The sequence below is a fragment of the Streptomyces sp. TLI_146 genome (assembly GCF_002846415.1).
Classification (GTDB): domain Bacteria; phylum Actinomycetota; class Actinomycetes; order Streptomycetales; family Streptomycetaceae; genus Streptomyces.
The window spans coordinates 1,255,374-1,311,282 of sequence record NZ_PJMX01000001.1; the positions used below are offsets into that span (position 1 = coordinate 1,255,374).

The window sequence follows — 55,909 nt, forward strand, 5'->3', positions numbered from 1 at the left end:
GATGCTCGCCTCCGGGACGCTGCGCGCGTGCTGGTCGGTCGGTCTCGGGTTCGTCCGGCCGGGGGTTCCCGGCCTGCTGCTCGTCATCGCCGTCGAGTTCGCGCTGATCACCTGCTCGGGCGTGTTCAACCCGGTGTACGCCACCTACCGGCTCGCCAGGACCGAGGACGACCGGGTCGCCCGTACGCTCTCCGCGTGGTCGGTCACCAGCAGCGCCACGATCGCGGCCATGACGGCCGTGTGGGGTCTGCTGGCCGCTGCCGCCGGCCCGCGCACGGCCATAGCGATCGCCGGTCTGCTGCTCCTGGCGACCCCGCTGCTGCTCCCGTGGCGCGACGACGACCGCATGGCGCCGTACGAGCGGGATCTGGCGACGGAGTCCGGGTGAGAGCCCGTCGTGCGGGCCGGGCGCCGGGGCGCGGGCGGGGGTTCGAAGACAGGCTCTGAACCCCTTGCGGAGGTGTCCGGGCGCCCACCGCGGCTACAGCGGTACGAAGACCTGGATGCGTTTGCCGCCCGACGGCAGCAGGCTGACGGTGACGCTGGTCGCCAGACGGCAGATCATCGGCCAGCCGTAGCCGCCGGGGGTGAAGTCGCCGCTCGGCTCCTTCGTCGACGGCAGCCCGGTGCTCGCGTCCTCGACCACCAGCCGCAGCCCCACACGGTCCGCCATCGCCTCGAACGCGGTGACGCCGCCCGCGTGCCGCAGCGCGTTCGTCACCAGCTCCGACGTCACCAGCAGCGCGTCCGCGACCACCGTGTCCTGATTCGACAGCTGCGATCTGCCCAGCACCGAACCCAGCAGCGCCTTCACGCGCCTGCGCGCCTCCGCGGCGTCGACCGGCACGAGTCCGGTCCTGCCGGTAGGAGCCGTCTCCTCACTCACCTCACTGCCCCCGTCCTGCATGCGAAACCGCCCGCACTCACCCCCTGCGCACTTGCCCAGGGTTCCCATGGGTCAATCCCCCTCGCTTTCGCGACGGAGCTGCCTCGCCCCCGCCGGGCCGGACCGCACAGGGTACGGGGACAGGGGCGACCCCGTCGCGACGGGGGACGCGACGGGGCCTGGGGTTTCGGGTGCCCCGGGGCGGCGGGACCATGCTCGTGATGCCGGTCACACCCCACGTGGCAGCATGTGCACCACCGACTGCGCGGCCCGGTCACTTCTTGGTCGGGACCACCGCCCAGCAGCCGTTGGTCCGCCACACGTCCTTGCCGCCGTTGTTCCGGGCCACCATGAACTCGATCGTGCCACCGGTGTTCGGGCCCACCGTCCCGTCGACCGGGAGGTGCCAGAAGCGCTGGAAGTTCACCACGGCGTCCTTGGTGTTCTTTCCGTAGACGCCGTCCACGGCCAGCCTCGTCCCCGCGTACGCGTTGAACGCGCGCTGGACGCACTTGATCCCGGCCTTGTTCCCCGAGCCCGTACCGATGTTGGCGACGCCCGGCTTGGCCTGCGCGGCGGTGGCGCCCAGCAGGCTCCCCGCCATCAGCGCGGCCGCGCTCAGAGCGACCGACACCCGGCGTACGTCCACAGCACTCATCTCGTCTCCCGTTTTCGCGTCCGATATCCCGTCCGAATTCCGGCAACCGCACCCTAGGCGGCTGATCCTGACGAGACATCAGGCAGCGGTTTCATCCCGGGTGAACTTTCGCGGTAGGTGACTTCGGTACACCTACCGCGCCGGTCGTAGGACGTGTTCCGCGACCTGTGATCCCCCGCATGATCGGAGATTCACCGTTTCCCTCATCAACTCTTTAGTGTGCAGCCGATTCAGACGGGCTGCGTTTGTTTGGGTCAGGTGTGTATCTTTTTGAGAACTCGCCTGTGCTGTGCCCGCAGCAAGGGCCGGCACCCGGCGGCATCATCCAGCACGAGGAAAGCGAACTCCCATGGCGGACGAGCCGGACATCAGCACTCTCAAGGACCAGTACGCGGCGCGTGTCACCGCCGATCTGGAAGCCAACCAGCAGGACCAGTCACGTATCCGCGCCGAACTCGACACACTCAAGGACCAACTCGAAGCCCTGGAGCGGGACCACGGTCTGCTGCAAACCATGCAGCACACCCTCGGCGGCGCCCCGGCGAAGGCCGCCCCCAAGAAGGCCGTTGCCACGAAGTCCGCTCCCGCGAAGGCCACTCCCGCGAAGGCCGTCGCACCGGCCAAGGTGCCCACCCCCCGGACGAAGAAGACCGAGGTCAAGGCCGCCGCGGCCAAGCCCGCCCGGGCCCCGCGCAAGAACACCGCTCCGGCGAAGACCGCTTCCCCGCGCAAGGCGGAAACCTCCGGACCCACCCTGCGCGAAGTCGTGCTCGGCCTCTTCGCCGGACACCAGGAGCCGCGTACGGTCTCCGACGTCCTCGCCGAACTCACCACCGCCCACCCCGACCGCAAGACCAGCCCCCAGGTCGTCCGCAACACCCTCGAAGCGCTCGTCGCCAAGGGCGAGCTGGAGCGGGAGCGCAAGCAGGGCTCGGTCTTCTACACCGCCCCGGACAAGAAGTCCGCCGCGGCGGCCGGGACGCCCACCGCCGACGCCGTGCCCGCGACGGCCTGACCCTTCTCCTCCGCCGGGGTTGGATCGGGTCGATGCCTTTCTCGCCGTACGGCATCAGCCGCACGGAGCCCGGCGGACAGCACCTGTCCGCCGAGCCCCGTGCCCCTGGTCAGGCGCGGCGGCCGGCGAGCCGGATCCCTCCCCGGGGTGGGCGCGGGCAGGGACCACTTGCGGCCCTGCCCGCTAGGTACGCGCACCCCGCACCGTGGCGGCGAACACCGGCACCACGGCGAGCAGTTCCCCCAGCGCTCCCACCCACAGCGCCGTGCGGGCGCCGAAGTGCTCGCCCAGGGCGCCGCCCAGGAGTGCGCCGACCGGCATGGAACCCCACACCACGAATCGGAACGTCGCCGTCATACGGCCCAGGAGCGGTGGCGGGCAGAGCTGCTGGCGCAGGGCCACCGAGGTGATTTTGAAGGTCATGAAGGCCGTCCAGCCGAGGCCCTGGAGCGCGACGGCGAGCGCGAAGCGCCCGTCGGACTGGTAGAAGGGCAGCGCGAGCAGCCAGAGCACCCCACTGGTCAGTACGGACAGACACATCGCCGGTCCCTGGCCGAGGCGGGCGGCGATCCGCGTGGTGAGCAGACTGCCGAGGAAGCCGCCGACCGCCTCCGCGGTGAAGACCAGGCCGCACAGGAACGGGGAGAGGCCGAGGTCTCCGGCGAGCAGGACCAGCAGCATGGCCGCGCCGACCGTGCCGCACAGGTTGGAGATCGCCGAGGTGAGGGTGAGCGCCCGCAGCGTCGGGTGGGCGAAGAGGAAGCGCAGCCCTTCGGTGATCTCGCCTCGCAGGCCCACCGTCGTCGTCGACGCGGGCGGGGCCGTGTCGGGGCGGCGCACGCGGGTGAGCAGGAGCGCGGAGGCCAGGTAGCTGACGGCATCCACCACGACGGCGAGGGGCGCGGTGAGCGCGCCGACAAGCGCGCCTCCGGCGCCGGGTCCGGCGGCCTGGGTGAGGGTGCGGCCGGCCTCCAGTTTGACGTTGGCCTCCATCAGCCGGGTGCCGTCGACGAGTTGGGGGAGGTGGCTCTGGGCGGCCACGTCGAAGAACACCGTGCACACCGACATGCCGAAGGCCACCGCGTACAGCTGGGGCAGACTCAGCGCGTCCAGCGCGCTCGCGACGGGGACCGAGGCCAGGAGTAGGGCGCGGCCCAGGTCTCCGGCGACCATGACCCGGCGGCGGCGTGTCCGGTCCACCCAGGCCCCGGCGGGCAGCCCCAGGAGCAGGAAGCCGAGGTACTCGAACGTCACCAGCAGACCGGCCTGGAAGGGGGTCGCGTCGAGGGTGCCGATGGCGATGAGGGGAAGGGCGAGGACGGTGATAGCCGTACCGGCCTGGCTGACGGTGTCGGCGGCCCAGAGCCTGCGGAAGTCACCGTCGCGCAGCAGCGCGCCGGGCCGTGCCGGGGTGGTGTCCGTGGAGCAGGAGAGCGTCATGATCGCGCACTCCACCATGGGCGGGGCGGCCCGACCATTGTTTTAGGCTGACCGAAAACGTCATGGGGTGATCGGGGGCGCGGGGCATGGGAGCGGTGCGGTTCGGGGTGGACGATCTGGCCAACCTGCGGTTCGCGATCTCGCCGTTGTGGGAGACGGTGGCGAGCCTGCGGGCCTCGGAGGATCCCGGGCGGCACGCCGTCCACCTGCCGTGGATCAAGAAGGCGCTGGCCCTGCGCGAGGACCGCGAGCTCGCTCGGCTCCTTGAGCCGCTCCGCGGCCCGCTCGACGCTTTCGAGCCCCCTCCCCCGCGGTGTCCGCTCGCCGAGATCGAGGAGGAACTCACGCTCTCCGGGGTGCCTTCCGAGGTGGGTGACGCGGTACTCGCCTGGTGGCGGGCCGCCGTGCGGCCGTACTGGCCGCGCATCCGCGCCCTCCTGGAGGCCGACGTCGTCCACCGCACGCGCCAACTGGCCGAGGACGGCATCCAGGAGGTGTTCGCCCACCTCCACCCCACCCTGCGGTGGACCGAGGACCGGCTGGTGTCGGTGGATCTGCCGCGCGGCGAGCGGAAGCTCGACGGGGGCGGGATCACCCTGGTCCCCACCGCGTTCGCCACCCGCTGCCGTCTGCTGCCCGGCCGGGGCCCGACACCGCCCTGCGTCCTCTACCCCGCGCGTGCCGTGGGCACCCTGTGGGAGCGGCGCGGGAGCGCCGACGAGGGCCTGGCGCGTCTGCTCGGCCGCAGCCGCGCCCGGGTGCTCGCCGATACGAGCTCCCCGGCCACCACCACACAGCTGGCCGCGCGTACGGGCCTCAGCCTCGGCGCGGTGTCCCAGCACCTCGCCGTGCTGCGCGACGCCGGTCTGGTCACCAGCCACCGCTACCGGCGCGAAGTCCACTACACGGCCAGCGGCATGGGTCTCGCCCTGCTCGGGCGGCGGACGGTGTGACACCGCACGGCCGGGAAACGGCCGGGAACGGCCAGGAACAGCCACGAACAGCCCGGAAAAGATTTCCTCCACGTTTTCGTTATCCGCCGGTCCCCCGCCGATCTCCCACGGTGGAGAAGCAGTCGGTTGGAGCCCGGAGACCACCGGGGCCCGGGGAGAGTGGACGAGGCGTGAACATGGAGTACGGGACGGCGACGGTCGAGGCGGCGCGAGCCGGTGACCAGCACGCCCAGGACGAACTTGTCGCGGCCTGCCTGCCGCTGGTCTACAACATCGTCGGCCGGGCGCTGAACGGTCACGCCGACGTCGACGACGTGGTCCAGGAGAGCGTGCTGCGGATGCTCGACGGCCTGGCGGGGCTGCGGGATCCCGGCAGCTTCCGGTCGTGGGTGGTGGCCATCACCATGAACCAGCTGCGCCAGTACTGGCAGCGCGCCCGCACCCGGCCGGACGGCACCGGCATCCAGGAGACGAGCGACCTGCCCGATCCCGGTGCCGACTTCGTCGACCTGACGATCCTGCGGCTCGGGCTCTCCGGGCAGCGCAGGGAGGCCGCCGAGGCCACCCGCTGGCTGGAGCCCGAGGACCGGGGGCTGCTCTCGCTGTGGTGGCTGGAGACGGCGGGGTGCCTGACCCGCGCCGAGGTGGCCGCGTCGCTCGAACTGTCGCCGCAGCACACCGCCGTACGCGTGCAGCGCATGAAGGAGCGGCTCGACGCGTCGCGCCAGGTGGTACGGACCCTGGCGGTCGCCCCGCGCTGCCACGAACTCACCGGCCTGCTCTCGCTCTGGGACGGTGTGCCCTCCTCGCTGTGGCGCAAGCGCATCACCCGGCACACCCGCGTGTGCCCGGTCTGCTCGGGCCTCGCCAGTGGACTCGTACCGCCCGAGGGGCTGCTGGCGGGGCTCGCCCTGGTGCCGGTGGCTTCGGCGGCGGGTCTGTTCGCGGCCCTGGCCGCGCACCGGGGTATGGCGCCCATGGCGTACGGGACGGCCGGCTCGGCGCAGCCGCCGCGACCGCCGTCGGCTCCCGGCCGCCACCGCCAGGCGCCCCGTGGCAAGGGCGCACACGCCGAGGCGGCGAGCCGGAGCGAGCTGCGCCGCGACCGCGACCGTGCCAGGCGGCGGCGCCGGGCCGCCGCGGTGCTGGCGGGCGCCACCGCGATAGGCGGCCTCGCCGTGGTCATCCATGTCTCGTCGGATCCGTCCGGGCCTCCCACCGCGGTCGCCGACGCCCCGGCCGACGTGGCCGTCACCGCGGCGAGCCCCGAAGGCACCGCCGCCACGGGGCCGACTCGTACACCCAACTCGCCTTCTCCGAAGCCGAGTTCATCGCCGTCACCGAGTCGTTCAGCCGCCTCGCCGAAGCCGACCGCGCCGAGCACCACGCCGCACACCACCGCCGCGCGGACTCCCTCGTCGCACTCGCCCAAGGTCCCGAACTCCCTCGCCAAGCAGGGGTCCACCGCCCAGCAGGTGATCGCGCTGGTCAACACCGAACGGGCCAAGAACGGCTGCGGCCCCGTGAGCGACAACTCCCGGCTCGCCACGGCCGCGCAGCGCCACTCCGACAACATGGCGGCACAGGGTTTCTTCGACCACACCGACCCCAGCGGCGCGGGCCCGGGCGAGCGCATCCACGCCGCGGGCTACCAGTGGTCCACCTACGGCGAGAACATCGCCCGCGGCCAGCAGACCCCGGCCGACGTCATGAACTCCTGGATGAACAGCCCCGGGCACCGCGCGAACATCCTCAACTGCGCCTTCAAGGAGCTGGGGGTCGGCATCCACAACGGCGCCGGCGGCCCTTGGTGGACCCAGGACTTCGGTACGCAGATGTAGGTGTGTTCCCGGTCAGGTGGCCGGGAGGGCGCGGGCCCGGGCGATGAGCAGGGCCACGTCGTCGTGGGTGTCCGGGCGGCGCAGGGCGGCGAGCAGGAAGTCGCAGGTGTCCTCCAGCGGGCGGCTGGGGCCGGTCAGCAGATCGGTGAGGGTCGCAAGCCGGGTGTCGATGTCCTGGTCCCGGGTCTCGATCAGACCGTCGGTGTACAGGACGAGGTCGTCGCCGGGGTCGAGGGTGACGGCGGTGGTCGAGAACGGGACGCCGCCGACGCCCAGCGGCGCTCCGGTGGGCAGGTCCAGGAGCCGGGGCGGGCGGCCGGGCCGCAGGTGCACCGGGGGCGGGTGCCCGGCGACGGCGATGTGGCACAGGTGCGTGTGGGGGTCGTAGAGCGCGTACACACACGTCGCCGTCGCGTCGCCCAGGTCGGCGGTGGCGGCGTCCAGATGGGTCAGTACGGTCGCGGGGTCCAGGTCGAGCCGGGCCAGGGCGCGGGCCGTGGCGCGCAGTTGGCCCATGGTGGCGGCGGCGTTGATGCCGCTGCCCATCACGTCGCCGACGACCAGGGCCGTACGGTCGCCGCTGAGCGCGATGACGTCGAACCAGTCGCCGCCGGTCTCGTCGTCGGCGGCGGCCGGCTGGTAGCGGTAGGCGATGTCCAGGCCGGGCGGGGCGGCGGGGCGCTGGGGCAGCAGATGGCGCTGGAGCATCAGCGCCGTCTCGCGCTGGCGCTGGTACCAGCGGGCGTTGTCGATGGACACCGCCGCGCGGGCGGCGAGTTCGGTGGCGAGCAGGACGTCGTCCTTGCTGAAAGGGGCGGGGTTGCGGGCGCGTTTGAGGTCGAGCGCGCCGAGGACCTGGCCGCGGGCGATGAGGGGGACGGCGAGGTAGGAGTGGACTCCGGCGGCGGCCAGCAGGTGCACGGCGTCCTCGTTGCGGGCGATGCGCGGCAGGTCCTGGGGGCGCACCCGGGGGACGAGGACGGGGCGGCCGGTGCGGGCGCACTGGGTCACCAGCCGGGTGGGGCCGTACAGGGCGACGTCGCCGACCGGGTCGGCGGCCTCGGTGGCGGGTGTGGGGTAGGCCGCGTTGAGCGCCAGCGCGCGGAACCGCACGGCGCCGCCGTCGCTCTCCCCCGGCCGGGGACCGGCCAGGACGGTGTCGAGCACGTCGACGGCGGCGATGTCGGCCACCTCCGGGACGGCGACCTCGGCCAGCTCGCGGGCCGTCACCTCCAGGTCGAGGGTGGTGCCGATACGGACGGACGCGTCCGCGATCAGTGAGAGCCGGCGCCGGGCCTGGGCGGCGGAGACGGCCGCCTCGTGCTGCTCGGTGACGTCGACGACGGACACCGCGACGCCGAGGACGTGCCCGGCCTGGTCGTCGAGCCGGTACACCGACACCAGCCAGGCGTGGTCCCGCTCGGGGTCGGCGGCGGTGCGGCCGGTGGTGAACTCGTCGAGCACCGGGCGTCCGCTCGCCATCACCTCGCGCATCCGCGCCTCGACGGTGGCCCCGTCCAGGAACGGCAGTACGTCGACGATCCGGCGCCCCAGGTGCTCGTCGGCCGGAATGCCGTTGATGCGCTCCAGGGCGGGGTTCACCAGGACGTACCGCAGCTCGGTGTTGAGGACCGCGAGGCCGATGGGCGACTGGTCCACGAGCCGCAGCGACAGGGCCAGATCGCGCTCCACCCGCCGCACCGTGGCCTGCTCGGAGGCCAGGCCCAGCGCGAACATCCGGCCGTTGTCGGCTTCGAGGCGTACGTTGCGGAACTCCACGAGGTGGGTGCTGCCGTCCTTGTGCCGGACGGGGAAGACCCCAGCCCAGGTGCCCTCGCCGGACATCACCTGGGCGAACAGCCGCAGCACGACGTCGCGGTGCTCCTCGTCCACCAGCAGCTTCGCGGCGTACTGCCCCAGTGCCTCCTGGGCGGTGTACCCGTACACCCGCTTGGCCTGCGGGCTCCACAGCCGGATGCGGCCCTCGGCGTCGAGGACGACCGCGGCCACCCCGAGCACGTCCAGCAGGCCACCCGCCACCAGCGACGGATCCCTCGCCCCCGCTCGGGCCGGGAAGGACTGCGCACCAGCCATCACCGGCCTCCTCACCCGTACGCCCCTGCGCGGGACACGCCCGCTGGCCAGGCCCAGGCCGATCGGCACGACTTTCCGCCTTCCATGCTGCGCCCGGACGCCCGGGCGTGCGACCGGGCGCGGGCCGCGGTCGTCCGAACGGCGGCCGTCACTTCCGCTGGCGTCGCCCCCGCAGGACGAACAGGGCGCCTGCCACGGCCGCCGCGGCGAGCAGGATCTGCCGGGGGTGGGCGCGCCCGGCCATCGCCGCCACGGCCGTCGCCCGGCGCACGGGCGCGGGGGTGTGGTCGCGGACCGTGCGGGCGGCCCGGCCGACCGCGGTGCGGGCCCCGGCCGCCGTCTCGGTCGTCCTGTGCGTGGCATGCGTCGCGCGTTCCTTCAGGTCCGCCTCGGCCGCGAGCCTGGCCGCGCTGTCGGTGATGCCCATCGGTGCCCCTCTCTCGTGCTCCGGATTCTCACGTTGACTGCCGGGTCACCCCGTATCAGCAGCTCAAACCGGGGTGCGGCCGATACGGGGCACGCCCGCCGGGGCTCGGCCGCACCGATCGCGGAAGCGTGCCCGGCCGGGCAGGATGGGTGGGCCGGGCCCGGGCCCCGTCCGAGCACTGGAGCGCCGATCATTGGGCACCCTTCCTACAGGCGCCCGGTGCGGATCACCACCGAGCAGTGGCGAAGGAGGCGGGTGGACCGATGTCACCGGACACGAGCGACGACTCGTTCGACGGGGGCACCGCCGGAGGCAGACGGTTCGCCGTCGCGGCACGGCAGGTCGGCGGGGCCGCGGTGCTCTCGCTCACCGGCGAGCTGGACCACGACACGGTGGAGCCCTTGCGTACCGCCCTCGCGGAGCAGATCGCCGCCGCCCCGGAGCGGATCGTGGTCGACTGCGCCGGGCTGCGGTTCTGCGACTCGACCGGGCTGAACGCGCTGCTGCGGGCGCGGGCGGCGGCCACGCGGGCCGAGTGCTGCGGCATCGAGCTCGCCGCACTCCAGCCGCCCGTCGCCCGGATGTTCGAGATCACCGGTGCGTACGCGGTGTTCCGCATCCACGCCGACCTGGAGCAGGCGCTCGCGGGCCGCCCGCCGGAGTAGCGGAGAAGGCGATGGGTGACACGAGCCGGGCCGGGCGGAGCCAGATCCGCCGCCTGGAGCTCTTCGGCACGAAGGGCGTGGTCACCCGCTGCCGTGACTTCACCGCGCTCGCGCTGGCCGACTGGGGGTGGACCACGACCGCCCAGGAGGACGACCGCGCGCGCGTGGACGATGTGCTGCTGCTCGTCTCCGAGGTCGTCACCAACGCCTGTCTGCACGCGGGCGGGCCGCGCGAGCTGGTGCTGCGCCACGAGGACGGCCATCTGCGGGTGGAGGTCGCCGACGGCAGTCCCGTCACCCCCGCACGCCGCCCCGGGGCCCCCTCGCTGCCGGGCGGCCACGGCCTGATGGTGCTCGACCGGCTCGCCGGGGAGTGGGGTTCGACCCCGCTGGGGACGGGCAAGGTGGTGTGGCTGGAGGTCGCGCTGCCGTCGCGGGCCGAGGGCGTTCGCCCACCGAGCCACCGCCGCTCACCGGGGAGCCGCTGACCGGGCTCCGCGCGCTGACCGGTCTCCGTGCGATGCGCCGCCGGCCGGTGCGGGGGCGTCTTCGAGTTCGGGGGCGTCTTCGAGCAGCCCCACGCGCAGCCGTTCCAGGACCTGGGCCAGCAGGCGCGAGACGTGCATCTGGGAGAGCCCCACCCTGGCGCCGATCTCGGCCTGCGTCAGCTCCTCGCCGAAGCGCAGGGAGAGCAGGGTGCGCTCGCGGTCCGTGAGACCGGCAATGAGCGGTTTGAGGGATTCCAGCGAGTCGACGATCTCGAACGCGCCCTCCTCCTCGCCGAGCCTGCGCAGGAGTCCGGCGGCGGCCCCGGTGTCGTCGTCCGGGATGTCCAGCGACCGGGTCATGTACCCGTTGGCCGCCCGCTCGCCCTCGACGACCTCGGCCTCGGTCACCCCGAGGCGGGCGGCCAGCTCCGCCGTCGTCGGCGGGCGGCCCAGCTCCTGGCCGAGTGCCTCAAGGGCCCTGGCCAGCCGCAGGCGCAGCTCCTGGAGCCTGCGGGGGACCTGGACCGCCCAGCTGGTATCCCGGAAGAACCGCTTCATCTCACCGGTGATCGTGGGCAGCGCGAAGGAGGAGAACTCCACCTCCCGCTCCACGTCGAAGCGGTCGATCGCCTTGATCAGTCCGATGGTGCCGACCTGGACGATGTCCTCCATCGGCTCGGCGCGGTTGCGGAACCGCCGGGCCGCGAACTTGACCAGGCTGAGGTTCAGCTCCACCAGCGTGTTCCGTACGTACGCGTGCTCGGGCGTGCCCTCCTCCAGCTCGGCCAGGCGGCGGAACAGGGTCTGCGAGAGGGACTGCGCATCGTCGGTGCTCAGGTCCTGGGGCCGGGCCACCTCGGGTATACCGGCCAGCGCGCGGGCACGGACCGCGGGCGCCGGTGCCATGGGCGGCGCCTGCGTGCGGGCGGTGTCTTCGCGAGCGGTGGGCATGGGGCTCCTTCGACGGGGCGGGGGCCTGCGCCGCCGGGTGGCGGCGGGTCCGTCGTCCGAGCGTCCTGAGAAGCTCATGCCCGCAAATGGGTGCTTTGATGCCGATTACGGTTGATTCGTCGTGACCCGGGCACCCGCCCGGTATGCATCGCGGGCATGCCACGGAACACGTGACCGACAGTCGCCGGTTCAGCCTCCAGAGGGGACCGGGTGTGGTGGCCGAGTGCCGCGACCACACCCGGCAGGTCCTCGACGAGTGGCTCGGGCCGCGCGGCGAGCGGGGCCAGGTGGCCGTGGAGGACGTGCTGCTGCTGGTCTCCGAGGTGGCCACCAACGCCTGCCGGCACGGTGACGCCCCGTACGAGCTCCGCCTCGACCGGATCGACGGCAGGCTGTGGGTGCAGGTGAGCGACCACAGTCCGCTGCGTCCGCGGCCGCACGGCAGGCACCGCCCGGCCGCCTCGTCGGGGCACGGCCTGTATCTGCTGCAGCGGCTCTCCTCGGCCTGGGGCTGGGTGCCGCGCGGGGCGGGGAAGACCGTGTGGTTCGAGATGCCCGTGGGCCGTCCGACCGGTCCCGACCGCTGACGGACCCGTCTCCGCACACCTCGCGCGAGGGGGCCCCGCCCCGGGATGTCGGCGCGGGCCGGCCGTGCCAGAGTGGAGGGGCCCGTCGGGCCCGCCGTACGGGCGGGCCGCGCACGGGCCGTGCGCCACGACGGCTCGATGCGAGGTTGCGATGGACGTGTCTGGTCGCACCCCCGGCCACCGCTCCTCGGACACCCCCGCGGAGCCGGCCGAGGAGGCGCTGCGCAGGCTGCTCGCGGGGCTCACCGCCGTACGGGACGGGGACCTGTCGGCCCGGCTGCCCGATGACGAGGGCGGTCTGCTGGGCGAGATCGCGACCATCTACAACGGGATGGTGGAGCAGCTGTCCCTGGTCACCTCCGAGGTCACCCGGGTGGCCCGGGAGGTCGGCGGCCAGGGTCTGCTCGGCGGCCACGCCAGGGAACCGCGGGTGCGCGGGGTGTGGCTGGAGCTGACCTCCGGTGTGAACACCATGGCCGACAACCTCACCTCGCAGGTGCGCTCGATCGCCCAGGTCGCCACGGCGGTGGCGCGCGGCGACCTCACCCAGAAGATCCGGGTGGACGCGCGCGGCGAGATCCTGGAGCTGAAGGAGACCATCAACACGATGGTCGACCGGCTCTCCTCCTTCGCCGAAGAGGTCACCCGCGTGGCCAAGGAAGTGGGCACCGAGGGCAAACTCGGCGGCCAGGCCACCGTACGAGGGGTGTCGGGCACCTGGAAGGACCTCACCGACAACGTCAACTTCATGGCGAACAACCTCACCAACCAGGTGCGCAACATCGCCCAGGTCACCACGGCCGTGGCGGGCGGCGACCTGACCCGCAGGATCGACGTGGACGCGCGCGGCGAGATCCTGGAGCTCAAGACGACCATCAACACGATGGTCGACCAGCTGTCGTCGTTCGCCGCCGAGGTCACCCGGGTCGCCCGCGAAGTGGGCAGCGAGGGGCGGCTCGGCGGCCAGGCGGAGGTCGAGGGCGTCTCCGGCACCTGGAAGCGGCTCACCGAGAACGTCAACGAGCTGGCCGGCAACCTCACCCGGCAGGTCCGCGCCATCGCCGAGGTCACCAGCGCGGTCGCCGAGGGCGACCTCACCCGCTCGATCACGGTCGACGCACCCGGCGAGGTGGGCGACCTCAAGGACAACATCAACGCGATGGTCGAGTCCCTGCGGGCCACCACCCGCGCCAACGAGGCCCAGGACTGGCTCAAGACGAACCTCGCCCGGGTCTCCGGGCTGATGCAGGGCACCGCCAACCTGCCCGACCTCGCCGAGCTGATCATGAGCGAGGTGCCCCCGCTGGTGTCCGCGCAGTACGGCGCCTTCTTCCTGACCCACGAGGACGAGCACGGCACGGAGCTCGTGATGACCGCCGCCTACGGCTCCCCGGACGACCCGGCCGCCGGGCCCCGCCGCTTCCGGCTCGGCCAGTCCCTGGTCGGGGAGGCAGCCCGCGGCCGGCGCACGATCGTCGTGGACCGGGTCCCGCACGGTTACGCGACGATCGCCTCCGGCGCCGGTTCCGGCGACCCCGGCCAGCTGATCATCCTGCCGGTGGTCGTCGAGGAGCAGGTCCTCGGCGCCGTGGAACTGGCCGCGCTGCACCCCTTCAGTGAGCTGCACCGGGACTTCCTGGACCAGTTCATCGAGACGGTCGGCGTCAACGTCAGCTCGCTCATCGCCAGCGTCCGCACCGACCAGCTGCTCGGGGAGTCGCAGCGGCTGACCTCCGAACTGCGCACCCGTTCCCAGGAGTTGCAGGAGCAGCAGCAGGAGCTGCGGCGCTCCAACGCCGAACTCCAGGAGAAGGCCGCGCTGCTCGCCGACCGCAACCGGGACATCGAGGGCAAGAACCTGGAGATCGAACAGGCCCGCCAGGAACTGGAGGTGCGGGCCCAGCAGCTCTCCAGGACGTCCATGTACAAGTCGCAGTTCCTGGCCAACATGAGCCACGAACTGCGCACTCCGCTCAACAGCCTGCTCATCCTGGCCCGGCTGCTCGCCCAGAACCCGGACGGGAACCTGACGGAGAAACAGGTCGACTACGCCGAGGTCATCCACTCCGCGGGCTCCGACCTGCTCCAGCTCATCAACGACATCCTGGACCTGTCCAAGGTCGAGGCGGGGAAGATGGACATCCGCCCCGAGCCGTTCTCGCTGCGGCAGCTGCTGGACTACCTGGAGGCGACGTTCCGCCCCGTGGCCGCCGAACGCGCCCTGGACTTCCAAGTGGTGGCGGCCCCCGGCCTCCCGGAGGAGCTCACCACCGACGAGGCCCGGCTGCGCCAGATCCTGCGCAACCTGCTCTCCAACGCCCTGAAGTTCACCGACACCGGCCGCGTCCGGCTCGACGTCCGCACCGCCACCGCCGACCAGCTCCCGCAGGCCCTGCGCTCCACGGGCCCTGCCCTCGCCTTCCAGGTCACCGATACCGGCGTCGGCATCCCCGAGGACCGCATCGAGAGCGTCTTCGGCGCCTTCCAGCAGGGCGACGGCACCGCCGCCCGGCGCTACGGGGGCACCGGGCTCGGCCTGTCCATCAGCCGCGAGGTGGCCCGGCTGCTCGGCGGGGTGATCGTCGCGGAGAGCGCGGTGGGCCGGGGCAGCACGTTCACGCTCTATCTGCCGCTCGACGGCCACCCCGGCAGACGCGCGGACCAGGCCGCCGAGGAGCAGCCGGTACCGCAGCGCGCGGCGTCCGCGCCCACGCCCTCCGGACACACCGTCCTGGTGGTGGACGACGACGCACGCAACGTCTTCGCGCTCACCCAGATCCTCGAACACGCCGGAATGCGGGTGCTGACGGCGGCCGGGGGCCAGGCGGGGATCGATCTGCTGACCGCCCGCGAGGACATCGACCTGGTGGTGATGGACGTGATGATGGCCGGTATGGACGGCTACGCGGCCACCGCGGAGATCCGGCGCCGGCCCCGCTTCGCCCACCTTCCGATCATCGCGGTGACGGCGAAGGCGATGCCCGGCGAGCGCGCCAAGGCACTCGCGGCGGGGGTGGACGAGTACGTCACCAAACCGGTCGACGCGGACCGGCTGCTGGCCGTCGTCCACGACCATCTCAGGGGGCGCTGACCTCTCCGTCGAGAGGCCGGTCGGGAGGCGGTTCAGCCGCGTACCCGGATCGCGACGACGCTGGTGTCGTCGTCCGTGTCGCCGGTGGCCGCTTCGAGCAGCCGGTCCACCTGTTCCTCGACCTCGCACGCGCTCGACTGCTCGGCGAGGCCCACCAACGTGTCCAGCCCCTGGTCCAGCGCGTCGTGGCGCCGCTCGATCAGACCGTCCGTGTAGAGCAGCAGGGTGTCGTCACGGCGCAGGGGTGTGCGCGTCTCCCGGTACGTCACGGACGGGCTCGCGCCGAGCAGCAGGTCGTGCGGCCCCTCCAGCAGCCGCGCCCGGCCGTCGCGCAGCAACAGCAGCGGCAGGTGCCCCGCGCTCGACCAGCGCAGCGACCGGTCGGACGGATCGTAGAGGGCGCACACGGCGGTGGCGGTCGGGCCGCCGCTGGTGCGGAGCGCCACCTCGTTCAGCCACTCCATCAGCCGCCCCGGGGTGTGACCGCTGAACGCGAGCCCCCGCAGCGCGTTGCGCAGGGCGACCATGCCGGTGGCGGCGCCGATGCCGTGCCCGGCGATGTCGCCGACCGCCAGCAGGACCCGGCCGCTGGGCAGCGGCAGCGCGTCGTACCAGTCGCCGCCCACCCGGTACTCCCGCGCGGCCGGCCGGTAGCGGGCCGCGACCGACAGGCCCGGCAGCTCCTGGATCCCCGGCGTCTCGGGGACGATGGCCTGCTGGAGGCGCAGGGCCATCTCGTCGCGGATGGCCGCCTGCTTCTGTACGGCCGTGAGCTGGTCGAACGTCGCGGTCAGCGCGGCCTCGGTGCGTCGGCTCGCGGAGACGTCCTGGTAGACGCCGGTGACGGCGGTGACCACCCCGTCGTCGACGAGCGGCTCGGCGGCGACGCGGACATGCCGCAGCGTGCCGTCGCCCCTGATGATCCGCAGCACGGCGACTGCGCCGCGCTGGTGCTCGGTGAGGGTGGTGAGCAGGTGGGTCAGCGCGTCGCCGTCGTCCGGGTGCAGCATCGACCGCATGGCGAGCAGCGGGACGGGCGGCGCGTCCCGGTCGATGCCGAAGATGCGGTAGGCGGGCGCGGACCACACCGAGCCTTCGCCCGCCACGCTGTCCCGGAACAGCGCCACGCCTTCGAGATGGCCCACGGCGCGGCTCGCGGACATCTCGGGGTCGCTGCTGGAGTGCCAGAGCACCACGGTCCGGTCGGAGCCCGCGGGCAGGACGCGTACGTCGAGGAGCGGCGCGCCCGTCCCCTGCCCGGCCAGCCTCGGCAGCCGGGGCACGCTCTGGCGCCTGGCCGAGCCGTGGGCGCCCCGGGCCAGCCGGCCGAGCTCGGCGTGGACGTACGGGAAGGCGAGGGCGAGCGGCTGGCCGACGGGCGGCGCGGACCCGCCCAGGCTCCGCACGGCGGGCCCGTTGGTGTACTCGACGGTCGGCGCGAGGGACTCGGGCGCTCCCCGCAGCACCATCGCGGGATGGCCGAGCGCGTCCAGTACGTCCATCAGCGCGGGCACCTCGGACGGCTCGCTCTCGACCCCGCCGAGGACGGTTCCGGCGACCTCGACCAGTCCGGTCAGGGCCCGCCGCAGCGGCGCGTCGAAGTCCACCCGGTCGGGCCACACGGCCAGCGCCAGGCCCACGACCGCTCCCTGGGCGCTCAGCGGCAGCAGCGCCCGGCCCGCGCGGCGCCCCGGGCCCGGCAGCTCCTCGCCGTGCGGCGGGCCGGAGCCGAGCCAGCAGGGGCTGCCGTTCACCACGACCGAGTGGAACACGGCCGGAGCGCCCGGCGGGATCCACTGCCACACCACCGCCTCGGCGGCGCTCACCCCGGCGTGCCCGGCGAGCCGCAGACAGCCCGTCTCCGTGCGGCGCCACAGCCACAGGCTCTGGGCGCCCAGGGGTGCGAGACCGCCCTCCAGCAGGGCCGCCGCGGATTCGTCGACGCTCTCGTACGTCTCGGCGGCCGCCAGCGCACGGCGGGCCCGGCGGGCCTCGGCGAGGGGCGGGGGGCCGTCGACGGCCGGGGCCGCCTCCGGGTCGCCGGCGACGCCGTTCACCACGTCCGCGGCGAGGTCCTCCCGGCTCACACCGGTGTCCCGCGACAGCTTCTCCAGGTGCTCGCGCGCCTGGGCGGGTCCGACCCGCAGCTGGGCGGCGAGGACTCCGGTGGCCAGGTCGAGGAGGTGGCGGTGGGTGCGCTCGGCGCGGAGCCGGGCGGCCTCGGCGGACAGCGCGGCGATGGTCGAGGCCGTCTGCGCGCCGACCGTCCCCGAGGTGTCCGGCACCGGCTTGATCACGGCATCTCCCGTCCCGAACGGTCGGAGAGCGGGCCAAAGCGTCCTCTGCGGATTTTACCCGCGCGGCCCCTTTCCCTCGCGGGCGAGTTCCTGGCCGGGGAGGCGGTCACCGCTCAGTCCGCCTTGCCCTCCGTGTGCCAGTGCCGCACCCACAGCGGCAGCACGAACCAGCACACCAGGTACCAGGCCACCACCGTGCCGACCAGCCACGGCCAGTACCCGCCGTGCGAGGCCACCCGCAGCACCAGGATGAGCGAGCAGGTCATGGTGGCGAGCAGCAGCACGAGCCCGACGACGGTGAGCCGCGAGGCCCAGGCGACGGCCGTCGGTTTGATGTGGCGGCCGGAGAGGAGGCGGTGGAAGGAGACCGGAGCCACCAGGGCGCCCGTGGTCGCCGATCCGAGCACGACCGTGGCGACGTAGATGGCCTTGTCGGTGTCGCCGAGCTGGTGGAAGAGCGGGGTGAAGGCGACGGTCAGCAGGAACCCGAAGAGGATCTGCACGCCCGTCTGGGCCACCCGGACCTCCTGGATGAGGTCGCCCCACTTGCGGTCCGCCCGGTCCTCGGCGCTCTCGTCGCGGCCGTCGTCGGTACGCCGCGTCCTGTCGTCGCTGTCCATCGCAGCCTCCTGCCACTCTCCGGCCCCCGGCACGGCCGCCCGCTCCCCCGGTGCGCGAGCGGTCACGCATCGGTACCCGCTCTCACGGATCGCAATCCGGTGGGCGCACCCGGCAGGTACGGCGGTGCGGCCGTTGCCGACGGGGTTCCGGGTGCGCCCGTTGCGGACCGCGTTCCGTGGGTACCCGCAGGCCATGACCATCGATCAGCGGGGCCCCGCCCTGCCGGACGGCCGCGGTGAGATCTCCGCGGCCGTGCTCGCCCACCTGCGCGGCGAGGGCAGCCCGCTCCCGGACCCCCGGTTGGCCGCCGGCGCCGACCCCTACGGCGACGACCTCCAGCTCGCGCTGTACGTCTGCTACGAGCCGCACTACCGGGGCTTCGCCGGGGTGGACGACGCCTGCGAATGGGATCCCGTGCTGCTGGCCGCGCGCGCTCCGCTGGAGGCGCGCTTCCTCGACGCCCTGCGCCGCGACGCGGCCCGCGACCACGACGTGGACGACGCCGTCGGCGAACTGCTCGTCGAGCCCGTGCACGGCACCGGGGTCTCCCACTACCTCCAGGAGGAGGGCCGGCTGTGGCAGCTGCGCGAGTACGCCGCCCAGCGCTCGCTCTACCACCTCAAGGAGGCCGACCCGCACGCCTGGGTGCTGCCCCGGCTGTGGGGCCGGGCCAAGGCGGGAATGGCGGCGGTGGAGTTCGACGAGTTCGGCGGCGGCCGCGCCGAGCGGGTGCACGCCCGGCTCTTCGCCGACCTCATGACCGACCTGGGCCTCGACACCGCGTACGGGCGCTATCTGAACGCCGCGTCGGCGCCGATGCTCGCCACGGTGAACCTCATGTCGCTGCTCGGGCTGCACCGGAGCCTGCGCGGGGCGCTCGTCGGGCACTTCGCCACCCTTGAGATCACCTCGTCGCCCGCCTCGCGGCGCCTGGCGCTCGCGATGAAGCGCGCGGGCGCGGGGCCCGCCGCCGAGCTCTTCTACACCGAGCACGTGGAAGCCGACGCGGTGCACGAGCAGGTGGTGCGGCACGAGGTGATCGGCGGCCTCCTGGTGCAGGAGCCGCACCTGGCGCCGGATGTCGCGTTCGGCATCGACGCCACCGTGTTCCTGGAGGACCGGTTCGGCGACGATCTGCTGGGGCACTGGCGGGCGGGGCGCAGTTCGTTGCGGACGCCCCTCGATCGCGCGGCCTCCGTATCCGTGGGGCCGGAGCCGGACTCCGACGGATAAACACGCATTTGGCAGGATCTTTCCCGTGTGGCCGGGCACTCGGCGTACATGACTCTTCTGGCCCCACCCGGCGTCTACACCCCACAGGCCGACACCGCGCTGCTGGCCGAAGCGCTGCGCGACGAGGCGGTACCGCCCGGTGCCGAGGTGCTCGACGTGGGCACCGGCACCGGCGCGCTGGCCCTCGCCGCCGCCCGGCGCGGAGCCCGGGTGACCGCCGTCGACATCTCCTGGCTCGCCGTTCTCACCGCCCGCCTCAACGCACGGCTGGCCGGTCTGCCGGTGCGGGTGGTGCGCGGAAACCTGCTGGCGCCGGTGGCGGGCCAGGCGTACGACCTCATCCTGAGCAACCCGCCCTACGTTCCCGCGCGCGCCGCCGCCCCTCCCCGGCGCGGCGCCGCACGGGCCTGGGACGCCGGGCACGACGGGCGGCTGCTCGTGCGCCGCATCTGCCGCGAGACACCCCGCCTGCTGCGCCCCGGCGGTGTGCTGCTGCTGGTCCACTCCGCGCTCAGCGACCCGGAGGCGAGTCTGCGGGAGCTGCGGAGCGCGGGGCTCAAGGCGGCGGTGGCGGCGCGCCGGTTCATCCCCTTCGGGCCCGTCCTGCGGGCCCGAAGGGCGTGGCTGGACGCGCAGGGTCTGATCGACAACGACGAGACGACGGAAGAGCTGGTGGTCATCCGTGCCGAACGACCCGTCTGACAAGCCGCGCCGCATCCGCGTCCGGCGCGAGGGGCCCGTCCTCGTCGAGGGGCCCGTGGAAGTCGTCCTGGAGGACGGCACCAGCGCGGTCTCCGACCGCTGTGTGGTCGCGCTGTGCACCTGCCGCCGCAGCCGGACCTACCCGTGGTGCGACACCAGCCACCGCCGCCGCGTATGAGCGTCAGAGGTGTACGCGGTCCGGGGTGAGCGGCAGTTCACGGAAGCGGACGCCGGTGGCGTGGTGCACCGCGTTGCCGATCGCGGCGGCCGTGCCCACGATGCCGATCTCCCCGATGCCCTTGCTGCCCATCGGATTGAGGTGGGAGTCCTCCTCGTCGATCCAGTGCGCCTCGATCGCGGGCACGTCGGCGTGGGCGGGCACGTGGTAGCCCGCGAGGTCGCTGCCGATGAAGGCGCCGGAGGCGGGGTCCACGCTGCCGCCCTCGGTGAGCGCCATGCCGAGGCCCATCACCATGCCGCCGATGAACTGGGAGCGGGCGGTGCGCGCGTTGAGGATCCGCCCCGCCGCGTACACCCCGAGCAGCCGTCGCACCCGTACCTCACCGGTGACGGTGTCGACGGCGGCTTCGGCGAAGTGGGCGCCGAACGCGTGCCGCGCGTAGGGGGACTCCGCGTCCGCGGTGCCCTCGGTGTCGGTGGACGCCGTCAGTCCCCCGGGCGGCAACGGGCCGGTCCGCTCGGCGAGTTGGCGCACCAGGGACCGGCACGCCTCGTCCACGGCCCAGCCCCAGGACGCCGTCCCGGCGGACCCGCCCGCGAGCGGCGCCCTGGGCAGCCCGGTGACGCCGATCTCGGTACGGACCGAGTCCACCCGGACGCCGAGCGCCGTGGCCGCGATCTGGGTGAGTACTGTACGGGCGCCGGTGCCGATGTCGGTGGCGTTGATCCGTACGACGTACAGCCCGTCGGGGTGGGCGGTGACCGTGGCGCGGCTGGGCGAGACCAGGACGGGATAGGTGGCGGCGGCGACCCCGGTGCCGATGAGCCACGATCCTGAACGCCGCACACCCGGCCGGGGGTCGCGCCCGGCCCAGCCGAAGCGCGCCGCGCCCTCGCGCAGGCACTCGACGAGGTGCCGGCTACTGAAGGGCCGCCCGCTGTCCGGCTCGGCCGGGGGTTCGTTGGCCACCCGCAGCTCGATGGGGTCCATCCCGAGGGCGCAGGCGAGCTCGTCGACGGCGGACTCCAGGGCGTACATGCCGGGTGTCTCGCCCGGTGCGCGCATCCAGGACGGGGTGGGGACGTCCAGGGCCACCGCCCGGTGGCTGGTGCGGCTGCTCCCGCTGGCGTACATCACCCGGGCGGGCACCGCCGCCTGCTCGACGAACTCCTTGACCCGTGAGGTGTGTGTGGTGACCTCGTGGATCAGCGAGGTGAGGATGCCGTCGGGCCGGGCGCCGAGCCGGACGCGGTGCAGGGTCGGGGCGCGGTGGCCGACCAGTTCCGTCAACTCACGTCTGGGCAGGGCGAGTTGGACCGGCCGTCCGGTGTGCCGGGCGGCCAGTGCCGCGAGGACGACATGGGGGCGGGGCGTGCCTTTGGAGCCGAAGCCGCCGCCGACGTGCTCGCAGACGACGCTCACCCGTTCCTCGGGCAGCGCGAAGAGCTTGGCCAGGGTGGCGCGCACGGTGTCGCCGCCCTGGCTGGAGTCGAACACGGTGAGCGCGCCGTCCCGCCAGAGCGCGGTCGCGCCGTGCGGCTCCATGGGGTGGTTGTGCAGCGGCGGCACCGCGTACGACACGTCCACCCGGACCGCCGCGTCGGCGAACGCCCCTTCCGGATCGCCCTGCCGGCGCTCCCCCGGGTGGCCCCCGTTGACCTCCTCGGGGTGGTAGGCCCCCGGGTGGTCCACCGTCAGGGTCACGTCGTGCGGCTCGCTCGCGTAACGCACCCGTACGGCCCCGGCGGCCGCCCGGGCCGTCTCCAGGGTCTCGGCGACGGCCAGGGCGACCGGCCAGCCGTGGTGCGGCACCCGGGAGTCCTGGAGCACGGCCAGCGTCGGATCGTCCGCGTCGGCGAGACGCGGGGCGGAGTCCGGGGTGAGGACGGCCAGCACGCCGGGCAGCGCGAGCGCCGCCGAGGTGTCGAGGGAGACGACCGTGCCGCGCGCGACGGTGGCGGGCACCGGCCAGGCGTACACCCGGCCCGGCGGCGCGTACTCCGTCGCGTATTTCGCGGCGCCGGTCACCTTCGCGCGCCCCTCCCGGCGCTCGACCGGCGCACCCGGGGCGCTCGGGGTCGCTCCCACGGCGGCTCTCCTCTCAGGGGTCGGGGGCGGTGGGCCCCGGCCGATCAGGTCGGGGCGGTCAGCGAGCCGAGCACTTCGCAGGCGAGGTCGCGGGCGAGGGACACCTTGTAGGCGTTGTCCCGCAGCGGGACGGCGGCGGCGAGCTCGGCGTCCACGGCCCGGGCGACGGCCTCGGGGGTGGGCGCACTGCCCAGCAGCGCGGCCTCCGTCCGCCGGGCGCGCCACGGGCGGTGGGCCAGACCACCGAACGCGACCCCGATGTGCCGGACCACGCCGCCCCGCATCTGGACGGCGGCGGCGACGGAGGCGAGCGCGAAGGCGAACGACGCCCGGTCCCGTGCCTTGCGGTAGCGCGAGACGGTGCCGCCGGGCAGGGGCGGCAGCAGCACCCCGGTGATGAGTTCACCCGGGTTGATCACGGTGTCCTGGTCGGGGCTGTCCTGCGGCAGCCGGTGGAATTCGGTCAGCTCGACCGTCCGGCCGCCGCCCGGTCCCGCCATCTCGACCACCGCGTCGAGCGCCGCCAGCGCCACGGCCAGGTCGGAGGGGTGGGTGGCGACGCAGTGCTCCGAGTGGCCGAGCACCGCGTGGTCGCGGTTGACGCCGTCCAGGGCGCCGCAGCCGCTGCCCGGCACCCGCTTGTTGCACGGCTTCCCGACGTCCTGGAAGTAGGCGCAGCGGGTGCGCTGGAGGAGGTTTCCCGCGGTGGTGGCCACGTTGCGGAGCTGGCCCGAGGCTCCGCTGAGCAGCGCCTGCGACAGCACCGGATACCGCTCGCGGACCAGCGGATGCCCGGCGAGGTCGCTGTTGCGCACGGTCGCGCCGATCCGCAGCGCGCCGTCGGGCAGCTCCTCCACCTGATCCAGGGGCAGCCGCGTGATGTCGATGAGCACCTCGGGCCGTTCCACACCGAGCTTCATCAGGTCGACGAGGTTGGTCCCGCCGCCCAGGTACCGCGCTTCCGGGCGCCCCGCATGGGCGGCGGCCGCCTCGGCGACGCTCCCGGCTCTCACGTACAGCAGCGGCTTCACGCGATCACCTCCCGCGCGGCGACATCGCGTACGACCACTTCCTGCACGGCCTCCACGATGTGCGGATACGCCCCGCAGCGGCACAGGTTGCCGCTCAGCCGCTCCCGGATCTCCTCCACGGTCAGGCGCACCGGGGCGCCGGTCGGCCGGTCGGTGTCGGTGACGACCGAGGGCTGGCCGGCCTTCGCCTCCTCCAGCATTCCCACGGCCGAGCAGAGCTGGCCGGGTGTGCAGTAGCCGCACTGGAGCGCGTCCCGGTCCAGGAACGCCCGTTGCAGTGGGTGCAGATCACCGTCCGCGCCCGCCGCCTCGGCGAGCCCCTCCACGGTGACGACCTCGCATCCCTCCTGCGCGACCGCGAGCAGCAGACAGCTGTTGACCCGTCTGCCGTCGACGAGCACGGTGCACGCCCCGCACTGGCCCTGGTCGCAGCCCTTCTTCGACCCGGTGAGGGCGAGGTGCTCGCGCAGCAGGTCCAGGAGCGTGGTGCGGTGGTCGAGCTCGATGACGTGGACGGTGTCGTTCACCCACAGGGTCATGCGCGAGTGCGTGGGCGGGAGCACGCCACCGCGGTCGGCCGGTCCGGAGTCGGGCTCGGGGCTGTGCTCACGCGGGCGGTCGCTTGCTTCCATCCTCACGGCTCCTCGGTCTGACGGGTCGGCGGCTTCTCCACACCCTCGTACAGCCGTCGCCCTCCGGCATCTCGGCGGCCCCTCCCACTGCTCCGCGCGCCGGTCGTGCGCCCCTGCGCCGGGGGCGTACCGGCCGACTGGCGCAAACGCACACCGGTTCGACCGGTTCGGGCGCGGGTAACCACCTCTCATGCTCACCTTTGGGGTCGAAGAAGAGTATTTGCTGGTGGACCCCGTGACCGGCCGGCCCCTGCCCCGTTCGGAAGAGGTAAGGGCACTGACCGGGCCGGACACGGTCGGGGAGCCGGAGGTGCAGGCCGAGCTGCTCCAGGCTCAGGTGGAGGTGGCGACCCCGGTCTGCCTGGCCCTGGCGGAGCTGGGGGGCCATCTGGTGCGTCTGCGGCACACGGTGGGGACCGCGGCGGAGCGCGTGGGCTGCAGGGTCGCCGCCGTGGGGGCCGCCCCCGTCAACGGCGCGGGGCCCGTCCCGGTCACTCCGCGGCCGCGCTATCTGGCGATGCAGACGAACGCGGGGCAGCTGGTCGACGAGCAGCTGATCAACGGTATGCATGTGCACGTCGGGGTGCCCGACCGGGAGGTCGGCGTCGCCGTCCTCAACCGGATCCGCGTCTGGCTGCCCACCCTGCTCGCCATGTCGGCCAACTCACCGCTGTGGCACGGCCGCGACACCGGCTTCGCCAGCTGGCGCACCCTGGTCTTCAGCCGCTGGCCGGTCAGCGGCCCCCCGCCGCGCTTCGCCGACCTCGACGACTACGAGAGCCGTGCGGAGGCGCTCATCACCGCCGGGGCGGTCAGCGACAGCGGGCAGCTCTACTGGCACGCGCGCCTCTCCGAGCGCTACCCCACCATCGAGGTGCGCTGTCTCGACGTGCAGGTGCGGGTCGACGAGGCGGTGATGCTCGCCGGGATCATCCGTGCCCTGGTCGCCACCGCGATCCGCGAGCACAAGGACGGCGAGCCGGTACCGGAGTGCCCGCTCGAACTGCTCCAGGCCGCGACCTGGCGCGCCGCCCGGGAAGGCCTCAACGGCGTCCTGCTCGATCCCGCCGGACAGCGGCGCAGCTGCGGCGACGTGCTGTGCCAGCTGGCCCGGCACATCGGCCCCGCCCTGGAGGCGTCGGGCGACGGGCTTGAGGTCAACTCCATGATGCAGCGGCTCCTGCGCCGGGGAACCGGCGCCGACCGGCAGCACCGGGCCTTCACGGAAGGCGGGATTCCGGCGGTGATCGGCCTGATCACGAGCGAGAGCGTCAGGACCTAGCGCCGCTGCGTACGGGGCCGCAGGGGCGGTTCCACGAAGGCCGGGTTCGACGAGGGCTGGGTTCAGACGAGGGCGGGGTTCACGCGCCGACGTACCGCGCCAGGTGTTCGCCCGTGAGAGTGGAGCGGGCGGCGACCAGGTCGGCGGGGGTGCCCTCGAAGACGATCCGGCCGCCGTCGTGGCCCGCGCCGGGGCCGAGGTCGACGATCCAGTCGGCGTGCGCCATCACCGCCGGGTGGTGCTCGACGACGATGACCGACTTGCCGGAGTCGACCAGCCGGTCCAGCAGGCCGAGCAACTGCTCCACGTCGGCGAGGTGGAGGCCGGTGGTCGGCTCGTCGAGTACGTAGACGACCCCCTCGCCCTTCTCGGCCATGTGGGTGGCCAGTTTGAGCCGCTGCCGCTCGCCGCCGGACAGGGTGGTGAGCGGCTGGCCGAGGGTGAGGTAGCCGAGCCCCACGTCACGGAGCCGGGTGAGGATCCGGTGCGCGGCCGGCGTGCGCGCCTCGCCGTCGGCGAAGAACTCCTCCGCCTCGTCCACCGACATCGCCAGCACCTCGCTGATGTCGCGGCCGCCGAGGTGGTGGTCGAGGACCGACGCCTCGAACCGCTTGCCCTCGCACTCCTCGCAGGTGGTGGCGACCGCTGCCATCATCGCCAGATCGGTGTAGATCACCCCGGCGCCGTTGCAACCGGGGCAGGCACCCTCGGAGTTGGCGCTGAACAGCGCCGGTTTCACGCCGTTGGCCTTGGCGAACGCCTTGCGGATCGGGTCGAGCAGCCCGGTGTACGTGGCGGGGTTGCTGCGCCGCGACCCCTTGATGGCGCCCTGGTCGACCGGGACCACGTCCGTACCGGGCGGGAGCGAACCGTGGACCAGGGAGCTCTTGCCGGAACCGGCCACGCCGGTGACGACGCAGAGCACGCCCAGCGGCAGGTCGACGTCGATGTCGCGCAGGTTGTGCGCCCGCGCGCCGCGGATCTCCAGGACGCCGCCGGGCTGGCGCACCTTCTCCTTGAGGGCGGCCCGGTCGTCGAGGTGGCGGCCGGTGACGGTGCCGCCCGCCCGCAGCCCCTCGACGGTGCCCTCGAAGCAGACGGTGCCGCCCGCCGTCCCCGCGCCGGGGCCGAGGTCGACGACGTGGTCGGCGATCGCGATCGTCTGCGGCTTGTGCTCCACCACGAGCACCGTGTTGCCCTTGTCGCGCAGCCGCAGCAGCAGGTCGTTCATCCGCTGGATGTCATGGGGGTGCAGACCCGTGGTGGGCTCGTCGAAGACGTACGTGACGTCGGTGAGCGCGGAGCCGAGGTGGCGGATCATCTTGACGCGCTGGGCCTCGCCGCCCGACAGCGTGCCCGACGGCCGGTCGAGGGCGAGGTAGCCGAGACCGATCTCCACGAACGAGTCGAGGGTGCGCAGCAGGCTCGCGAGGAGCGGCGCCACCGAAGGCTCGTCCAGGCCCCGGACCCAGTCGGCGAGGTCGCTGGTCTGCATCGCGCAGGCGTCGGCGATGCTGATCCCCTCGATCTTCGACGACCTGGCCGCCTCGCTGAGCCGGGTGCCGCCGCACTCGGGGCAGACGGTGAAGGTGACCGCCCGGTCCACGAACTCCCGGATGTGCGGCTGCATCGCCTCCCGGTCCTTGGAGAGCATCGACTTCTGGATCCGCGGGACCAGACCCTCGTAGGTCATGTTGATGCCCGCGATCTTCATCCTGGTCGGCTCGCGGTGGAGGAAGTCGTACAGCTCCTTCTTCGTGAACTTGCGGATCGGCTTCTCCGGGGGGAAGAAGCCCGACTCGGCGTAGAGCCGGGAGTTCCAGCCGCCGCCGGTATACCCCGGGACGGTGATGGCGCCCTCGGCGAGCGACTTGGAGTCGTCGTAGAGCTGGGCGAGGTCGATGTCGGTGACCGCACCCCGGCCTTCGCAGCGCGTGCACATGCCGCCGGTGCGGTTGAAGGTCGCCTTCACGGCCTTGGTCCGCCCGGCGCCGCGGTCCACCGTGATCGCGCCGCTCGCCCGGACCGAGGGGACGTTGAAGGCGAACGCGTTGGGCGGGCCGATGTGCGGCTGCCCGAGCCTGCTGAAGAGGATGCGCAGCATCGCGTTGGCGTCGGTGGCGGTGCCGACGGTCGAGCGGGGGTCGCCGCCCATCCGCTGCTGGTCGACGACGATCGCGGTCGTCAGCCCTTCGAGGACGTCGACCTCGGGCCGCGCCAGCGTGGGCATGAAGCCCTGGACGAAGGCGCTGTACGTCTCGTTGATCAGCCGCTGCGACTCCGCGGCGATGGTGTCGAACACCAGCGAGCTCTTGCCGGAGCCGGAGACACCGGTGAACACCGTCAGCCGGCGCTTGGGGATCTCGACGCTGACGTCCTTGAGGTTGTTCACGCGCGCCCCGTGCACCCGGAGCAGATCGTGGCTCCCGCCGCCCTGCGGCGTCTGCGGCCGCGCGCCCGTCCTCCTGGCCGTGCCCATCGTGTCTCCCTCTGCCGTGCGAACCGCTTTCGCGCTCCACGCCGGGATCGCGCCCGGCTCGATCTAACCAGCTCCGGGCAGCGGCGTCGCCCCGGTGCCGGCGGCGGGCGCGCACAAACACCCCGGCTTTCACACGGCCTCGCACCCAAAGTCATCCCTCGCACACACCACGAAGTTTCCCCGAATTCCACTCCGGCGCATGCATACGGCCCGTTCCAGTGGAAATACGCTGCCACGGAATGGGCGGCGGGGGCCCGTGTGGCGGCTCCGCACACCCCTTCCTTTCGACGGCGAACCCTTTTCCGTCCGAGGAGCGCAAGTCATGTCCACTCACTGCGCCAATCGCCGCTATGACGACACACCGGATACCGATGAAGCGTTCGTACGACTCGCCGCACTGCCCGACGGACCCGAACGGGCGGCACTGCGCGAAGAGTTGGTTAATTCCTGGCTCCCCCTCTCGGAACGGCTCGCCGGACGTTTCCGCGACCGCGGCGAATCCGTGGAGGATCTGCGCCAGGTCGCCGCCGTGGGCCTGCTGAAAGCCGTCGACGGCTTCGATCCCGCCCAGGGCACGCCGTTCGCCGCCTACGCCGTTCCCACCATCACCGGCGAGATCAAACGCCACTTCCGCGACCACATGTGGACCCTCCACGTGCCGCGCCGCGTCCAGGAACTCCGCAACCGCGTCCGTACGGCCCGCCACGAGCTGCAGTGCGCCGGAACCGGCGAACCGACCGTCCGGGACCTGGCGCAACACACCGGTCTGAGCGAGACGGACGTACGGGACGGTCTGGAGGCTCTTGACAGCTTCCGCGCCATGTCCCTGGACGCCGAACAGCCCGGCGACACCCAGGGCTCGTACACGCTGGCCGACACCATCGGCTCCGAGGACCCGGCGCTCGACACACTGATCGACCGCGAGTCCGTCAAGCCCGGTCTGCGCGAACTCCCCGCCCGCGAGCGGGAGATCCTCTATCTGCGCTACTTCCAGGGCATGACGCAGAAGAACATCGGCCGTGAACTCGGCATCTCCCAGATGCACGTGTGCCGGCTGCTGCGCCAGTGCTGCACGCGGCTGCGCGAGGAGGCGATGTGCGCGGCGCCGGGCGAGGCGGCGTGAGCGGCGAACGCAGCGGGGCCGCCCGGAACTGCCGTTCCGGGCGGCGCCACTGAGGGAGATCTTGCTCTTGTGTGCTCGGTTGTGCTCGATGGTCCTGATGCCGACGTCAGACGACCGGCGGGCGACCGCTGTAGTAGCCACCGACCTGGTCGTGGTAGCCGGGGTCACCGAGGTGCTTCTCCCGGTCGAACTCGGGGGCGGACTTGATCTCGGCCTTCGTACGGTCCACGTAGACCTTCTTCTCGGCCGCGTCGAGCCGCGTCACGGTACCGGCGGGCAGCAGCACATGCTTGCCGAAGATCCAGATGCCGGTGTCGACGACGATGTACGCGGAGCCGACCTCGTCCGAGTGCTTGTCGACCTTGCCGATGCTCCCGTCGGTGGCCTCGACGCTCCAGCCGCGCAGATCCGCGCCGGCGAGGTGGCCACTGGTTTCCGGGTAGCCCCAGATGTTCTCAGTCATGAAACGTGATTCCTTTCGTCATGTGTGCGGCCATGTGTGCGATCGTGTGCCCGGCCGTGTGTGCGCCGGAATTCCGCATTGGTCCGCCGGAAGAGCGTCGCCGCGTAAACCATTCGGTGACGCTCTCTCCCGACGGGCCGGGTGCCCGGGTTCTTCCGGCCGACACCTCACTTTTTCGGCCTTATCGGTGCCTCCCGCGCGGAACGCCGCTACCAGCGATACCAGCGGCCGGATCCGCCCTTCGGCCGGGCGACGAATCCGATGAGCCACAGGACCAGTACCGCGATCGCGATCCACCACAGGACTTTGAGTGCGAAGCCGGCGCCGAAAAGGATCAGGACCAGCAGGAGAACGAGGAGCAAGGGGACCATGGCAATCAACCTCCAGCTCTCCGTGTGCCCCCATCGGGCGGCCACACACATTCCGGGAGACGATTTATCGGTGGACCATTCCCGGCGCCAGCGCAGCGCTCATTCACGTAAGTCGTTCAAGGGAATGGGGAGGCTTCCGAGGGGTACCCCACCACGGGATTGCCGATGCCCGGAGGGACGGACGAGATCATGCCGCAGACCGTTGTGATCACCGGCGCCAGCGCCGGGGTGGGCCGTGCCACCGCCCGGCTGTTCGCGCGGCGCGGTGCCGACATCGCGCTCCTCGCACGCGGCCGGGCGGGGCTCGACGCCGCCGCCGCGGAGGTCGAGGAGGCCGGAGGGCGGGCTCTGGTGCTGCCCACCGACGTCGCCCACCACCAGGAGGTGGAGAAGGCGGCGGAGCTGACCGAGGCCGAGTTCGGCCCGATCGACGTATGGATCAACGTCGCCTTCACCTCCGTCTTCGCGCCCTTCACCGAGATCGGGCCGGAGGAGTTCCAGCGCGTCACCGACGTGGCGTATCTGGGCTTCGTCAACGGCACCCGCGCCGCCCTCGCCCGGATGGTCCCGCGCGACCGCGGGACCGTCGTCCAGGTCGGCTCCGCCCTCGGGGAGCGCTCCATCCCGCTCCAGTCCGCCTACTGCGGCGCCAAGCACGCCGTCAACGGCTTCACCTCATCGGTGCGCACCGAACTGCTGCACCGCGGCAGCCAGGTGCGCGTCACCGTGGTGCAGCTGCCGGCCGTGAACACCCCGCAGTTCTCCTGGGTGCGCTCACGGCTGCCGAAGCACCCCCAGCCGGTGCCGCCGATCTACCAGCCCGAGGTCGTCGCCCGGACCATCGCGTACGCGGCGGACCACCCGGGCCGCAAGCAGTACTACGTCGGCGCCTCCACGGTCGCCACCCTGTGGGCCAACCGGCTCGCCCCGGCCGTGCTCGACCGCTTTCTGGCCCGTACGGGCTACTCGTCGCAGCAGACCGACTCCCCCGCGCCCGCCCCGGGGCCGGGCAACCTGTGGCAGCCGCTCGACGACCGCCCCGGCGAGGACCACGGCGCCCACGGCGCCTTCGACGAGCGTTCCACCCCGCGCTCCCCGCAGGCGGCCCTCGCCCGCCACCCCGCGCTCGCCGCGGGAGCCGGTGCCCTGGCCGCGGCGGCCGTGCTGCGCTGGGTGGGCGCGCGCCGCGCGGGCGGCTGAGCCGACGAGACCGTACGGTCGAAGCAGGGCAGAGGGGTGCACAGGAGTCCGGAAGGCGGGACGGTATGACGCGCGCGGCGATCTTCGACGTAGACGGCACTCTCGTCGACACCAACCATCTGCATGTGATCTGTTGGTGGGAGGCGTTCCGGCAGGCCGGACACGAGGTGGCGACGCACGCCATCCACCGGGCGGTCGGGCTGCCCTCGGAGGACCTGATCGCGCATCTGCTGGGCGAGGACCGCGACAAGGACGAGGACGCCGACCTGAGCTCCACCCACAAGGCTCTGTACGGCACCTACTTCGAGCGGCTGGCGCCGATCGCGGGCGCCGCGGACCTGCTGCGGGCGCTGGACGGGCGCGGCTGGCGGGTGGTGCTCGCCACCTCGGCGGGCGGCTCCGAACTGGGCGCGCTGCGCCGGGCCATCGACGCCGACGACGTGATCGCCGGGGTGGCCAGCGCGGACGACGTCGAGTCCGGGAAACCTGCCCCCGACCCCGTCCACCAGGCGCTGGAGCTGGTCGACGGCGACGCCGGGTCGTCGGTGTTCGTCGGCGACACTGTCTGGGACATGAAGGCGGCTGCCAAGGCCGGCGTGCGGCCCGTGGGCGTGCTGGCGGGCGGTATCCCGCGCGGCGATCTGGAAGAAGCGGGCGCGGTCGCGGTCTACGACGACCCGGCGGCGCTGCTGGCCGCCCTCGACGACAGTCCGGTGGCGGAGCTGGAGCGACGCGGCTGAGCGGACACGCGGCTGAGCACGGCTGAGCGGACACGCGGCTGAGCGGGCGCCGCTGTCCGCCGCCCACTCCTACCGTTCCTACCGTCCTCGAAGCCGCAGTTGCAGATCCACTTCCTGGTCGCCCGAGGCCGCGCCGGCGTCCTCCACCTCGAAGGTCCGGTGCAGGACGTCCCGGAGCCGGGCCACGGCGACGGGGCCGCCCTGTACGTCGACGGTCACCGCGTCGCCCAGTGCGGCCCGGCTCACCTCCTGGGGCACCCGGGAGGTGTCGAAGGCGGCCGTCCACACGGTCGGACGCGCCGGACCGCGGCTGGTGGGCCCGTGGCCCGCGTCGTCGGCACCCTCGTCCGCCGAGAAGTACCGGCGCAGCACGCCCAGGACCGACTCGGCGTCGTCGGCCGAACACGCGCTCAGCACCACTTGGACGCGATGTTCCGGCGGCGCCTGGGATGCGGCGGTGGGCTTCATGGGAGCACTCCTCCTGCGTCGGTCGGTACGGTCGGGTCCCGCACGGGCACCCAGCGGGTTGCCCGCGCCGGGGCGGCGAAACCCGCCGATGCCACTCTGCCCGCGTTCGCGGGCCGCCGCCTCTTCGCGAGCCTCGCGTCAGGCGCCGCCTCCGGCGCCCGGCCGGTCCTCCCGGTGCTTGCCGCCCGGCAGCATCTCCTGGACCTTCGCCTTCAGCCCCTGCCGGATCATGCCGACCCGGTCGCTGTCGCCCTTGACGATCGAGGCCGCGGCGGCCTCGATCTGGTCGAGCGAGGCGTGCGGCGGGATCGGCGGGACCGCCGGGTCGGTGCGGAACTCCACGACGAACGGCCGGTCCGCCTCCAGCGCCCGCCGCCAGGCGCCCTCGACGTCGCCGGGCTTCTCGACCCGTACTCCGTCGAGCCCGATGGAGCGCGCGAAGTCCGCGTACGGCACATCGGGCAGCTCCTGGGACGGCAGGAACTGCGGGGCGCCGGACATGGCGCGCATCTCCCAGGTCACCTGGTTGAGGTCCTGGTTGTTGAGCACCGCGACGACCAGGCGGGGGTTGTCCCACTCGCGCCAGTACTTGGACACGGTGATCAGCTCCGCGAGGCCGTTCATCTGCATCGCCCCGTCGCCGACGATCGCGAGGGCCGGGCGGTCCGGGTGGGCGAACTTGGCGCCGATCACATAGGGCACCCCCGGCCCCATCGTGGCCAGCGTGCCGGAGAGCGAACCGCGCATCGTGCCGCGCATCCGCAGGTGGCGGGCGTACCAGTTGGCGGCCGAGCCGGAGTCCGCGGCGAGGATGACGTCGTCGGGCAGCAGCGCGTCGAGCGCGTGCACCACGTACTCGGGGTTGATCGGATCCGCGTCAACGGCCGCGCGCCGCTCCATCACCTGCCACCAGCGGGCGGTGTCCTTCTCGATCTTCTTGCGCCACTTGTCGTGCTTCTTGCGCTTGAGCAGGGGCAGCAGCCGGGTCAGCGTCTCGCGGGCGTCGCCGACGAGGTTGACCTCGAAGGGGTAGCGCAGGCCCACCATGAACGCGTCGATGTCGATCTGCACCGCCCGCGCCTGGTCGAGTTCGGGCAGGAACTGCGTGTACGGGAAGCTGGATCCCACCACGAGCAGCGTGTCGCAGTCCCGCATGAGCTCGTACGAGGGCCGGGTGCCCAGCAGACCGATGGCGCCGGTGACGTACGGCAGGTCGTCGGGGAGCGCGTCCTTGCCGAGCAGGGCCTTGGCGACGCCCGCGCCCAGCACGTCCGCGAGCTGTTCGACCTCGGCCCGGGCGCCCCGCGCGCCCTGTCCGATCAGCACGGCCACCTTCTCCCCCGCGTTCAGCACCTCGGCCGCCCTGGCGAGCTCGTCGTCGGCGGGGACGGGCGCGTAGTGGGCGGCGCCGAGGCTGGAGGGCACCATCTTGAAGGCGTGCCCGGGCGGCTCGTAGTCGAGCTCCTGCACATCGGCCGGGATGATCACGGCGGTGACGGTGCGCCGGGCGGCGGCGGTGCGCATGGCCCGGTCGATGACGTTGGGCAGTTGCTCGGGGACGGTCACCATCTCGCAGTACTCGGAGGCCACGTCCTTGAACAGGCTCAGCAGATCGACCTCCTGCTGGTACGAGCCGCCCATGGCGCTGCGGTTGGTCTGCCCGACGATCGCCACGATCGGCACATGGTCGAGCTTGGCGTCGTAGAGGCCGTTGAGCAGATGGATCGCGCCGGGCCCCGACGTGGCCGCGCACACCCCCACCCGCCCGGAGAACTTGGCGTACCCCACCGCCTCGAACGCGGCCATCTCCTCGTGCCGCGCCTGGATGAACCGGGGCTTGTCGTCGGCGCGGCCCCAGGCGGCGAGCAGGCCGTTGATGCCGTCGCCCGCGTATGCGAAGACATGCTCGACCTCCCACTGGCGCAGCCGTTCCAGAACGTAGTCGGAGACTTTCATCGACACGGGATGGCCTTTCTAGGAGTGCTTTCTACGAATGGGGTCCGGGGGCGCTCACGGGGCGGTCGGCGGCCCTTTCCGGGTGGTCCGCGGGCAGCGGGCCGTCGAGGCCGAGGGCGAGTGCCTCCGCGAGGTGGAGTGCGCGGCGGCCGGTGCCGCCCTGCTCGATCTGGGTGCGGCAGCTGAAGCCGTCGGCCAGCACCAGCGCGCCGGGCGCGGTGTCGCGTACGGCGGGGAGCACACCCTGCTCGCCGATCTTCATGGACAGGTCGTAGTGGCCACGCTCGAAGCCGAAGTTCCCGGCGAGACCGCAGCATCCGGCGTCCAGGACATCGGCGTCGAGGCCGGCGCGGCGCATCAGCTCGCGGTCGGCGTCGTCCTTGAGCACCGCGTGCTGGTGGCAGTGGGTCTGCACGGTGGCGGCCCGGCTCACCGTCGGCGCGCGCCAGCCGTCCGGGGCGTGGTTGACCAACTGCTCGGAGAACGTACGGAACAGGCCCGCGAGACGGCGTACGTCCTCGTCGTCCGGCATCAGGTCGGGCGCGTCGGCGCGGAACACCGCGGTGCACGAGGGCTCCAGGCCGACGACCGGGGTGCCCGCCTCGATCCATGGGCGCAGGACGTCGACACTGCGGCTCAATACCCGTTTCGCCACGCCGAGTTGACCGGTCGAGATCCAGGTGAGGCCGCAGCACACCGGGCGGTCCGGCACGGCGACCCGGAACCCGGCGTCCTCCAGGACCTTGACGGCGGAGCGGGCCACCGCCGGGTGGAAGTACGTGCTGAAGGTGTCCGGCCACAGCACCACGGCCCGGGGATCGCCCGGCAGCGGCTCGACGGTCGCCCGGGAACGCCACCACTGGAGGAAGGACTGCCCGGCGAAGGCGGGCGCCTCGCGCTCGGCCGCGACCCCGGCCAGACGTTTGCCGATCCGGGCGAGCACGGGGGCCCGCAGCAGTGCGTTGACCGCACCCGGACCGATCCGTGAGAGCCGGGCCCACAGCGGCAGCCAGCCCAGCGCGTAGTGCGCGGCCGGGCGCGGGCGGCGGGCGTAGTGGTGGGAGAGGAACTCGGCTTTGTAGGTGGCCATGTCGACACCGGTTGGGCAGTCCGACTTGCAGCCCTTGCAGGCCAGACAGAGGTCGAGCGCGTCCCGTACGGCGGTGGAGCGCCAGCCGTCGGTCACGGGGGTGTCGGTGTGTCCGCCGAGCATCTCGAAGAGAAGGCGGGCGCGGCCGCGCGTGGAGTGCTCCTCCTCGCCGGTGGCCCGGAAGGAGGGGCACATCACCCCGCCGGTACGGGTGCGGCAGTTGCCGATGCCGACGCAGCGCAGCACCGCCTGGGTGAAGGAGTTGCCGTCCTCGCGGTAGCCGAAGCGCGTCCGCGGCGGGGTGGGGCGCCAGCGCGGGCCGAGCCGCAGGTTCTCGTCGACGCGGTGGGGCACGGCGGGCCGCGGAGAGACGACCTTGCCGGGGTTCATCCGGTTCCCGGGGTCGAAGAGCGCCTTGACCTCGGCCATCGCGGTGACCAGCGTGTCACCGAACATCACCGGGAGCAGTTCGGCGCGGGCCTGCCCGTCGCCGTGCTCACCGGAGAGCGAGCCGCCGTACGAGCTCACCAGCCGGGCGGCCCGGAACAGGAACTCCCGGAAGTGTGCGACTCCTTCGGCGGTCCTCAGCCCGAACGGTATACGGGTGTGGACGCAGCCCTGCCCGAAGTGCCCGTACAGCGAGGGGTGGTCGTAGCCGAACTCGGTGAACAGCTCCTTCAGATCGCGCAGATAGTCGCCGAGCCGGTCCGGCGGCACGGCCGAGTCCTCCCAGCCCTCCCAGGTCTCGCGCTCGTCCGGCGGGCGCGCGGTCACCCCCAGTCCGGCTTCGCGGGCCTTGAGCATCTCGCGTTCGCGCGCGGGGTCGTCGGAGAACGCCACGGAGTCGTCCTTGGCGTCGCGCCCGAGCGCCCGCAGCAGTGTGTCGGCCCGTGCGTCGACCTCGTCCCGGGTGTCACCGGTGAACTGCACAAGCAGCCAGCTGTTGCCCGCCGGGAACCGCTCCAGGGATTCCAGATGCGTGTGTTCCTCGCGCATCAGCTGCGCCATCCGGTCGTCCAGCGCCTCCAGCTGCGCGGGCTCGCTGTGCGCGAGCAGCCGGGGGACGTCGTCGGCGGCCGCGCAGATGTCGTCGTAGCCGAGCACCAGCATCGACTCGAAGGGCGGCACCGGCACCAGCTCCAGTTCGGCGCGCACCACGGTGACCAGCGTGTTCTCGCTGCCGACCAGGGCGCGGGCGACGTCGAAGCCGTTCTCCGGGAGCAGCGCGTCCAGGTTGTAGCCGGACACCCGGCGCGGAATGCGCGGATAGCCGCGCCGCACCTCGCCGAGGTAGCGCCCGACGATCTCCCGCAGCCCGCCGTACAGCTCGGCCGGGCGCCCGCCCGCGGCGATAATCTCCTCGTACTCGGCGTCCGGTGTCGGCCCCACCCACATCCGGGTGCCGTCGTAGGTGAGCACCTCCAGCCTGCGTACGTTGTCGGCGGTCTTCCCGTACGCCTGGGCCGAGGCGCCGCACGAGTTGTTGCCGATCATGCCGCCGAGCGAGCAGTGGTTGTGGGTGGCGGGCTTGGGCCCGAACTTCAGCTGGTGGGGCGCCAGTTGGCGGTTGAGCTCGTCCAGTACCAGACCGGGCTCGACGACACACGTACGCCGCTCGGGGTCGACGGAGACAAGCCGGTTGCAGTACTTCGTCCAGTCGACGACCACGGCCGCGTTGGTGCACTGCCCGCCCAGACTGGTGCCGCCCCCGCGCGAGAGCACCGGGGCGTCGTACTCGCGGCACACCGCGATCGCCGCGACCGCGGCCTCGACGGTGTGCGGCACCACGACGCCGATCGGCACCTGGCGGTAGTTGGAGGCGTCGGTGGCGTAGGCCGCGCGGCTGCCCGGGTCGAAGCGGACCTCGCCGTCCACCCGGTCGCGCAGCGCCCGCTCCAGCGGGGAGCGGCCGTGCCGCTCACCGTCACGTGAAGCCGTACCGCCGGTCGCGCCCATGGAAAACCCTCTCCGTCGACACCTCTGCGGCACCGGCCCGGCCCGCTGCAAGGCCATGACCGACGCGCTTGCGCCGGTACCCCTGTGCGGGCGCCTCACACGGCCGCGGGGGTGGATGTTTTCTTTCATGCCCACCGGTCACCCGGTGTGCATGAACACCCTCACACTCCCCCAGAACCTCGCCGCGAGCACCTCGTCCTCCTGGCTGTTCACCCTCGTGGGCATCCTCGTCGTGGCCGTCCTGATCGCGGCCTTCTGGTACGGCAGCCGCCGGGCCGCGCGGCGGCCGAAGCCCCCGCAGGAACCCCAGCCGCGCGCGGACTCCTGGCAGACGCCCGACACCGAACCGCCGCAAGGACCGGACGCGCCGGAGCACGACCACCACCTGTAGCGCGCCGGGGCGAGGCTGAGGGTCAGGCGTCCTCCGCCTGGAACATCCAGGCGTGCTTCTCCAGCTCCCCGGTCAGGGTGATCAGCAGGTCCTGGGTGACCGGATCCGGCTTCTCGGTCGCGGCGATCCGCTCCCGCATCCGCTCGATCACCCTGCCCAGGGCGACCACCAGCACCTGCACGGCCTCGGTGTCCTTGATCCAGCCCTCCGGGACGGTGCCGATCGCGGAGGTGGCCGCCACCGTCGCGGCCCGGCCGTCAGGGGTGACACCGAGCGCGGAGGCGCGTTCGGCCACCACGTCGGAATGCTGGCGCGCGGTGGTCACCACCTCGTCGAGCTGGAGGTGGACCGAGCGGAAGCGCGGGCCGACGACGTTCCAGTGCACCTGCTTGGCCGCCAGCGACAGATCCACCAAATCCACCAGGGCACCCTGCAGCGCGGTCCCCACGACCTTCAGGTCGGCATCCGGCAACGTGCTCTTCACGGCAGCCATGGCGTTCTCCATTCCTGTGTATCGAGTCCCGGTGCGTTGTTCCCGGTCTCCGGGATGCGGGTGGGAGGCCTACGCCGTCCCTCTGGTGCGCCTTCCTTGAAACGCGGGGATCAAACCGGGCGCAGGTCAGGAGCACACCCACCGACACACCTGACCCGCCGCCGGAGCACCGGGCGCACGGAAATACCCTGGTCCCCATGGAGCTCTCAGGACACATCGCCACCGACCGACCGCTGCTCGTGCTGGCCGTCAAGGAAGAGGCGCAGTTCCTCGACACGGATCTGCCCGTCCTGCTGACCGGTATGGGCAAGGTGAACGCGGCGGGCGCGCTGGCCGCCGTCCTGGGGCGCGAGCCGCACCCCTCCCAGGTCGTCAACCTGGGGACGGCCGGGGCGCTGCGCCCGGGGTGGACGGGCACCCATGTCATCGGCTCGGTCCTCCAGCACGACCTGGACAGTGATGTGCTGGCCGCGCTGACCGGCGAGGTGTACGGTCCGCCGCTCGACATGTCCGACCGGGGCGGCCCGACGCTGGCGACCGGCGACTCGTTCATAGCCGACGAGGAAGCGCGCGCCCGGCTGGCGCTGCGCGCCCACCTCGTCGACATGGAGGGCTACGCGCTGGCCTCCGTCGCTCAGCGGGCCGGGGTCCCCCTCCGTATCGTCAAGCACGTCAGCGACGAGGCGAGCGAGGGCGCGGCCAGGACGTGGCGCGAGTCGGTGGCCGACTGCGCCCGCGTCCTCGCCGCCTGGGCCGAGGCGAACATAGCGGAGTACACCGCCTGATCCGGTCCTACGCCCCGCCGGCACCCGCCCCGCCCGTCATCGGCGGGTTGAGCCGGGCGAACCCCTCCTGGCGCTCGTACGGGTAGTACGGGTAGGGCGCGGTCCGGCCGCTCGCGGCGTCCAGGCGGGCGACCTGCTCGGCCGTCAGGGCCCAGCCGAGCGCGCCGAGGTTCTGCCGCAGCTGCTCCTCGTTGCGAGCGCCGATGATGACGGAGGAGACGGTGGGGCGGCGCAGCAGCCAGTTGAGGGCGATCTGCGGGATCGTCCTGCCGGTCTCCTCCGCGAGCTCGTCGAGCGTGTCGACCATCCGGTAGAGCAGCTCGTCCTCGACGGGCGGGCCGTAGTCGGCCGTGGTGTGCAAGCGGCTCTGCTCCGGCAGCGGCTGCCCGCGGCGGATCTTGCCGGTGAGCCGGCCCCAGCCGAGCGGGCTCCACACCACCGCGCCGACGCCCTGGTCTGCGCCGAGCGGCATCAGCTCCCACTCGTAGTCACGGCCCACGAGCGAGTAGTACACCTGGTGGGCCGCATAGCGCTGGTAGCCGTACCGGTCCGCCACTGCCTGCGACTTCATCAGCTGCCAGCCGGAGAAGTTGGAGACGCCGGTGTAGCGGATCTTTCCGGCGCGTACGAGATCGTCGAGCGTGGACATGACCTCCTCGATCGGGGTTCCCGCGTCGAAGGCGTGCAGTTGGAAGAGGTCGATGTAGTCGGTGCCGAGGCGGCGCAGCGCGTCCTCGACGCCGCGGATGAGGCGCGAGCGGGAGGTGCCCGCGTCGCCGGGCCCGTCCCCCATCGGCAGTCCGGCCTTGGTGGAGATGATCACCTCGTCGCGCCGCCCCTTGATGGCCGCGCCGAGCACCTCTTCTGAGGCGCCGGCGGAGTAGACGTCGGCGGTGTCGAACATGGTGACCCCGGCCTCCAGGCAGATGTCCACCAGTCGGCGCGCCTGCTCCGCGTCGGTGTCGCCCCAGGCGCCGAAGAGCTCCCCGCGCCCGCCGAAGGTCCCGGCCCCGAAGCTCAGCGCCGGCACCATCAGCCCCGACGCGCCCAGCCGCCTGTATTCCATGACAGGTTCCTCTCCGTATGCAGCCGGTGCGGTCGCCGGTCGGCGACCACTAACGGTTCTGCGGTTCCGTTAGGATGTGCCCACAACGTAACAGAGCCTCACCCGCTAATGGAACAGGAGACCCGTTATGACTTCGGGAGACGCAGATCCGGGGACCGTCCGGCCGGGCGGCCGGACCGCTCGCGTACGGACCGCCGTGCTCGCCGCCGCCGGTGACGCGCTCGCGGAGGGCGGTCTCGCCGAGCTGGACCTCGCCGATGTGGCCCGGCGCGCCGAGGTCGGCAAGACCACGGTCTACCGGCGCTGGGGCACTCCGGCCGGTCTTGTTGCCGACCTGCTCGCGGACATGGCCGAGCAGTCGCTGCCGCACACGGAGACGGGGACGCTCCTGGGCGATCTGCGCGCCAACGCCCGGCTCGTCCAGCGCACCCTGGCCGACGCCCGCCAGGGCCCCCTCTTCAAGGCGGTGATCGCCGCGGCGACCTGCGACGGCCAGACGGCCGCCGCCCTGCACCGCTTCTACGAGACGCGCGTCGACGAATGGGCGCCGTGTGTCCAACAGGCCGTCGAGCGGGGGGAGTTGGCGAAGGGGACCGACACCCGCGAAGTGATCCGCGCGGTCTCGGCCCCCCTGTACTACCGCCTCCTGACCACCGCCACCCCGCTCGACGAGGCGGCGGCGGACCGCGCCGCCGAGGCCGCGGCCGCCGCCGCACACGCGGGCGTCTTCACGACCGCGCAGGACTGAGAGCCTGTCGCGGGCCCGTCAGGTGATCGTCCACTGCTGGAGCGCACTGTGGGTGTCCGCCTGCTGCGTCACCCGGCCGCCGTCGGATCCCGACGACGTCGTCAGCAGCAGTCCGCTGTGCGCGTTGGCGATCGTGTAGGCGTCCGAGGCGAGCCGGGTGACCCTCCAGCGCTGGTTCGCACCGCCCGTGCACGTCCACTGGATCACCGCCGTACCGGGTGCGGTGAGCCCGCCCTCGTCGTCGGCGCACAGGTTCGAATAGGCGTTGACGAGCGTGTACGAGCCGTCGGACTGCTGGGTGAAGTTCCACGTCTGGTTGGTCCCGCCGTTGAGCGACCAGGTGACCAGCCGGATCCCGGGCGCCTTGGACCAGTCGGGGTCGTCGAGCGCCTTGCCGGACACGGAGACGGTGTGCGGGCCGTTCAGGTTCGCCGGGGCCGAGCCGGTCGCCGTCAGGGTCAGCGTCTGCTCGGCGGCGGTGCGCGAGCCGCCGACGCCGCTGCCCGTCGTGTCGGTCCAGGTGCGGATCGGCGTGGTCTCGGCGAGGCGCGCCGCCTGGGACGACATACCGAGCACCAGTCCGCTGTAGCGGTTGACCAGCCGGTACGCCCCGCTGCGCACACCGCCGGACGACACCTGCGGGACGATGAACCACTGCTGCCCGACCGTGGGACCGCCACTGCCGGGCGCTGTGGCGGACGGTTGGGCCGCCCAGGCACGTCCGGCCTTCGCGGCGGAGTCGACGCCTAGCAGGTTGCCGGTGGCCGCGTTGGCGATCCGGTACGAGCCGTCGCCGTTGCCCGTGAAGGTCCACGCCTCCAGGTTCGACCCGGTGGCGGGGGCCAGGGAGGTGACCGACGGGCCGCCGGAGGTCTGGGCGAGCACCCGGCCGGATCCGCTGCCGATGCGGTAGGCCTTCGCGGGGTCGACGGGTGGGGCGGCGGGCGCGGAGGAGCCCACGGTGACCTCGGCGTACTCGCCGTCGGATCGGGCGCAGGCGATGGAGCAGTAGGACCGGAAGGTCTTGCCGACGATCGTCGAGCTGGTCCGGTTCGCGGAGTCCACCATCCAGCGGTACCAGGAGCCGGAGGTGTAGCTGCCCGAGTCCCCGATCAGCCGCCACTTCTGCGTCGACAGGTCATCGGTCACGTAGAAGCGCTGGGGCGCCGTCCCCGAGACGACTTCGGGCTCGCCGATGTAGAGGCCGAGGTGGGCGTCGTAGGCGATGTTCATGATGAACAGGTCCGACTTGGCGGGGAGTTCGCCCGCCGCGACCTGCTGGTCGACGGTTCCGCCGTTGGCGGGGTCGTAGTCGTCGGCCACGGGTGTGTAGCCGGTCGGGTTCGCCGAGGTCACCGGCACCATGTTGCTCTCCCGGCCGCCCACACCGGGCTGCGACCAGGCGCCGTCGTACCACTTCGACCAGGAGCCGCTCGCCATCTTCGACGAGATCGGCGCCCGGGCGACGTGCGCCAGCCCGCCGGTGCTGCCGCCGGTGCCGCCCTTGGGGACGACCCGCGAGCCGTAGTAGACGTAGAAGTAGCCCGACGCCGGGTCGACGAACAGCCGCTGGTCTCCGTCGCCGTAGTTGTACGTCTGCTGCGGGAAGGCCGTCGAGTCGTCGCGGGTGGTGCCGTACGGCGAGGTGATGGCGTGGCCGAGGATGGTCCACACCTTGCCCTGGTTCCTGGAGACCGCGTAGTCGATGGCGTCGTAGTGCAGGCCGTCGCCGAAGGGCTGCGGGGTGAACTCGTTGTGCACCAGGCCGTACCAGTCCCCCGTGTCCGGGTCGGCCCACACCCCGACCAGGTCGCAGAAGTTCTTCTGGGAGTAGCCCGAGCCCGGCCCTGCGGACGTCGCCGTCACACCGGTGGGGCTGTTGTTGCAGCGCCAGGTGGTGTCGTTGTTCCTGTCGCTGGAGTTGGCCGGGTTCACGGCGTCGCTGATCGTGGCCGACCGGGTGGCGTCGTCGAAGTCCGTACCGGTGTAGAAGTCCCAGTACCGCGGCTCGCTCGCGCCGTAGAGCGCGGCGGACTGCTGGAAGTAGAACGTGCCGTCCTTGTCGACGTAGGAGGCGGCGGGGGTGTCGGTCGGGTACTTGTAGGGGTTCACCGACCCGATCGAGATCGTGTACGTGGCGTCGGGCGCGGCCGCCGACGCCGGATTTGGAGCCGACACGACGCCGGCCAGCAGGGGGATGGCCGCGGCCGCTGCCGCGAGGGCTCTTCGCAGGCGTGACACAGGTCGTCGTCCTTTCTCTCCAAGGAACGTCGGCCCGATCCCACTGCCGGTGACGGCCCGGAGTACATGTGTTTTCGTCGTCGCCTCTTGGGTTTTCGTGCGCGGACACCGCCGCACAAGCCCTCGCCCTGCTCAATCACGCGCGATATCGCGGAGTTTCGAGCATCTCTTGACATGCACGCGGCACTGCGCTGCACTGGCGCCACTCACCTCGCACGCCCCCTGCCCCCTTCCACGACCAGGGATACGCCATGCGACTGCTCAGATTCCTGATCGCCACGGTCTGCGCGCTGGCCGCGATCGCCCTGCCCGGCCTCGCCGCCGCGCCCGCCCAGGCGGCCGCCGGGCCCCCGCAGACCGTGCCGGCGCTGCGGCAGTGGACGGCCGGCTCCGGCACGTACACCTTCACCGCCACCAGCAAGATCGCCGTCGACCCCGCCCACACCGCCCAACTCTCCGACGAAGCCGCCACGTTGGCGGACGACCTGGCCGCCCAGACCGGGCGGACCGTGGCCGTCGTCACCGGGACGCCCGCCACCGGCGACATCGGACTCACCCTCGGCGACGGCACGCTGCCCGCCGAGGGCTACCGGATGACCGTCGGCCAGGCCGTCACCATCCAGGCGGCCACCGACACGGGCGCCTTCTACGGCACCCGCACCCTCCTCCAACTGCTCAACCAGTCCCCCTCGGTGCCCGCCGGAACGGCCGTGGACTGGCCCACCAAGCCCGAGCGCGGCCTCATGATCGACCAGGGCCGGAAGTTCTTCACCGTCGCCTGGATCCGGCAGCACATCAAAGAACTGGCCTACCTCAAGCTCAACTACTTCCACTTCCACCTGTCGGACACGTTCGGCTTCCGGCTCGAAAGCTCCACCCACCCGGAGATCGTCTCCGCCGACCACTACACCAAGCAGGACATCGCCGACCTGGTGGCACTCGGGCAGAAGTACCACGTCACCATCGTCCCGGAGATCGACACCCCCGGGCACATGAACGCGGTCCTGGCCGCCCATCCCGAGCTCAAGCTCAAGAACAGCTCCGGCACGGCCAGCGCCGAGTTCATCGACCTCTCGCTGCCCGGCACGTACACCCTGATCAAGGACCTGATCAACGAGTACCTGCCGCTCTTCCCGGCCCGCTACTGGCACATCGGCGCGGACGAGTACGTCACCGACTACAGCAGCTATCCGCAACTGCTCAGCTACGCCCGCGCCCACTACGGCGCCAACGCCACCGCCAAGGACACCTACTACGGGTACGTCAACTGGGCCGACGCGCTGGTGCGGGCAGGCGGAAAGACCACCCGGATGTGGAACGACGGCATCAAGTCCGGCGACGGCACCGTCACCCCGAACGCGGACATCCTCGTCGAGTACTGGTACAACTACGGCCTCACCCCGCAGCAACTGGCGGCGGCCGGGCACACCGTGGCCAACGAGTCCTGGACACCCACCTATTACGTCCTCGGGGGCGCCAAACCCGACACCAAGTGGATGTACGAGACGTGGACGCCGGATCTGTTCCAGGGCAACAACACCCTCACCGACCCGGCGAGGAACCCGGGTTCGCTGATCCACGTGTGGTGCGACAACCCCAACGCCGAGACCGAGGACCAGATCGCGGGCGGCATCATGTACCCGCTGCGCGGCCTGGCCCAGCAGACCTGGGGGTCCCCCAAGCCGGTGAGCAGTTACGCCGCGTTCACCCCGATCGTCGCGGCCGTCGGCCACAACCCCGCCTGGCCCGGCCTCGCCCAGCCCGGCAACCTCGCCCGCAACCGCCCCACCACCGCCTCCAGCACCGAGACGGTCAACTTCCCGGCCGCCTCGGCCACCGACGGCGACGGCGCCACCCGCTGGTCCAGCGCGTACAGCGACCCGCAGTGGCTCCAGGTCGACCTCGGCTCCACACAGAACGTCGACCGCGTGGTGCTGCGCTGGGAGGCCGCGTACGGCAAGGCCTTCCAGATCCAGCTCTCCGACGACGCCACGGCCTGGCGCACGCTCTACTCCACCACCAGCGGCACCGGCGGTGTGCAGGACCTCACCGGGCTCTCCGGATCCGGGCGCTACCTCCGTCTGTACGCCACCCAGCGCGGCACGTCGTACGGGTACTCGCTGTACGAGTTCGAGGCGTACGGCGGCCAGTTGAGCGGAACCCGGACGCTCACCGCGGGCGGCAAGGCGCTCGACGACCCGGCGAGCTCCGGCACGTCCGGCACCCAGCTGATCACCTGGACCCCGCACGGCGGGCCCAACCAGCAGTGGCAGCTGACCCTCAACGCCGACGGCAGCCACACCATGGTGAACGGCGCCTCCAAGCTCTGCGCGGACGTGGCCGGGAGTGCCACGACCGCGGGCGCCGCCGTCGTCCAGGCGACCTGCAACGGCCGCGACAGCCAGCGCTGGCAGCTCACCGCCCTGGGCGGGGGCCGCTACACGGTCGCCAACAAGAACAGCGCGCTCCTGCTGACCACCGCGTCGGGCGCCGACGGCGCCCTGGTCACCCAGCAGACGGCCAACGGCTCGACGTACCAGCAGTGGACGGTCGCCTGAGCGGGTCCGGTGGCTCCGGGGGGCGTGTGGCGTCCCCCGGAGCCGGACCGGGATGACGGGCAGGGTCACGTGACCGAGGAGGCCGCGTGACCCTGTGGTGTCACTGCGGCAACTGACCGCCCGGCACCGGCCCCGGCCCCGGCCGCAGTCCGCGGCGGCCCGCCGCCCAGTTCTGCACCTCGGTGGTCGCCACGTCCTCGATCTCCTCCTGGAGCCGCCGGCGGACGGCCTCGTCCCGCTCCTCCTCCGGGATCAGCCGGTAGCGCCGGATCGCCAGCCGCAGCCTGGACCAGGCCTCCGCGGAGAGCACATGGCGCTCGGCGTGGTTGAACACCTGCCGGAACCCGCCGATGAAGACGGTGAGCCCGGCCAGCGTGGCGGTGGCCGCGGCGGGCGCCCGGATGCCCGCCGCGACGACGGTGGCGGCGCCGGTGAGCAGCGCGCCGAGCTCGGTGGCCCAGTGCCACCGCCGGGCCCGGTCGCGGGCCCGCGCGTACCAGTCGAGGTCGGAGAGGGCCTGCTCCAGGAGGGGGTCGTCGACCGGGGCGGGCTGCGGTGGTGTGGGTCTGCGTATCGGCACGGCCTTATGTTCCCCCGGCTGGGCCGGTTCGGGGGCGCGATCCCCGTGATGGCCTTCCCGGTAGCGGCCGGGTGTGGTGCCGAACTCCCTGCTGAAGGCGTGGGAGAAGGCGTACCGGGTGCCGTATCCGATCCGGGCGGCGTCGGCCATCGGCCAACGGCCTTCAGCCATCGGCTGAGGGTCAGGGCACCAGCGGGCGGACCTGCTCGGCGGTGAAGCGGACGAACGCCTCGGCATCCGGCTCGTCGGCGGTGGGTTCGAGGATCACGCTGTCCGCCCCGGCCTCGGCGAGCCGCCGCACCGCCTCCGCGACGGCGGCGGCGTCCCCGGCCACGCCGAACCCGTCCCCGCCCTGCTTCGCCGCGAGCTCCGCACGCACCCGTGCGGCGGCGTCAGGGCCGGTGGCGGCGAGCAGATACACCACCAGGGGGTGGTGGTCGGTACGGGCGGCCGCGGCCCGGCCCTCGTCGACGAGCGTACGGGCCCGGCGCACCCCGTCCGGGCCGGTGCCCGCCACCAGGACGCTGCCGTCGGACGCCTCGCCGGACAGGCGCAGGGTGCGCGGGCCGGTCGCACCCGACAGCACCGGGGCGGGTCCGAGCGGCGGATAGTCCAGGGCGACCCCGTCGAGCCGCACATAGCGCCCGTCGACGGTGACGCTCTTCCCGGCCAACAGGCCGCGCAGCGCGCCGAGATGCTCCCGCAGCAGCGTCAGCGGCGACTCGGCCCGCGCCCCGACCTGCTCCATCCAGTCCTGGACGCCGTGCCCGACGGCCAGCGTGACGCGGCCGGGGAAGAGCCGGTGCAGCGTCGCGCTCTCCATCGCGGTCAGCGCCACATTGCGCAGCGGCACCGGCAGCAGCCCGACGCCCACGTGCAGCCGCTCGGTCCACGCGAGCGTCGCCGCCGCGGCGGCGACGCCGCTCTCCAGGAAGCAGTCCTCCCAGAGCCAGAGCTGTTCCAGACCGGCGGAGTCGGCGGCGAGGGCGACGGAGCGGAGGCGTTCGGGAGCGTTCTGCGGGCGGAAGACGGCGCCAAGTGTGGTCATGGCGGGGTTACTTCCCCTGGTGGCGGCGGGCCGAAACGGTCGGAGGGAACTGGTGTGCCCACGGATGACCGTGTGAGCGCAGATGAGTATCTGTGAGTACCGGACTGAGTACGACCGCTCAGGTCCATGCCCGGCCCCGCCGCCGAAACTGGGGTCATGACAACACCGCCCTCCGTGAGCACCTCGCCCTTTCCCCCCGCGCCTTCCCACCGGCCCGGGCACCCACGCGGTCGGCGCGCCTGGATCGTCGGCGCCGTCGCGGCGCTGGTCCTGGTGCTCGTCGCCGGGGCGACGGTGTGGTGGCTGACCAGGGACGAGGACGATTCCCCGCTGGCCGGGCGGCCGCGCGTGACGGACGACTCGGCCGGGCTCTCGTACGCCGTGCCCGAGGGCTGGAAGAGCAACGACGGCAAGGACCTGATCCAGGCCTTCACCTCCTCGATCACCACGAAGGGCTCCGGCGGCCAGGGCGGCGCCGCCGTGCTCGCCGGGCGGGGCAGGGGCATCGAGGAGTCGGAGCTGAAGCAGCGGACGGAGACGGCGGCGCGCTCCAACGCGGAGTTCTTCTACCCCGACGGCAAGTCGACGGTGGAGGAGTCCGAGGCCACGACGGTGAGCGGCCACCCCGCCTACACGGTGGCGCTGAGTGTGCGGGACGACAGCGGCAGGGCGGGCCGGATGCGCCTGACCATCGTCACGCGCGGCGGTGACCGCTCGGCCTTCCTGCTCGGCGTCACCGAGTCGCCCCAGCCGGGCGACAACGAGGTGGTCGACGCGGTGCTGGCGAGTGCCGCCACGAAGTGAGGGCAGCCCTTGCCCTGCCCGCCTCCATGCGGCCGCAGCGGCTGTGACACGCTGCCACTGACGGAGAAATGACGGAGAAACCGGCCCGCCAGGAGGCGCCCCACCATGAACACCGCCGAACCGCTCGACCACCGGACGGCCGTCGCCGCGGAGAGCGCCCGGTTCGCGGGCCTGGTCAAGGGCGCCGATCTGACGCTGGCCGTGCCCACCTGCCCTGGCTGGACCCTCGTCGACCTGATCAAGCACACCGGCGGCGCCCAGCGCATGTTCACGGCACTGGTGCGCGCCCGCGTCCAGGAGCGGCCCAAGAGCCGCGACGTGGACCTGCGGCTGCCGGAGCGGGAGGACGGCTACGCCGACTGGCTGGCGGCGGGCGCGGCCGAGGCGGCGGAGGCGTTCGCGGGCACCGACCTCGACGCGCCGATGTGGGTCTGGGGCGCGGACGGCCACGCCCGCTTCTGGGTGCGCCGGATGCTGTTCGAGACCCTGGTGCACCGCGTCGACGCGGAGCGGACCCTCGGCCTGGACTTCGAGATCGACCGCGCGCTCGCCCGGGACGGCGTCGACGAGTTCCTGGTCAACCTCCCCTACGCCACGTTCTTCGCGCCCAAGGTCGCTGAGCTGCGCGGCGCCGGAGCCGTCCAGCACATCCGGTTCACATGCGCGGACACGGACGCCGCATGGCTCGTACAGCTGCGCCCCGACGGCTTCGGTGTCGTCCCGGACGGCGCCGGCACGGCCGCCGACGCGACCGTCCGGGCAACCGCCGCCGACCTCCTGCTGCTCGTCTACGGCCGCCTCGACCGCTCGGCCGGGTCGGTGGAGACGAGCGGGGACGCGGAGCTGCTGGACCGCTGGTTCGCCAACTCCGCGTTCTGAGCGGGCTCAGGCGTCGCCCGCCAGCAGCCCCTGCGCCGCCGCGCGGAACGACCACCTGCCCGCCCGCCGCGTGAACACCCAGACGAGGTCGAACCGTTCGGGCCATGCCTTCGGCGCCCCGCAGTCCCCGGCCCCCAGCGCCCGTACGATGTCCGGGATCCGGGAGTGCTCCCAGCAGATCAGGACCGGGGCCGGGGCCGCCAACGCGGCGGCGGCCAGCGCGCTCTCCTGACTCTCCGCGATCGAGACGTTCACGCGCTCGTGCAGCGCCTCGGCCAGGGGCGCGACGGTCTGGCGCATCCGGTGCGCACCGGAGTGCGGTCCGGTGTCCGCCGCCGCGAAGAGGGTGGCGGGCCGTGGCAGCAGCGGGGCGGCCCGCCCGGGGGCCACGACGAACAGCCCGGGCAGGGCTTTCGCGCGCTGCCAGCCGCGTTCGGTCAGCGACTTCTTGTCCCGCTGACCGCTCTCGTTCCGGCCCCGCTCGCCCCTGCCGGGCTTCTCACCGTGCCGGATGATCATGATGGTGGTGTCGGCCCCGGAATCGGAAGCTGACCTGGAGTCGGCGTCGCCCTTTGCGCCGCACCCGCTCAGCGCGAGCGGAACACCCAGCGCCAGGCCCGTCAGCACGGTACGACGGGCCACCCCGCTCCCCCGTTCCACCGCACCCTCCCACCCGCGAACCGTCATACGTACCCGGGCAGACGGAAGATCCGGCGCCGGGGTTCCCAAAGCGAGCCGACCCACCGGGCCAGGTGCCCGCGCCTCACTCCGTGGGCCTGCCCGGCTGGTCGTGGGTCGAGCAGTGGATGCCGCCTCCGCCCGAGGCGATGGCGTCGATCCTCACGGCCACGACCTCCCGGCCGGGGAAGTGGTCGCGCAGGATCCCCTTGGCGCAGTCGTCGGCCTTCGTGTCGCCGAACTCCGGTACGAACACGGCCCCGTTGGCGACGTAGAAGTTGACGTACGAGGTGAGCATCTCGGGGTCGGTGCCCGTGATGCGGTCGGGGTCGGGCTGCGGCAGGTCGATGACCTGGATCTTCTTGCCGCGCGCGTCGGTGGTGTCCTTGAGGACCCGCCTCGCCTGGTCGGCCGAGCGGGACCAGGAGTCCGCGGGCTCGCCCGGGAACGCCCGATCCAGGAGGACGACTCCGGGCGCGACGAAGCGGGCCAGCGAGTCGACGTGCGCGTCGGTGATGTCCTCGCCGCGCACGCCGTCGAACCAGATCACCTTCGCCACTCCGAACACGCGCTTCAGCTCGTCCTCGATCTGCTGCCGGGACTTGCCGCGGTTGCGGTTGTCGTTGACCACCGAGCTCTCGGTGACCATCAGCGTGCCCGCACCGTCGGTCTCGAACGAGCCGCCCTCGGCCACCAGCCAGGTCCGCTCGCGCGGGACGCCGTACTTGCCGAGCACCGCACGGGCGACCCCGGCGTCGTCGGCGTGCCGCTGCTTGTTGCCCCAGCCGCTGAAGTTGAGGTCGACGCCGCGCACCTGCCCGCCGTCCTCCACGAACACCGGCACCGTGTCCCTGGCCCACAGGTCGTCCACCGGGACCGGTACGACCTCGACGTCCTGCCCGCAGGCTTGCTGCGCCGCCCGCGCCTGCCCGGGGCGGGCCAGCAGGACCACGGGTTCGTGGGCGCCGACGGCACGCGCGAGGGCCGCGATGTCCTTGCGGACCGCGGGCAGTTGACCGCCCCAGATGCCTGTGGAGGCGGGCCAGCACATGTACGTACGGGCATGGCTCTCCCACTCGGCGCCCAGGCGGCGGCCTCCGGCGGGGCCCGGCGCCCGGCCGGAGGGTGACGGGGACGAGGCGGTCTGCGACATCGCGTCCTCCGGGGAGCACGCCGTGGCACCGAGAGCGGCAGCGCCGGTCGCCGCCAGAGTACGCAGTGCGGCGCGACGGGTGAAGGGGGGCTTCGAGGGCTGTGCCATGTCCGCACTGTGTCACTGACTGAAAATTCGGTCAAGAATGGAGGGAGCGGGCGTGCCCCGTGGATTTTCTTGGCGAAAGTGGACTTTTTGCCGAGACGAGCCGAAGCGGGCCGGGGCGGGCTCTACTCGCGCGCCGCGGGCCCCAGCTCCAGGACCAGCGCGTCCCGCAGCAGGCCCCGCGCGCGCTCCAACGTCAGCGTGCCCGTCAGCCAGCGCTCGCTCAGGCCCTCCACCAGCGCGGTGATCCGCTCGGCCGCGTCGGCCGCGACCACCTCGTCGCGGACCGTGCCCGCCTCCTGGGCCCGGCGGACCAGGTCGGCGGCGTACTCGACCCAGCGGGCCGTGGACTCGCGCAGCTGCTCGCGCAGGTCGGCATCGAACCTGGCGCTCGCCCGGAACTCCCCCCACGCGGTGCTGTTCTCCACCACCACCGGGTCGTCCTGCAGTTCGAGGAGCAGCATCTCCTCCAGGTGGCGCCGGGGGTCGGTGCGGGGGCTCGCGGACGGTTCCGTATAGCGCTCGGCGCGCTCGTTGATGAACTCGAGGGTGCGCCGCATCAGGCCCGCGCGGTCGCCGAAGTGGTAGTAGACGAGCCCGGTCGACACCGACGCCTCCGCCGCCAGTTCCTCGACCCGCAGACCGCGCACTCCGCGTCGGGCGATGAGGCGGGTCGCGGTTTCGAGGATGAGCTGCTGGCGCGTGGACACCCGGACAGCCTAGCTGCGTGATCGTGCCCGGACAGTCATGCCCGGCCTCGCCCGGCACGACCGCGCGCACCCGGTGATGCGCCCCGGCCCGTGTTTGGCCCCGCCCCACCAAGGGCACGCGGGAACCCTGTCCGCCTGCCCCCAGCCACCGGGAGCCGAACGTGACCACCCCTACTCCGGACCGCCCCCGCATCGTCGTCGTCGGGGCCGGGTTCGCCGGATACCAGGCCGCCCGCACCCTCTCCCGCCGGATGCGCGGCCGCGCCCGCATCACCCTGCTCAACCCCACGGACTACTTCCTCTATCTCCCCCTGCTCCCCCAGGTCTCCGCCGGAATCCTGGAGCCGCGCCGGGTCACCGTCTCGCTCAGCGGGACGCTGCCCGGGGTGCGGCTCGTGCTCGGCGAGGCCGGACGGGTCGATCTGGACACCTCGACGGTGTACTACACGGGGCCCGAGGGGGTGCCGGGCGAGCTGGCGTACGACCGGCTGGTGCTCGCCGTCGGCAGCGTCAACAAGCTGCTTCCGGTGCCCGGGGTCACCGAGCACGCGCACGGCTTCCGGGGGATGCCGGAGGCGCTGTATCTGCGCGACCACGTCACCCGGCAGATGGAGCTGGCCGCGCAGGGCACCGACACCGCCGAGGAGCGGGCCGCGCGGCGCACCTTCGTGGTGGTCGGCGGCGGCTACACCGGCACCGAGGTGGCCGCACAGGGCAAGCTGTTCACCGACGCCCTCGACCGGCGCGCACCGGCGCGCTGGATCCTGCTCGACCTCGCCGACCGGCTGCTGCCCGAACTCGACCGCAGGCTGTCCGCCACGGCCGAGCGGGTGCTGCGCCGCCGGGGTGTCGACGTGCGTACCGGCACCTCGGTGAAGGAGGCCACCGAGGACGGGGTGCACCTGGACGACGGGGAGTTCATCCCGACCCGCACCCTGATCTGGTGCGTGGGCGTGCGGCCGGATCCGCTGGTCTCGGAGCTCGGGCTGGCCGTGGAGCGCGGACGGCTCCTCGTGGAGCCGCAGCTGAACGTGCCGGGCCGCCCCGAGGTGTTCGCCTGCGGCGACGCGGCGGCCGTGCCCGACCTCACCCGGCCCGGCGAGTTCACCCCGATGACCGCGCAGCACGCCTCCCGGCAGGGCAAGACGGCCGCGCTCAACGTGGCCGCCTCGCTCGGCTATGGCACCCAACAACCGTACAAGCACCATGACTTGGGGTTCGTCGTGGACCTCGGCGGGGTGCAGGCCGCCGCCAATCCGCTCGGCGTGCCGCTCTCGGGCCCCCTCGCCGGCGCCGTCACCCGCGGCTACCACCTCGCCGCCATGCCCGGCAACCGGGTGCGCGTGGCCGCCGACTGGCTGCTCGACGCCGTACTCCCCCGCCAGGGCGTCCAGCTGGGCCTGGTGCGGTCCTGGTCGGTGCCGCTGGACACGGCGACCCCGGAGCAGGCCCGCATCCCGGGCGGCCCCGCACCCGCGACCCGAAAGGACTGACCATGAAGAACGCTCGTACCCCCGACAGTGCCGAACTGACCGAACTGGGTCAGCAGTTGAGGGTCGACGCGGTCCGCGCCGCCGATGCCGCCGGATCCGGCCATCCGACGTCCTCGATGTCCGCGGCCGACCTGGCCGCCGTGCTCCTGGCCGGGCATCTGCGGTACGACTTCGAACAGCCCGAGCACCCCGCCAACGACCGGCTGATCCTCTCCAAGGGGCACGCCTCGCCGCTGCTGTACGCCATGTACCGCGCGGCCGGGGTGGTCGACGACGAGGAACTGCTCACCTTCCGCAGGCAGGGCAGCCGTCTGGAGGGGCATCCCACACCCCGGCTGCCGTGGGTGGACGTGGCCACCGGCTCGCTCGGCCAGGGGCTGCCGATCGGGGTGGGCATGGCTCTGGCGGGCAAGCACCTCGACCACCTGCCGTACCGCGTCTGGGTGCTGTGCGGCGACAGCGAACTCGCCGAGGGCTCGATCTGGGAGGCGGCCGAGCACGCCGGGGACCAGCACCTGGACAACCTCACACTGATCGTCGACGTCAACCGGCTCGGGCAGCGCGGCCCGACCCGCCACCAGCGCGACCTGGCCGCGTACGCACGCAGGTTCCGCGCCTTCGACTGGCACACCGTCGAGGTCGACGGCCATGACGTCGAGGCCATCGACGCGGCCTACCGGGAGGCGGCGGCCACCACGCGCCGGCCCACCGCGATCCTCGCGGGCACGGTGAAGGGCAAGGGCGCCGCCTCCGTCGAGGACCGCGAGGGCATGCACGGCAAGCCGCTGCCGGACGCCGAGGCGGCCGTCGGCGAGCTCGGCGGCCCCCGTTTCGTCCGCGTCGACGTCACCGCGCCGCCCGCCGCCCGCACGCCCGAGCCCGCGCCGGCCGGCCGTCTCGAACTGCCCCGCTACGAGGTGGGCGAGAAGGTCGCCACCCGCACGGCGTACGGGCAGGCGCTGGCCGCCCTCGGCACGGCGCGCGGCGATGTGGTGGTGCTCGACGGCGAGGTGGGCGACTCGACGAAGGCCGAGCTCTTCGCGAAGGAACACCCCGAGCGGTACTTCGAGTGCTACATCGCCGAGCAGCAGATGCTGGCGGCCGCCGTGGGTCTGTCGGTCCGGGGCTGGACGCCGTACGCCGCCACGTTCGCCGCGTTCCTGACCCGCGCCCACGACTTCGTGCGGATGGCCGCGATCAGCCGGGCCTCGCTCGTCGTGGCGGGCTCGCACGCGGGCGTCGCCATCGGGCAGGACGGGCCCTCGCAGATGGGCCTTGAGGACCTGGCGATGTTCCGGGCGGTGCACGGCAGTACGGTGCTCTACCCCTGCGACGCCAACCAGACGGCCAGGCTCGTCGCGGCGGCGGCGGACGGCGAGGGCATCCGCTATCTGCGCACCACCCGGGGCGACACCCCGGTCCTCTACGGGCCCGACGAGGAGTTCCCGGTCGGCGGCGCCAAGGTGCTGCGGTCCTCCCCGCACGACAAGGTAACCCTGGTCGCGGCGGGCGTCACCGTCCACGAGGCGCTGGCCGCGGCGGACGCGCTGGAGGAGGGCGGGATCCCGGTGCGGGTGATCGACCTGTACTCGGTCAAGCCGGTCGACGAGCGGGTGCTCCAGGAGGCGGCGGCGCTGACGGGGTGTCTGGTCACCGTCGAGGACCACCGCTCGCAGGGCGGCATCGGCGACGCCGTCGCCGAGTGCTTCGCCGACGGCCGCCCGATGCCCCGTCTCGTCAGGCTCGCCGTCGAGAACATGCCCGGCTCCGCGACCCCTGAGGAGCAACTGGCCGAGGCCGCCATCGACGCGGCGTCCATCACGGCGACGGTCCGGGTGCTGTACGAGCGGGTCGTCACGAGCTGATCGAGCGGGTTTGCCCCGCCCGCGCGGGGCTACCCGGAAGACCTCAGACGTGAGGTGACATGGCGAACACATCAGGAAACACGTCCGGCGACAAACGCAAGTCCCAGGAGGAGCTGCCCGGCGCGATGGACGTGCTGCGCGGCGCACGGGCCCAGCTCGCCGAACTCACCGGAATGGAGGCGGAGTCGGTCTCGTCCTTCGAACGCGCCGAGAACGGCTGGGTGCTGCGCATCGAGGTCCTGGAGCTGGCCCGGGTCCCGGACACCATGAGCCTGCTCGCCTCGTACGAGGTCGAGCTGGACCGGCACGGCGAGCTGACCGGCTACCGGCGGCTGCGCCGGTACGAGCGGGGACGCGCCGACCGCAACCCGTAGGACACGACTTCACCCACAACCCGTAAGGCACGAATTCACCCACGACATCACAGAGAAGGAGGGCCGGACACCATGACGGTTGTCCCGGCACAACAAGGCGGCAGCGGCGGGACCAGTGGTCTCTACGACGTCCTGGAGCTGGTGCTCGACCGAGGGCTCGTGATCGACGCGTTCGTGCGCGTCTCCCTCGTCGGCATCGAGATCCTCAAGATCGACGTACGGGTGGTCGTCGCGAGCGTCGACACCTATCTGCGCTTCGCGGAGGCGTGCAACCGGCTCGACCTGGAGGCCGGCCCGCGCAAGAGCCCCGGACTGCCCGACCTGGTCGGGGAGATCACCGAGTCCGGTGCGCGCGGCAAGTCCAAGGGCGCGCTCTCGGGCGCCGCCCAGACCATCTCCGACGCCTTCCAGCAGGCCCGCGACGAAGCCGAACCCGAGCAGCGCCCGCGCACCCGGCGGACCGCCGCGCGCCGGAAGGAGGAGCAGGAATGACCACGTACGTCTACGGGATCGCGCACCGCACGCACGCGCGCCTGCCCGAGGAGATGGGCGGCGTCGGCGATCCGCCGCGCCCGGTGCGGACCGTCGTCCAGGGCGATCTGGTGGCGCTGGTCAGCGACGCACCCGAGGACCTGCGGCCCAAGCGGCGGGATCTGCTGGCCCATCAGAGCGTGCTCGCCGAGGCGGGCGCGGGCGGCGCGGTGCTGCCGATGCGGTTCGGCGGTGTCTCGCCCGACGACGAGGCCGTGAAGGCCGCGCTCGCCGAGCACGGCGAGCGGTATCTGGAGCGCCTCGAAGCCCTGGAGGGCAAGGTCGAGTACAACATCAAGGCCGCCCACGACGAGGAGGCCGTGCTGCACCAAGTGCTCGCGGAGAGCCCCGAGTTGCGCGCCCTGAGCGAGGCCAACCGGAAGGCGGGCGGCGGCACC

General features: G+C 72.7%; 51 protein-coding genes (2 of these 51 only partly in view). 26 read left to right on the forward strand and 25 right to left on the reverse strand.

Going from position 1 to position 55,909, the window contains the following annotated elements; translation table 11 throughout:
* Window positions 1-388, forward strand: partial view of an MFS transporter gene (locus BX283_RS05765; protein ID WP_101386568.1) — the 3' portion only. 863 nt of this gene lie to the left of the window's left edge; 388 of the gene's 1,251 nt are visible here — the last part of the coding sequence; its start codon lies off the left edge, out of view; the stop codon is at window positions 386-388.
* A 93-nt stretch (window positions 389-481) separates the two neighbouring features.
* On the opposite strand, the gene BX283_RS05770 is transcribed toward BX283_RS05765, so the two are convergent.
* On the reverse strand, window positions 482-886 hold the full coding sequence (locus tag BX283_RS05770; RefSeq protein ID WP_143676390.1) for an ATP-binding protein: 405 nt from the start codon (window positions 884-886) through the stop codon (window positions 482-484).
* Between the two features lie 274 nt (window positions 887-1,160).
* On the reverse strand, window positions 1,161-1,544 hold the full coding sequence (locus tag BX283_RS05775; protein WP_101386570.1) for a peptidoglycan-binding protein: 384 nt from the start codon (window positions 1,542-1,544) through the stop codon (window positions 1,161-1,163).
* A gap of 349 nt (window positions 1,545-1,893) precedes the next feature.
* On the opposite strand from BX283_RS05775, the gene BX283_RS05780 reads away from it, so the two are divergent.
* On the forward strand, window positions 1,894-2,559 hold the full coding sequence (locus BX283_RS05780) for a hypothetical protein (RefSeq protein ID WP_101386571.1): 666 nt from the start codon (window positions 1,894-1,896) through the stop codon (window positions 2,557-2,559).
* Window positions 2,560-2,742: 183 nt separating this feature from the next.
* Here the strand turns inward: BX283_RS05780 and BX283_RS05785 are convergent, their stop codons facing one another.
* Window positions 2,743-3,999 (reverse strand): MFS transporter, encoded by a 1,257-nt coding sequence (locus BX283_RS05785; RefSeq protein WP_101386572.1) that lies wholly within the window; start codon window positions 3,997-3,999, stop codon window positions 2,743-2,745.
* Between the two features lie 86 nt (window positions 4,000-4,085).
* On the opposite strand from BX283_RS05785, the gene BX283_RS05790 reads away from it, so the two are divergent.
* Both BX283_RS05790 and BX283_RS05795 read left to right on the forward strand, forming a co-directional pair.
* Window positions 4,086-4,952, forward strand: a complete 867-nt coding sequence (locus BX283_RS05790) for a winged helix-turn-helix domain-containing protein (protein WP_101386573.1) — start codon at window positions 4,086-4,088, stop codon at window positions 4,950-4,952.
* Between the two features lie 176 nt (window positions 4,953-5,128).
* Window positions 5,129-6,793, forward strand: coding sequence for a sigma-70 family RNA polymerase sigma factor (locus BX283_RS05795; protein ID WP_101392163.1), 1,665 nt, complete (start codon window positions 5,129-5,131; stop codon window positions 6,791-6,793).
* Between the two features lie 12 nt (window positions 6,794-6,805).
* On the opposite strand, the gene BX283_RS05800 is transcribed toward BX283_RS05795, so the two are convergent.
* Both BX283_RS05800 and BX283_RS05805 read right to left on the reverse strand, forming a co-directional pair.
* Window positions 6,806-8,887: a SpoIIE family protein phosphatase gene (locus tag BX283_RS05800; RefSeq protein WP_101386574.1), complete on the reverse strand. Its 2,082-nt coding sequence runs from the start codon at window positions 8,885-8,887 to the stop codon at window positions 6,806-6,808.
* A gap of 148 nt (window positions 8,888-9,035) precedes the next feature.
* Window positions 9,036-9,314: a hypothetical protein gene (locus BX283_RS05805; protein ID WP_101386575.1), complete on the reverse strand. Its 279-nt coding sequence runs from the start codon at window positions 9,312-9,314 to the stop codon at window positions 9,036-9,038.
* Between the two features lie 263 nt (window positions 9,315-9,577).
* On the opposite strand from BX283_RS05805, the gene BX283_RS05810 reads away from it, so the two are divergent.
* Entirely contained in the window at window positions 9,578-9,979 is a 402-nt protein-coding gene (locus BX283_RS05810; protein ID WP_101386576.1) for an STAS domain-containing protein, read from the forward strand.
* Window positions 9,980-9,990: 11 nt separating this feature from the next.
* Entirely contained in the window at window positions 9,991-10,467 is a 477-nt protein-coding gene (locus BX283_RS05815) for an ATP-binding protein (protein WP_101386577.1), read from the forward strand.
* Here BX283_RS05815 and BX283_RS05820 read toward each other — a convergent pair.
* Window positions 10,450-11,418 carry a SigB/SigF/SigG family RNA polymerase sigma factor gene (locus BX283_RS05820; RefSeq protein WP_373979145.1) on the reverse strand — a complete coding sequence of 323 codons (969 nt, stop codon included), beginning with the start codon at window positions 11,416-11,418 and terminating at the stop codon, window positions 10,450-10,452. The two genes, BX283_RS05815 and BX283_RS05820, sit on opposite strands and share 18 nt — an antisense overlap.
* Window positions 11,419-11,588: 170 nt before the next feature.
* On the opposite strand from BX283_RS05820, the gene BX283_RS05825 reads away from it, so the two are divergent.
* On the forward strand, window positions 11,589-12,005 hold the full coding sequence (locus BX283_RS05825; protein ID WP_257582041.1) for an ATP-binding protein: 417 nt from the start codon (window positions 11,589-11,591) through the stop codon (window positions 12,003-12,005).
* A 151-nt stretch (window positions 12,006-12,156) separates the two neighbouring features.
* Complete coding sequence (locus tag BX283_RS05830; RefSeq protein ID WP_101386579.1) at window positions 12,157-15,096, forward strand: HAMP domain-containing protein; 2,940 nt, start codon at window positions 12,157-12,159, stop codon at window positions 15,094-15,096.
* Between the two features lie 32 nt (window positions 15,097-15,128).
* Here BX283_RS05830 and BX283_RS05835 read toward each other — a convergent pair whose 3' ends face one another.
* The gene (locus BX283_RS05835; protein ID WP_101386580.1) at window positions 15,129-17,393 is read right to left on the reverse strand and encodes a SpoIIE family protein phosphatase; all 2,265 of its coding nucleotides are present in this window, start codon (window positions 17,391-17,393) and stop codon (window positions 15,129-15,131) included.
* A 113-nt stretch (window positions 17,394-17,506) separates the two neighbouring features.
* Entirely contained in the window at window positions 17,507-18,013 is a 507-nt protein-coding gene (locus tag BX283_RS05840) for a DUF6328 family protein (RefSeq protein WP_101386581.1), read from the reverse strand.
* Between the two features lie 193 nt (window positions 18,014-18,206).
* Between BX283_RS05840 and BX283_RS05845 the strand changes: the two genes are divergently transcribed.
* Genes BX283_RS05845 through BX283_RS05855 form a run of 3 tightly spaced genes read left to right on the forward strand, consistent with a single transcriptional unit; the run spans window position 18,207 to window position 20,127 of the window.
* The gene (locus tag BX283_RS05845) at window positions 18,207-19,247 is read left to right on the forward strand and encodes an iron-containing redox enzyme family protein (RefSeq protein ID WP_101386582.1); all 1,041 of its coding nucleotides are present in this window, start codon (window positions 18,207-18,209) and stop codon (window positions 19,245-19,247) included.
* A gap of 48 nt (window positions 19,248-19,295) precedes the next feature.
* Entirely contained in the window at window positions 19,296-19,949 is a 654-nt protein-coding gene (locus BX283_RS05850) for a HemK2/MTQ2 family protein methyltransferase (RefSeq protein ID WP_101392165.1), read from the forward strand.
* Window positions 19,930-20,127 carry a CDGSH iron-sulfur domain-containing protein gene (locus tag BX283_RS05855; protein ID WP_101386583.1) on the forward strand — a complete coding sequence of 66 codons (198 nt, stop codon included), beginning with the start codon at window positions 19,930-19,932 and terminating at the stop codon, window positions 20,125-20,127. Before BX283_RS05850 ends, BX283_RS05855 begins: the two co-directional genes overlap by 20 nt.
* Window positions 20,128-20,130: 3 nt before the next feature.
* On the opposite strand, the gene BX283_RS05860 is transcribed toward BX283_RS05855, so the two are convergent.
* Genes BX283_RS05860 through BX283_RS05870 form a run of 3 tightly spaced genes read right to left on the reverse strand, consistent with a single transcriptional unit; the run spans window position 20,131 to window position 23,881 of the window.
* On the reverse strand, window positions 20,131-22,218 hold the full coding sequence (locus tag BX283_RS05860) for a xanthine dehydrogenase family protein molybdopterin-binding subunit (protein WP_101386584.1): 2,088 nt from the start codon (window positions 22,216-22,218) through the stop codon (window positions 20,131-20,133).
* 44 nt (window positions 22,219-22,262) lie between these two features.
* Entirely contained in the window at window positions 22,263-23,249 is a 987-nt protein-coding gene (locus BX283_RS05865; RefSeq protein WP_101386585.1) for a xanthine dehydrogenase family protein subunit M, read from the reverse strand.
* Complete coding sequence (locus BX283_RS05870) at window positions 23,246-23,881, reverse strand: 2Fe-2S iron-sulfur cluster-binding protein (RefSeq protein ID WP_101386586.1); 636 nt, start codon at window positions 23,879-23,881, stop codon at window positions 23,246-23,248. The genes BX283_RS05865 and BX283_RS05870 overlap by 4 nt, the downstream gene beginning before the upstream one ends.
* A 190-nt stretch (window positions 23,882-24,071) precedes the next feature.
* On the opposite strand from BX283_RS05870, the gene BX283_RS05875 reads away from it, so the two are divergent.
* Entirely contained in the window at window positions 24,072-25,163 is a 1,092-nt protein-coding gene (locus BX283_RS05875) for a glutamate--cysteine ligase (protein ID WP_101386587.1), read from the forward strand.
* A 79-nt stretch (window positions 25,164-25,242) separates the two neighbouring features.
* Here BX283_RS05875 and BX283_RS05880 read toward each other — a convergent pair whose 3' ends face one another.
* Complete coding sequence (locus BX283_RS05880; RefSeq protein ID WP_101386588.1) at window positions 25,243-27,642, reverse strand: excinuclease ABC subunit UvrA; 2,400 nt, start codon at window positions 27,640-27,642, stop codon at window positions 25,243-25,245.
* A 322-nt stretch (window positions 27,643-27,964) separates the two neighbouring features.
* Between BX283_RS05880 and BX283_RS05885 the strand changes: the two genes are divergently transcribed.
* Window positions 27,965-28,765 carry an RNA polymerase sigma factor SigF gene (locus BX283_RS05885; protein WP_101386589.1) on the forward strand — a complete coding sequence of 267 codons (801 nt, stop codon included), beginning with the start codon at window positions 27,965-27,967 and terminating at the stop codon, window positions 28,763-28,765.
* A 106-nt stretch (window positions 28,766-28,871) separates the two neighbouring features.
* On the opposite strand, the gene BX283_RS05890 is transcribed toward BX283_RS05885, so the two are convergent.
* Complete coding sequence (locus tag BX283_RS05890) at window positions 28,872-29,228, reverse strand: PRC-barrel domain-containing protein (RefSeq protein ID WP_101386590.1); 357 nt, start codon at window positions 29,226-29,228, stop codon at window positions 28,872-28,874.
* Window positions 29,229-29,437: 209 nt separating this feature from the next.
* Window positions 29,438-29,599 carry a hydrophobic protein gene (locus BX283_RS05895; protein ID WP_101386591.1) on the reverse strand — a complete coding sequence of 54 codons (162 nt, stop codon included), beginning with the start codon at window positions 29,597-29,599 and terminating at the stop codon, window positions 29,438-29,440.
* Window positions 29,600-29,788: 189 nt separating this feature from the next.
* Between BX283_RS05895 and BX283_RS05900 the strand changes: the two genes are divergently transcribed.
* Both BX283_RS05900 and BX283_RS05905 read left to right on the forward strand, forming a co-directional pair.
* On the forward strand, window positions 29,789-30,799 hold the full coding sequence (locus tag BX283_RS05900; RefSeq protein WP_101392166.1) for an SDR family oxidoreductase: 1,011 nt from the start codon (window positions 29,789-29,791) through the stop codon (window positions 30,797-30,799).
* Window positions 30,800-30,864: 65 nt separating this feature from the next.
* Entirely contained in the window at window positions 30,865-31,539 is a 675-nt protein-coding gene (locus BX283_RS05905) for an HAD family hydrolase (protein ID WP_101386592.1), read from the forward strand.
* Window positions 31,540-31,617: 78 nt separating this feature from the next.
* On the opposite strand, the gene BX283_RS05910 is transcribed toward BX283_RS05905, so the two are convergent.
* The 3 genes from BX283_RS05910 to BX283_RS05920 form a co-directional block, all read right to left on the reverse strand.
* On the reverse strand, window positions 31,618-32,007 hold the full coding sequence (locus BX283_RS05910; RefSeq protein WP_101386593.1) for a hypothetical protein: 390 nt from the start codon (window positions 32,005-32,007) through the stop codon (window positions 31,618-31,620).
* 138 nt (window positions 32,008-32,145) lie between these two features.
* Window positions 32,146-33,963, reverse strand: coding sequence for a thiamine pyrophosphate-requiring protein (locus BX283_RS05915; protein ID WP_101386594.1), 1,818 nt, complete (start codon window positions 33,961-33,963; stop codon window positions 32,146-32,148).
* Between the two features lie 31 nt (window positions 33,964-33,994).
* On the reverse strand, window positions 33,995-37,009 hold the full coding sequence (locus tag BX283_RS05920; RefSeq protein WP_101386595.1) for an FAD-binding and (Fe-S)-binding domain-containing protein: 3,015 nt from the start codon (window positions 37,007-37,009) through the stop codon (window positions 33,995-33,997).
* A 151-nt stretch (window positions 37,010-37,160) separates the two neighbouring features.
* Between BX283_RS05920 and BX283_RS05925 the strand changes: the two genes are divergently transcribed.
* Window positions 37,161-37,400, forward strand: a complete 240-nt coding sequence (locus BX283_RS05925) for a DUF6479 family protein (protein ID WP_101392167.1) — start codon at window positions 37,161-37,163, stop codon at window positions 37,398-37,400.
* 22 nt (window positions 37,401-37,422) lie between these two features.
* Here the strand turns inward: BX283_RS05925 and BX283_RS05930 are convergent, their stop codons facing one another.
* Complete coding sequence (locus BX283_RS05930) at window positions 37,423-37,893, reverse strand: Dps family protein (RefSeq protein WP_101392168.1); 471 nt, start codon at window positions 37,891-37,893, stop codon at window positions 37,423-37,425.
* A gap of 197 nt (window positions 37,894-38,090) precedes the next feature.
* On the opposite strand from BX283_RS05930, the gene BX283_RS05935 reads away from it, so the two are divergent.
* Window positions 38,091-38,678, forward strand: a complete 588-nt coding sequence (locus BX283_RS05935) for a nucleosidase (protein WP_180357070.1) — start codon at window positions 38,091-38,093, stop codon at window positions 38,676-38,678.
* Between the two features lie 7 nt (window positions 38,679-38,685).
* Here the strand turns inward: BX283_RS05935 and BX283_RS05940 are convergent, their stop codons facing one another.
* Window positions 38,686-39,744: an aldo/keto reductase gene (locus tag BX283_RS05940; protein WP_101386597.1), complete on the reverse strand. Its 1,059-nt coding sequence runs from the start codon at window positions 39,742-39,744 to the stop codon at window positions 38,686-38,688.
* A gap of 127 nt (window positions 39,745-39,871) precedes the next feature.
* Here BX283_RS05940 and BX283_RS05945 point away from each other — a divergent pair, with 127 nt between their 5' ends.
* A complete protein-coding gene (locus BX283_RS05945; RefSeq protein WP_101386598.1) occupies window positions 39,872-40,492 on the forward strand; it encodes a TetR/AcrR family transcriptional regulator in 621 nt (206 codons plus the stop codon).
* Between the two features lie 18 nt (window positions 40,493-40,510).
* Here BX283_RS05945 and BX283_RS05950 read toward each other — a convergent pair whose 3' ends face one another.
* A complete protein-coding gene (locus BX283_RS05950) occupies window positions 40,511-42,733 on the reverse strand; it encodes an RICIN domain-containing protein (RefSeq protein ID WP_306822790.1) in 2,223 nt (740 codons plus the stop codon).
* A 251-nt stretch (window positions 42,734-42,984) separates the two neighbouring features.
* On the opposite strand from BX283_RS05950, the gene BX283_RS05955 reads away from it, so the two are divergent.
* Window positions 42,985-45,291, forward strand: a complete 2,307-nt coding sequence (locus BX283_RS05955) for a family 20 glycosylhydrolase (protein ID WP_101386599.1) — start codon at window positions 42,985-42,987, stop codon at window positions 45,289-45,291.
* Window positions 45,292-45,391: 100 nt separating this feature from the next.
* Here BX283_RS05955 and BX283_RS05960 read toward each other — a convergent pair whose 3' ends face one another.
* Window positions 45,392-45,871: an SLATT domain-containing protein gene (locus BX283_RS05960; protein ID WP_101392170.1), complete on the reverse strand. Its 480-nt coding sequence runs from the start codon at window positions 45,869-45,871 to the stop codon at window positions 45,392-45,394.
* Window positions 45,872-46,052: 181 nt separating this feature from the next.
* Window positions 46,053-46,919, reverse strand: a complete 867-nt coding sequence (locus tag BX283_RS05965; protein ID WP_101386600.1) for an LLM class flavin-dependent oxidoreductase — start codon at window positions 46,917-46,919, stop codon at window positions 46,053-46,055.
* Between the two features lie 156 nt (window positions 46,920-47,075).
* On the opposite strand from BX283_RS05965, the gene BX283_RS05970 reads away from it, so the two are divergent.
* The gene (locus tag BX283_RS05970; RefSeq protein ID WP_143676391.1) at window positions 47,076-47,723 is read left to right on the forward strand and encodes a hypothetical protein; all 648 of its coding nucleotides are present in this window, start codon (window positions 47,076-47,078) and stop codon (window positions 47,721-47,723) included.
* Between the two features lie 105 nt (window positions 47,724-47,828).
* Window positions 47,829-48,602 carry a maleylpyruvate isomerase family mycothiol-dependent enzyme gene (locus BX283_RS05975; RefSeq protein WP_101386602.1) on the forward strand — a complete coding sequence of 258 codons (774 nt, stop codon included), beginning with the start codon at window positions 47,829-47,831 and terminating at the stop codon, window positions 48,600-48,602.
* Window positions 48,603-48,608: 6 nt separating this feature from the next.
* Here the strand turns inward: BX283_RS05975 and BX283_RS05980 are convergent, their stop codons facing one another.
* The 3 genes from BX283_RS05980 to BX283_RS05990 all read right to left on the reverse strand — a co-directional run bounded on the left by BX283_RS05980 (window position 48,609) and on the right by BX283_RS05990 (window position 51,248).
* A complete protein-coding gene (locus BX283_RS05980) occupies window positions 48,609-49,244 on the reverse strand; it encodes a histidine phosphatase family protein (RefSeq protein ID WP_257582060.1) in 636 nt (211 codons plus the stop codon).
* Window positions 49,245-49,365: 121 nt separating this feature from the next.
* Window positions 49,366-50,541 (reverse strand): agmatine/peptidylarginine deiminase, encoded by a 1,176-nt coding sequence (locus BX283_RS05985; RefSeq protein WP_101386604.1) that lies wholly within the window; start codon window positions 50,539-50,541, stop codon window positions 49,366-49,368.
* Between the two features lie 122 nt (window positions 50,542-50,663).
* Entirely contained in the window at window positions 50,664-51,248 is a 585-nt protein-coding gene (locus tag BX283_RS05990; protein WP_101386605.1) for a TetR/AcrR family transcriptional regulator, read from the reverse strand.
* A gap of 161 nt (window positions 51,249-51,409) precedes the next feature.
* Between BX283_RS05990 and BX283_RS05995 the strand changes: the two genes are divergently transcribed.
* The 5 genes from BX283_RS05995 to BX283_RS06015 all read left to right on the forward strand — a co-directional run.
* The gene (locus tag BX283_RS05995; protein ID WP_101386606.1) at window positions 51,410-52,741 is read left to right on the forward strand and encodes an NAD(P)/FAD-dependent oxidoreductase; all 1,332 of its coding nucleotides are present in this window, start codon (window positions 51,410-51,412) and stop codon (window positions 52,739-52,741) included.
* Between the two features lie 2 nt (window positions 52,742-52,743).
* Window positions 52,744-54,606 carry a transketolase gene (locus tag BX283_RS06000; protein ID WP_101386607.1) on the forward strand — a complete coding sequence of 621 codons (1,863 nt, stop codon included), beginning with the start codon at window positions 52,744-52,746 and terminating at the stop codon, window positions 54,604-54,606.
* A gap of 59 nt (window positions 54,607-54,665) precedes the next feature.
* Window positions 54,666-54,980 carry a gas vesicle protein gene (locus tag BX283_RS06005; protein WP_101386608.1) on the forward strand — a complete coding sequence of 105 codons (315 nt, stop codon included), beginning with the start codon at window positions 54,666-54,668 and terminating at the stop codon, window positions 54,978-54,980.
* Between the two features lie 72 nt (window positions 54,981-55,052).
* A complete protein-coding gene (locus tag BX283_RS06010) occupies window positions 55,053-55,472 on the forward strand; it encodes a gas vesicle structural protein GvpA (RefSeq protein ID WP_101386609.1) in 420 nt (139 codons plus the stop codon).
* Window positions 55,469-55,909: the 5' portion of a GvpL/GvpF family gas vesicle protein gene (locus tag BX283_RS06015; RefSeq protein WP_101386610.1), read on the forward strand. It continues 276 nt past the right edge of the window; the window shows 441 of its 717 coding nt (coding positions 1-441); its start codon is at window positions 55,469-55,471; its stop codon lies off the right edge, out of view. Before BX283_RS06010 ends, BX283_RS06015 begins: the two co-directional genes overlap by 4 nt.

What these genes read in the sequence shown, in the direction of transcription:
- BX283_RS05815 (WP_101386577.1), top strand. Translation starts at nt 9,991, where the DNA reads ATGGGTGACACGAGCCGGGCCGGGCGGAGCCAGATCCGCCGCCTGGAG.
- BX283_RS05935 (WP_180357070.1), top strand. Translation starts at nt 38,091, where the DNA reads ATGGAGCTCTCAGGACACATCGCCACCGACCGACCGCTGCTCGTGCTG.
- BX283_RS05940 (WP_101386597.1), bottom strand. Translation starts at nt 39,744, where the DNA reads ATGGAATACAGGCGGCTGGGCGCGTCGGGGCTGATGGTGCCGGCGCTG.
- BX283_RS05810 (WP_101386576.1), top strand. Translation starts at nt 9,578, where the DNA reads ATGTCACCGGACACGAGCGACGACTCGTTCGACGGGGGCACCGCCGGA.
- BX283_RS05920 (WP_101386595.1), bottom strand. Translation starts at nt 37,009, where the DNA reads ATGGGCGCGACCGGCGGTACGGCTTCACGTGACGGTGAGCGGCACGGC.
- BX283_RS05915 (WP_101386594.1), bottom strand. Translation starts at nt 33,963, where the DNA reads ATGAAAGTCTCCGACTACGTTCTGGAACGGCTGCGCCAGTGGGAGGTC.
- BX283_RS05890 (WP_101386590.1), bottom strand. Translation starts at nt 29,228, where the DNA reads ATGACTGAGAACATCTGGGGCTACCCGGAAACCAGTGGCCACCTCGCC.
- BX283_RS05795 (WP_101392163.1), top strand. Translation starts at nt 5,129, where the DNA reads ATGGAGTACGGGACGGCGACGGTCGAGGCGGCGCGAGCCGGTGACCAG.
- BX283_RS06005 (WP_101386608.1), top strand. Translation starts at nt 54,666, where the DNA reads ATGGCGAACACATCAGGAAACACGTCCGGCGACAAACGCAAGTCCCAG.
- BX283_RS05785 (WP_101386572.1), bottom strand. Translation starts at nt 3,999, where the DNA reads ATGACGCTCTCCTGCTCCACGGACACCACCCCGGCACGGCCCGGCGCG.
- BX283_RS05900 (WP_101392166.1), top strand. Translation starts at nt 29,789, where the DNA reads ATGCCGCAGACCGTTGTGATCACCGGCGCCAGCGCCGGGGTGGGCCGT.
- BX283_RS05895 (WP_101386591.1), bottom strand. Translation starts at nt 29,599, where the DNA reads ATGGTCCCCTTGCTCCTCGTTCTCCTGCTGGTCCTGATCCTTTTCGGC.
- BX283_RS05945 (WP_101386598.1), top strand. Translation starts at nt 39,872, where the DNA reads ATGACTTCGGGAGACGCAGATCCGGGGACCGTCCGGCCGGGCGGCCGG.
- BX283_RS05820 (WP_373979145.1), bottom strand. Translation starts at nt 11,418, where the DNA reads ATGCCCACCGCTCGCGAAGACACCGCCCGCACGCAGGCGCCGCCCATG.
- BX283_RS05775 (WP_101386570.1), bottom strand. Translation starts at nt 1,544, where the DNA reads ATGAGTGCTGTGGACGTACGCCGGGTGTCGGTCGCTCTGAGCGCGGCC.
- BX283_RS05870 (WP_101386586.1), bottom strand. Translation starts at nt 23,881, where the DNA reads ATGGAAGCAAGCGACCGCCCGCGTGAGCACAGCCCCGAGCCCGACTCC.
- BX283_RS05955 (WP_101386599.1), top strand. Translation starts at nt 42,985, where the DNA reads ATGCGACTGCTCAGATTCCTGATCGCCACGGTCTGCGCGCTGGCCGCG.
- BX283_RS05965 (WP_101386600.1), bottom strand. Translation starts at nt 46,919, where the DNA reads ATGACCACACTTGGCGCCGTCTTCCGCCCGCAGAACGCTCCCGAACGC.
- BX283_RS05930 (WP_101392168.1), bottom strand. Translation starts at nt 37,893, where the DNA reads ATGGCTGCCGTGAAGAGCACGTTGCCGGATGCCGACCTGAAGGTCGTG.
- BX283_RS05885 (WP_101386589.1), top strand. Translation starts at nt 27,965, where the DNA reads ATGTCCACTCACTGCGCCAATCGCCGCTATGACGACACACCGGATACC.
- BX283_RS05800 (WP_101386574.1), bottom strand. Translation starts at nt 8,887, where the DNA reads ATGGCTGGTGCGCAGTCCTTCCCGGCCCGAGCGGGGGCGAGGGATCCG.
- BX283_RS05970 (WP_143676391.1), top strand. Translation starts at nt 47,076, where the DNA reads ATGACAACACCGCCCTCCGTGAGCACCTCGCCCTTTCCCCCCGCGCCT.
- BX283_RS06010 (WP_101386609.1), top strand. Translation starts at nt 55,053, where the DNA reads ATGACGGTTGTCCCGGCACAACAAGGCGGCAGCGGCGGGACCAGTGGT.
- BX283_RS05985 (WP_101386604.1), bottom strand. Translation starts at nt 50,541, where the DNA reads ATGGCACAGCCCTCGAAGCCCCCCTTCACCCGTCGCGCCGCACTGCGT.
- BX283_RS05905 (WP_101386592.1), top strand. Translation starts at nt 30,865, where the DNA reads ATGACGCGCGCGGCGATCTTCGACGTAGACGGCACTCTCGTCGACACC.
- BX283_RS05780 (WP_101386571.1), top strand. Translation starts at nt 1,894, where the DNA reads ATGGCGGACGAGCCGGACATCAGCACTCTCAAGGACCAGTACGCGGCG.
- BX283_RS05790 (WP_101386573.1), top strand. Translation starts at nt 4,086, where the DNA reads ATGGGAGCGGTGCGGTTCGGGGTGGACGATCTGGCCAACCTGCGGTTC.
- BX283_RS05875 (WP_101386587.1), top strand. Translation starts at nt 24,072, where the DNA reads ATGCTCACCTTTGGGGTCGAAGAAGAGTATTTGCTGGTGGACCCCGTG.
- BX283_RS05910 (WP_101386593.1), bottom strand. Translation starts at nt 32,007, where the DNA reads ATGAAGCCCACCGCCGCATCCCAGGCGCCGCCGGAACATCGCGTCCAA.
- BX283_RS05845 (WP_101386582.1), top strand. Translation starts at nt 18,207, where the DNA reads ATGACCATCGATCAGCGGGGCCCCGCCCTGCCGGACGGCCGCGGTGAG.
- BX283_RS05975 (WP_101386602.1), top strand. Translation starts at nt 47,829, where the DNA reads ATGAACACCGCCGAACCGCTCGACCACCGGACGGCCGTCGCCGCGGAG.
- BX283_RS05850 (WP_101392165.1), top strand. Translation starts at nt 19,296, where the DNA reads ATGACTCTTCTGGCCCCACCCGGCGTCTACACCCCACAGGCCGACACC.
- BX283_RS05880 (WP_101386588.1), bottom strand. Translation starts at nt 27,642, where the DNA reads ATGGGCACGGCCAGGAGGACGGGCGCGCGGCCGCAGACGCCGCAGGGC.
- BX283_RS05840 (WP_101386581.1), bottom strand. Translation starts at nt 18,013, where the DNA reads ATGGACAGCGACGACAGGACGCGGCGTACCGACGACGGCCGCGACGAG.
- BX283_RS05830 (WP_101386579.1), top strand. Translation starts at nt 12,157, where the DNA reads ATGGACGTGTCTGGTCGCACCCCCGGCCACCGCTCCTCGGACACCCCC.
- BX283_RS05805 (WP_101386575.1), bottom strand. Translation starts at nt 9,314, where the DNA reads ATGGGCATCACCGACAGCGCGGCCAGGCTCGCGGCCGAGGCGGACCTG.
- BX283_RS06000 (WP_101386607.1), top strand. Translation starts at nt 52,744, where the DNA reads ATGAAGAACGCTCGTACCCCCGACAGTGCCGAACTGACCGAACTGGGT.
- BX283_RS05925 (WP_101392167.1), top strand. Translation starts at nt 37,161, where the DNA reads ATGAACACCCTCACACTCCCCCAGAACCTCGCCGCGAGCACCTCGTCC.